This window comes from Aeromonas sp. A04, assembly GCF_047780465.1.
GTDB classification, from domain to species: domain Bacteria; phylum Pseudomonadota; class Gammaproteobacteria; order Enterobacterales; family Aeromonadaceae; genus Aeromonas; species Aeromonas bestiarum.
The window spans coordinates 1,645,670-1,696,956 of the sequence record NZ_JBLNHP010000001.1 but is presented as its reverse complement, the minus strand read 5'-3'; the positions used below and the strand labels follow the sequence as shown (position 1 = coordinate 1,696,956).

The 51,287-nt window shown below is 61.0% G+C and carries 44 protein-coding genes, 1 rRNA gene and 1 riboswitch (1 of these 46 cut by a window edge); of the genes, 26 read left to right on the top strand and 19 right to left on the bottom strand.

From position 1 onward, the window contains the following. Nucleotides 1-154: 154 nt before the first annotated feature. From rrf to ACM3N8_RS07745, 5 genes are all read left to right on the top strand, one after another. Nucleotides 155-269, top strand: a 5S ribosomal RNA gene (rrf, locus tag ACM3N8_RS07765). A gap of 301 nt (nt 270-570) precedes the next feature. Further along, nucleotides 571-1,020 (top strand): pullulanase, encoded by a 450-nt coding sequence (locus ACM3N8_RS07760; protein ID WP_043141731.1) that lies wholly within the window; start codon nt 571-573, stop codon nt 1,018-1,020. Between the two features lie 211 nt (nt 1,021-1,231). After that, nucleotides 1,232-3,379, top strand: a complete 2,148-nt coding sequence (locus ACM3N8_RS07755; protein ID WP_290019594.1) for an adenosylcobalamin-dependent ribonucleoside-diphosphate reductase — start codon at nt 1,232-1,234, stop codon at nt 3,377-3,379. Between the two features lie 9 nt (nt 3,380-3,388). After that, nucleotides 3,389-4,072: an NrdJb gene (locus ACM3N8_RS07750; RefSeq protein ID WP_274453498.1), complete on the top strand. Its 684-nt coding sequence runs from the start codon at nt 3,389-3,391 to the stop codon at nt 4,070-4,072. A gap of 211 nt (nt 4,073-4,283) precedes the next feature. Continuing rightward, complete coding sequence (locus ACM3N8_RS07745; protein WP_043556002.1) at nt 4,284-5,654, top strand: PhoH family protein; 1,371 nt, start codon at nt 4,284-4,286, stop codon at nt 5,652-5,654. A gap of 69 nt (nt 5,655-5,723) precedes the next feature. Here the strand turns inward: ACM3N8_RS07745 and thiQ are convergent, their stop codons facing one another. The 3 genes from thiQ to thiB are packed head-to-tail and all read right to left on the bottom strand — an operon-like array spanning nt 5,724 to nt 9,017. After that, on the bottom strand, nt 5,724-6,431 hold the full coding sequence (gene thiQ / locus ACM3N8_RS07740; RefSeq protein WP_290019595.1) for a thiamine ABC transporter ATP-binding protein: 708 nt from the start codon (nt 6,429-6,431) through the stop codon (nt 5,724-5,726). Then, complete coding sequence (gene thiP / locus ACM3N8_RS07735) at nt 6,418-8,040, bottom strand: thiamine/thiamine pyrophosphate ABC transporter permease (protein WP_290019623.1); 1,623 nt, start codon at nt 8,038-8,040, stop codon at nt 6,418-6,420. The genes thiQ and thiP overlap by 14 nt, the downstream gene beginning before the upstream one ends. After that, a complete protein-coding gene (gene thiB, locus ACM3N8_RS07730; RefSeq protein WP_290019596.1) occupies nt 8,037-9,017 on the bottom strand; it encodes a thiamine ABC transporter substrate binding subunit in 981 nt (326 codons plus the stop codon). Before thiB ends, thiP begins: the two co-directional genes overlap by 4 nt. Nucleotides 9,018-9,071: 54 nt before the next feature. Beyond that, a riboswitch (TPP riboswitch) is annotated at nt 9,072-9,162 on the bottom strand. A gap of 92 nt (nt 9,163-9,254) precedes the next feature. Here thiB and ACM3N8_RS07725 point away from each other — a divergent pair. Then, nucleotides 9,255-9,545 (top strand): PilZ domain-containing protein, encoded by a 291-nt coding sequence (locus tag ACM3N8_RS07725; protein WP_043141746.1) that lies wholly within the window; start codon nt 9,255-9,257, stop codon nt 9,543-9,545. 83 nt (nt 9,546-9,628) lie between these two features. Here ACM3N8_RS07725 and ACM3N8_RS07720 read toward each other — a convergent pair whose 3' ends face one another. From ACM3N8_RS07720 to leuA, 5 genes are all read right to left on the bottom strand, one after another. Next, nucleotides 9,629-10,558, bottom strand: a complete 930-nt coding sequence (locus ACM3N8_RS07720) for a transglutaminase domain-containing protein (RefSeq protein WP_290019597.1) — start codon at nt 10,556-10,558, stop codon at nt 9,629-9,631. A gap of 193 nt (nt 10,559-10,751) precedes the next feature. Next, entirely contained in the window at nt 10,752-11,351 is a 600-nt protein-coding gene (gene leuD / locus ACM3N8_RS07715; protein ID WP_290019598.1) for a 3-isopropylmalate dehydratase small subunit, read from the bottom strand. A 16-nt stretch (nt 11,352-11,367) separates the two neighbouring features. Then, nucleotides 11,368-12,765, bottom strand: a complete 1,398-nt coding sequence (leuC, locus tag ACM3N8_RS07710; protein WP_290019599.1) for a 3-isopropylmalate dehydratase large subunit — start codon at nt 12,763-12,765, stop codon at nt 11,368-11,370. Nucleotides 12,766-12,798: 33 nt separating this feature from the next. Further along, a complete protein-coding gene (gene leuB, locus ACM3N8_RS07705) occupies nt 12,799-13,884 on the bottom strand; it encodes a 3-isopropylmalate dehydrogenase (protein WP_290019624.1) in 1,086 nt (361 codons plus the stop codon). 2 nt (nt 13,885-13,886) lie between these two features. Next, a complete protein-coding gene (leuA, locus tag ACM3N8_RS07700) occupies nt 13,887-15,461 on the bottom strand; it encodes a 2-isopropylmalate synthase (protein ID WP_241325508.1) in 1,575 nt (524 codons plus the stop codon). Nucleotides 15,462-15,868: 407 nt separating this feature from the next. On the opposite strand from leuA, the gene ACM3N8_RS07695 reads away from it, so the two are divergent. The 6 genes from ACM3N8_RS07695 to ilvN all read left to right on the top strand — a co-directional run bounded on the left by ACM3N8_RS07695 (nt 15,869) and on the right by ilvN (nt 21,112). Next, on the top strand, nt 15,869-16,492 hold the full coding sequence (locus ACM3N8_RS07695) for a TetR/AcrR family transcriptional regulator (RefSeq protein WP_042865668.1): 624 nt from the start codon (nt 15,869-15,871) through the stop codon (nt 16,490-16,492). Nucleotides 16,493-16,619: 127 nt separating this feature from the next. Next, the gene (locus tag ACM3N8_RS07690; protein WP_043125038.1) at nt 16,620-17,123 is read left to right on the top strand and encodes a phosphatase PAP2 family protein; all 504 of its coding nucleotides are present in this window, start codon (nt 16,620-16,622) and stop codon (nt 17,121-17,123) included. Beyond that, entirely contained in the window at nt 17,120-18,229 is a 1,110-nt protein-coding gene (locus ACM3N8_RS07685) for an MJ1255/VC2487 family glycosyltransferase (protein WP_043141766.1), read from the top strand. Before ACM3N8_RS07690 ends, ACM3N8_RS07685 begins: the two co-directional genes overlap by 4 nt. Before the next feature lie 36 nt (nt 18,230-18,265). After that, nucleotides 18,266-18,418: a hypothetical protein gene (locus tag ACM3N8_RS07680; RefSeq protein ID WP_010673158.1), complete on the top strand. Its 153-nt coding sequence runs from the start codon at nt 18,266-18,268 to the stop codon at nt 18,416-18,418. A 389-nt stretch (nt 18,419-18,807) separates the two neighbouring features. Further along, nucleotides 18,808-20,526: an acetolactate synthase 3 large subunit gene (locus ACM3N8_RS07675; protein ID WP_043141768.1), complete on the top strand. Its 1,719-nt coding sequence runs from the start codon at nt 18,808-18,810 to the stop codon at nt 20,524-20,526. A gap of 91 nt (nt 20,527-20,617) precedes the next feature. After that, a complete protein-coding gene (ilvN, locus tag ACM3N8_RS07670) occupies nt 20,618-21,112 on the top strand; it encodes an acetolactate synthase small subunit (protein ID WP_040097800.1) in 495 nt (164 codons plus the stop codon). Between the two features lie 405 nt (nt 21,113-21,517). Here the strand turns inward: ilvN and pta are convergent, their stop codons facing one another. After that, nucleotides 21,518-23,671 carry a phosphate acetyltransferase gene (gene pta / locus ACM3N8_RS07665; protein WP_043141774.1) on the bottom strand — a complete coding sequence of 718 codons (2,154 nt, stop codon included), beginning with the start codon at nt 23,669-23,671 and terminating at the stop codon, nt 21,518-21,520. 70 nt (nt 23,672-23,741) lie between these two features. Then, complete coding sequence (locus ACM3N8_RS07660) at nt 23,742-24,944, bottom strand: acetate kinase (protein WP_043556015.1); 1,203 nt, start codon at nt 24,942-24,944, stop codon at nt 23,742-23,744. A gap of 302 nt (nt 24,945-25,246) precedes the next feature. Between ACM3N8_RS07660 and yfbV the strand changes: the two genes are divergently transcribed. Beyond that, entirely contained in the window at nt 25,247-25,687 is a 441-nt protein-coding gene (gene yfbV, locus ACM3N8_RS07655; protein WP_290019600.1) for a terminus macrodomain insulation protein YfbV, read from the top strand. Nucleotides 25,688-25,747: 60 nt separating this feature from the next. Here the strand turns inward: yfbV and ACM3N8_RS07650 are convergent, their stop codons facing one another. The 3 genes from ACM3N8_RS07650 to ACM3N8_RS07640 form a co-directional block, all read right to left on the bottom strand. Further along, nucleotides 25,748-26,248: a YfbU family protein gene (locus ACM3N8_RS07650; protein WP_043556017.1), complete on the bottom strand. Its 501-nt coding sequence runs from the start codon at nt 26,246-26,248 to the stop codon at nt 25,748-25,750. Between the two features lie 437 nt (nt 26,249-26,685). Further along, the gene (bcp, locus tag ACM3N8_RS07645; protein WP_241325505.1) at nt 26,686-27,150 is read right to left on the bottom strand and encodes a thioredoxin-dependent thiol peroxidase; all 465 of its coding nucleotides are present in this window, start codon (nt 27,148-27,150) and stop codon (nt 26,686-26,688) included. Nucleotides 27,151-27,167: 17 nt separating this feature from the next. Then, nucleotides 27,168-27,701 (bottom strand): glycine cleavage system protein R, encoded by a 534-nt coding sequence (locus tag ACM3N8_RS07640; RefSeq protein ID WP_416015857.1) that lies wholly within the window; start codon nt 27,699-27,701, stop codon nt 27,168-27,170. A 286-nt stretch (nt 27,702-27,987) separates the two neighbouring features. On the opposite strand from ACM3N8_RS07640, the gene dapA reads away from it, so the two are divergent. The 3 genes from dapA to ACM3N8_RS07625 all read left to right on the top strand — a co-directional run bounded on the left by dapA (nt 27,988) and on the right by ACM3N8_RS07625 (nt 31,238). Beyond that, the gene (gene dapA / locus ACM3N8_RS07635) at nt 27,988-28,875 is read left to right on the top strand and encodes a 4-hydroxy-tetrahydrodipicolinate synthase (protein ID WP_241280048.1); all 888 of its coding nucleotides are present in this window, start codon (nt 27,988-27,990) and stop codon (nt 28,873-28,875) included. Continuing rightward, a complete protein-coding gene (gene bamC, locus ACM3N8_RS07630) occupies nt 28,868-29,992 on the top strand; it encodes an outer membrane protein assembly factor BamC (RefSeq protein WP_103473022.1) in 1,125 nt (374 codons plus the stop codon). Before dapA ends, bamC begins: the two co-directional genes overlap by 8 nt. Nucleotides 29,993-30,134: 142 nt before the next feature. Further along, entirely contained in the window at nt 30,135-31,238 is a 1,104-nt protein-coding gene (locus ACM3N8_RS07625) for a phosphoribosylaminoimidazolesuccinocarboxamide synthase (RefSeq protein WP_416015854.1), read from the top strand. A 136-nt stretch (nt 31,239-31,374) separates the two neighbouring features. On the opposite strand, the gene ACM3N8_RS07620 is transcribed toward ACM3N8_RS07625, so the two are convergent. Beyond that, nucleotides 31,375-31,977: a short chain dehydrogenase gene (locus tag ACM3N8_RS07620; protein ID WP_043554625.1), complete on the bottom strand. Its 603-nt coding sequence runs from the start codon at nt 31,975-31,977 to the stop codon at nt 31,375-31,377. Between the two features lie 97 nt (nt 31,978-32,074). Here ACM3N8_RS07620 and ACM3N8_RS07615 point away from each other — a divergent pair, with 97 nt between their 5' ends. The 4 genes from ACM3N8_RS07615 (at nt 32,075) to ACM3N8_RS07600 (ending at nt 34,991) form a co-directional block, all read left to right on the top strand. After that, on the top strand, nt 32,075-32,974 hold the full coding sequence (locus ACM3N8_RS07615) for a LysR family transcriptional regulator (protein ID WP_098980662.1): 900 nt from the start codon (nt 32,075-32,077) through the stop codon (nt 32,972-32,974). 78 nt (nt 32,975-33,052) lie between these two features. After that, the gene (locus tag ACM3N8_RS07610) at nt 33,053-33,685 is read left to right on the top strand and encodes a DUF2057 domain-containing protein (protein ID WP_416015852.1); all 633 of its coding nucleotides are present in this window, start codon (nt 33,053-33,055) and stop codon (nt 33,683-33,685) included. Between the two features lie 71 nt (nt 33,686-33,756). Next, the gene (locus ACM3N8_RS07605) at nt 33,757-34,194 is read left to right on the top strand and encodes an HIT domain-containing protein (protein WP_290019603.1); all 438 of its coding nucleotides are present in this window, start codon (nt 33,757-33,759) and stop codon (nt 34,192-34,194) included. A gap of 98 nt (nt 34,195-34,292) precedes the next feature. Next, complete coding sequence (locus ACM3N8_RS07600) at nt 34,293-34,991, top strand: DUF3334 family protein (protein WP_042865686.1); 699 nt, start codon at nt 34,293-34,295, stop codon at nt 34,989-34,991. Nucleotides 34,992-35,061: 70 nt separating this feature from the next. Here ACM3N8_RS07600 and ACM3N8_RS07595 read toward each other — a convergent pair whose 3' ends face one another. Next, on the bottom strand, nt 35,062-36,060 hold the full coding sequence (locus tag ACM3N8_RS07595; protein ID WP_416015849.1) for a DUF2860 family protein: 999 nt from the start codon (nt 36,058-36,060) through the stop codon (nt 35,062-35,064). A gap of 206 nt (nt 36,061-36,266) precedes the next feature. On the opposite strand from ACM3N8_RS07595, the gene arcB reads away from it, so the two are divergent. The 6 genes from arcB to ACM3N8_RS07565 all read left to right on the top strand — a co-directional run bounded on the left by arcB (nt 36,267) and on the right by ACM3N8_RS07565 (nt 48,170). Further along, nucleotides 36,267-38,579: an aerobic respiration two-component sensor histidine kinase ArcB gene (gene arcB / locus ACM3N8_RS07590; RefSeq protein ID WP_043554868.1), complete on the top strand. Its 2,313-nt coding sequence runs from the start codon at nt 36,267-36,269 to the stop codon at nt 38,577-38,579. 27 nt (nt 38,580-38,606) lie between these two features. Beyond that, nucleotides 38,607-39,962, top strand: coding sequence for a dGTPase (gene dgt, locus ACM3N8_RS07585; protein WP_274452550.1), 1,356 nt, complete (start codon nt 38,607-38,609; stop codon nt 39,960-39,962). Nucleotides 39,963-40,330: 368 nt separating this feature from the next. Then, entirely contained in the window at nt 40,331-40,534 is a 204-nt protein-coding gene (locus ACM3N8_RS07580; RefSeq protein ID WP_042039391.1) for a hypothetical protein, read from the top strand. A 148-nt stretch (nt 40,535-40,682) separates the two neighbouring features. Next, the gene (locus tag ACM3N8_RS07575) at nt 40,683-44,963 is read left to right on the top strand and encodes an ATP-binding protein (RefSeq protein WP_416015847.1); all 4,281 of its coding nucleotides are present in this window, start codon (nt 40,683-40,685) and stop codon (nt 44,961-44,963) included. Beyond that, the gene (locus ACM3N8_RS07570; protein ID WP_043141807.1) at nt 44,944-46,155 is read left to right on the top strand and encodes an EAL domain-containing protein; all 1,212 of its coding nucleotides are present in this window, start codon (nt 44,944-44,946) and stop codon (nt 46,153-46,155) included. Before ACM3N8_RS07575 ends, ACM3N8_RS07570 begins: the two co-directional genes overlap by 20 nt. 38 nt (nt 46,156-46,193) lie before the next feature. Next, nucleotides 46,194-48,170 carry a methyl-accepting chemotaxis protein gene (locus ACM3N8_RS07565; RefSeq protein ID WP_290019606.1) on the top strand — a complete coding sequence of 659 codons (1,977 nt, stop codon included), beginning with the start codon at nt 46,194-46,196 and terminating at the stop codon, nt 48,168-48,170. Nucleotides 48,171-48,413: 243 nt separating this feature from the next. Here the strand turns inward: ACM3N8_RS07565 and rfaH are convergent, their stop codons facing one another. The 4 genes from rfaH to metN all read right to left on the bottom strand — a co-directional run. Beyond that, nucleotides 48,414-48,914, bottom strand: a complete 501-nt coding sequence (rfaH, locus tag ACM3N8_RS07560; RefSeq protein ID WP_043141811.1) for a transcription/translation regulatory transformer protein RfaH — start codon at nt 48,912-48,914, stop codon at nt 48,414-48,416. Nucleotides 48,915-49,009: 95 nt separating this feature from the next. Then, nucleotides 49,010-49,810, bottom strand: a complete 801-nt coding sequence (metQ, locus tag ACM3N8_RS07555) for a methionine ABC transporter substrate-binding lipoprotein MetQ (protein WP_043141813.1) — start codon at nt 49,808-49,810, stop codon at nt 49,010-49,012. Nucleotides 49,811-49,836: 26 nt separating this feature from the next. Beyond that, the gene (locus ACM3N8_RS07550; RefSeq protein WP_042865698.1) at nt 49,837-50,490 is read right to left on the bottom strand and encodes a methionine ABC transporter permease; all 654 of its coding nucleotides are present in this window, start codon (nt 50,488-50,490) and stop codon (nt 49,837-49,839) included. A 76-nt stretch (nt 50,491-50,566) separates the two neighbouring features. Further along, on the bottom strand, nt 50,567-51,287 hold the 3' portion of the coding sequence (gene metN, locus ACM3N8_RS07545; protein ID WP_043141816.1) for a methionine ABC transporter ATP-binding protein MetN. It continues 323 nt past the right edge of the window; the window shows 721 of its 1,044 coding nt (coding positions 324-1,044); the start codon falls outside the window, past its right edge; its stop codon occupies nt 50,567-50,569.

The following is a 51,287-nucleotide window of genomic DNA, read 5'->3' as shown; positions in this document are numbered from 1 at the left end:
CCATACTAATTACCCGTGAGGCTTAACCATACAACACCCAAGAAGTGTTCTGAGACTTGTAGCAAGTGCGAGACTACTTACCTAATTCAGTGATAGCGACCAGGCAATAGCCAATCAGTCGTTACTCACGTCAGCTTTCCAGATTAAGATTTTGCCTGGCGGCCATAGCGCCGTGGAACCACCTGATCCCATGCCGAACTCAGAAGTGAAACGCGGTAGCGCCGATGGTAGTGTGGCATTCGCCATGCGAGAGTAGGACACTGCCAGGCACCCAACATTGAAAGCCCGCTCAGATGAGCGGGCTTTTTTATTGCCTGATATTCAAGCGCCGGGTTGCAATGGCCAGGTGATGCTTGCCTTCTGCCTCTCCCTTATCTGTTCATTTCTCCCCCGCTCTGTTCCGGATGGCTGCGCCATCCAGCGTTATATATCCCCCGTCCATGTCGCTTGTCTGAATATAAAAAGCACAGAATGTGATGCCTCTACCTTTCTTGTGATGCCCGCTCTGCTTTAATTCGTCTGCTCACGTTCGATGGGCCAAGGAATCACAATAATTTGAGGAATGGACACATGTTCAAAAGAACAGTAACGATGATGCTGGCGGCGGGAACCCTGGTATTAGGCGGTTGCGCATCCCATGGTGGTGCAGAACAGGCGGCAGACAACAGCGATTTCGGTGGCAAGTCCATCTACCTGCGTGGGGAGATGAACGATTGGATGGCAACCGATGCGAGCAAGGTGGTCAAGGTCGCTGACAAGCTCTACATGGCCAAAGGCACGCTCAAGAAAGAGTGGGCCCCCTACAAATTCAAGTTTGCCGACTCCGGCTGGAGCTGTGGCACCAACTTCGGTTACAAGAGCCCGAGTGACGGTGTCGCCGTGCTGGGTGGGGAAGCCGTGCCGGTCAACCCCTGCTCCAAGTATGAGGACATGAAGTTCTCGCCGGATGCGGATGGGGTCTATGAGTTCTATCTGAATATGGCTGGCGAGACGCCGACTGTGTACGTCAAGAAGCCCTGAGTGCTTCCTGATCGCTAAATCTTTCAGGAAATGAATCAGTTAAATGCCTCGGCCCAGAAACCTGCTGGCCGGGGCATTTTTTTAGGATAGAATCGGCGCCCTCATGGCAGTAGATGTACTATATATTGTGTTATTTTTTATAGGTGTCACTATTGGTTGTGTTTTTTGTCGCTGTCATGACGTTGATGCATTCACATAAGGTTGATTGAAAATGGCTAGATCCAACCCGGTGCAGGAGAGTGAACTCGGCTCCCGCCTCATCCCCCTGCAGGAAACGTCCCTCGAGATCTGGGACAGCAAGTATCGTCTCAAGAGCAAGGATGGGGCCCCTATAGATGGCTCCATCGACGAGACCTACCAGCGGGTTGCCCGCGCCCTGGCCGAGCAGGAATTGGAGCCTGATGCTTGGTATGAGCCCTTCCTGTGGGCGCTGCGCAACGGTGCCATCCCGGCGGGTCGCATCACCTCCAATGCGGGTGCCTTCGAGCACAAGCCAGCGACCTCGACCATCAACTGCACCGTCTCCGGCACCATCGAAGATTCGATGGATGACATTCTCGGCAAGGTGCACGAGGCCGGCCTGACACTGAAGGCGGGCTGCGGCATTGGTTATGATTTCTCGACCCTGCGCCCGCGCGGTGCCTTCGTCTCGGGTGCCGGTGCCTATACCTCGGGCCCGCTCTCCTTCATGGATATCTATGACAAGATGTGTTTCACCGTCTCGTCAGCCGGCGGTCGCCGTGGCGCCCAGATGGGCACCATGGATATCCGTCATCCCGATGTGATCGAATTCATCCAGGCCAAGCGCGAAGATGGCCGCTTGCGTCAGTTCAACCTCTCCCTGCTCATCACCGAAGATTTTGTCAAGGCGGTGAAGGAGGATGCCCCCTGGCAGCTGATCTTCCCCTACACGGCCAAAGAGGTGGAGCAGGATGGTATTGCGCTGGGCGATCCCGAAGTGGTGTTCTGGGCCGACTGGCCCAACAAGGAAGGGGTGGTCATCAACGCGCTGGGGCAGGTGGCCTGCAAGATCTACAAGACCCTGCCTGCCCGCAAGCTGTGGAACGTCATCATGAGCTCCACCTATGACTATGCGGAGCCCGGTTTCATCCTGATCGACAAGGTCAACCAGATGAACAACAACTGGTTCTGCGAAGAGATCCGCGCCACCAACCCCTGCGGTGAACAGCCCTTGCCCCCTTATGGCGCCTGTCTGCTGGGCTCAGTCAATCTGACCAAGTTTGTGCGGGAGCCCTTCACCGAGCGGGCTGCCTTCGACTGGCAGGCGTTTCGCAAGGTGGTGGCCATCTTCACCCGCATGCTGGACAACGTGGTGGAGATCAACCAGCTGCCTTTGCCCAGGCAGCGCGAGGAGATCACAGCCAAGCGCCGTCACGGCATGGGCTTCCTCGGCCTCGGCTCGACCCTCACCATGCTGCAGATAAAATATGGTTCTGCGGCTTCCGTCGCCTTCACCGAGCAGGTATCCCAGGAGCTGGCCATGACCGGCTGGCAGGAGTCCCTGCGTCTGGCCAGGGAGAAGGGCTCGGCTCCCATCATGGAGCAGGAGTTCGAGGTGACCGGCAAGATGCTGCGACTGCGCCCCGAGATGGCGGCCGATGGCATCAAGCTGGGTGACAAGGTGAAGGGCAAGGTGCTGCATGCGCGCTACAGCCGCTACATGCAGCAGGTGGCCGAGGTGGATCCCGCTCTGGTGGCCGAACTGGCCGAGGTGGGTGGTCGCTTCACCCACCACAGCAGCATAGCGCCGACCGGCACCATCTCCCTGTCGCTGGCCAACAACGCCAGCAACGGTATCGAGCCGAGCTTTGCCCATCACTACAGCCGCAATGTCATCAAGCCGGGCAAGAAGAGCAAGGAGAGTGTGGATGTCTACTCGTTCGAGCTGCTCGCCTACCGCGAGCTGGTGAACCCGGCAGCGATGCCCTACACCGAAGATGACGCCAGCCGCCTGCCTGACTACTTCATCACGGCCGACGACATCAGTCCGGCCCAGCACGTGGACATTCAGGCCGCGGCCCAGCGCTGGATTGATTCCTCCATCTCCAAGACGGCCAACGTGCCGACCGATTTCCCGTTCGAGCAGTTCAAGGACATCTACATGTATGCCTCGGACTCGGGGCTCAAGGGCTGCACCACCTTCCGCTTCAACCCTGAGGCCTTCCAGGGCGTGCTGGTGAAGGAGAAGGATCTGGAGAACACTCAGTACGAGTTCACTCTGGAGGATGGCTCCGTCATCTCCGTCAAGGGGAACGAAGAGATCGAATACGATGGCGAGCTGCATACCGCCGCCAACCTTTATGACGCCTTGAAAGAAGGCTATTACGGTAAATTCTGAGAACAGATTATGGTCAAGAAGATCGACAAGAAAATCGTCGCCTACAAGGTGAAAACCCGGGATGAGCCGCAGGAAGATCTGGCCCCGCAGGATGACGTGGTGCACATGCACGAAACCGTGCTGCGCCCGGAGCGGCTGATGGGCACCACCTACAAGCTGAAGACGCCGGAGCATGTCTCCGAGCACTCGCTGTTCATCACCATCAACGACATCATTCTCAACGAGGGCACGGTTCACGAGACCCGCCGCCCGTTCGAGATCTTCATCAACTCCAAGAGTCTGGAACACTACCAGTGGATAGTGGCGCTGACCCGCATCATCTCTGCCGTGTTCCGCAAGGGGGGGGATGTCACCTTCCTGGTGGAGGAGCTGAGATCCGTGTTCGATCCCAAGGGCGGCTATTGGAACAAGGGAAAGTATGTTCCCTCCCTGATCGCCGAAATTGGCAACGTGATCGAGACCCATCTCACCGAGATCGGCATGATCACGCTGCCGGGGCTGGATGAGCATCAGCAGGCGTTTCTGGCCGAGAAACAGGCCGAACTGCAGGTCCGGCAGCAGGCAGAAGAACAGCAGGCCGGCAGTGGTTTCCCGGTCAGTGCGGCACTCTGCTACAAGTGCAATACCAAGGCGCTGGTGCAAAAGGATGGCTGCATGACCTGTCTCAACTGCGGTGACTCCAAGTGTGGCTGACAAGCCACCGAGCACTTGAACAAGACCGGCCACAGAGCCGGTCTTTTTTATTGCTGCTTTTCTGTTCGAACGATCCTGCCGCTCAAGCGATTTGTTGCGTGATGGTAAAATCGAGCGTAGCGTTGGGGGTAATAAAACTGTCACGCTCGTGTGGTTTCAATGACATCTGAGATTCACACACGTGGCACCTTCAGTGCCAAGGAGGATGCTTATGGACAATACGGACCGAAAGCTGTTTATCCTGGATACCAACGTTCTGCTTCACGAACCCCTCGCCATCTACTCCTTCAAAGAGCACGACGTGCTCATCCCCATGACGGTGCTGGAAGAGCTCGACAACATCAAGGATCGCCACAAGGATGTCAGCCGCGATGCGCGGGTGGCCATTCGTGCGCTGGAAGACGTGTTCCGCGATGCAACGCCGGAGCAGATCACCCAGGGCGTACCGCTGGCGGGTGAGGCGAGCGGCAATATCTGTATCTTCAGTGACCACCATCTGCCCCAGGATGCCGAGGTGTTCACCGACAAGGAGGCCGACAACCGCATCATCAACGCGGCCCTCTATCTGCAAAAGCATGAGATGAAACGCCAGGTGGTGCTGGTCACCAAGGACATCAACATGCGCCTCAAGGCCAAGGGGGCCGGGTTGGCGCACGTCGAAGATTACCGTAGCGACCAGCTGATCGACGATATCCGTCTGCTGGCCAAAGGCTTTCAGGTGGTGCCCGGCAGCTTCTGGGAGCGGGTCGGCGAGTGTGACAGCGAGACCCATGGCCGCGATACCGTCCATGTGATCGACTCGAACTTGCTGGAGGGGGTGCACGTCAACCAGTACCTGCTCGACGAGGAGAACTTCTTCGCCGCCAGGGTATTGAGCAACGATGGCCACAAGATCCGCATCAAGGATCTGGGCCGCGAGCGGTTGATGTCGCGCAAGGCCTGGGGTGTCCATCCCAAGAACGTCTATCAGGGCATGGCGCTGGATGCCCTGCTCGATCCGCACATCGATCTGGTGATCCTGACCGGCCCGGCCGGTTGCGGCAAGACCTTGCTGGCCATGGCGGCGGCACTGGAACTGGTGATTGAGAAGGGGATTTACGAGAAAGTCATCGTCACCCGCAACACCCCGGAAATCGCCGAGAGCATAGGCTTCCTGCCCGGCACCGAAGAAGAGAAGATGATGCCCTGGCTGGCGGCGGTGACAGATACCCTGGAGGTGCTGCACAAGCAGGACGAGAACATGAGCGGCTCGCTGAGCTACATCATGGAGAAAGCCAACATCCAGTTCAAATCGGTCAACTTCATGCGCGGGCGCAGCATCCAGAACACCTTCGTGCTGCTGGACGAGTGCCAGAACCTGACCGCGTCCCAGATCAAGACCATCATCACCCGTTGCGGCGAGGGCACCAAGATCGTCTGCTCCGGCAACCTGGCCCAGATCGACTCCAACTACCTGAGCCCTGTGACCTCGGGTCTGACCTACATAGTCGAGCGTTTCAAGGATTTCGACGGCAGTGCCAACATCTTCCTGAACGGGGTGGTGCGCAGCAAGCTCGCCTCCTTCGCCGAGGAAAATCTCTGATTTGACTGACTATCTTCATATGAAAAAGGGGAAGCCAAGCGGCTTCCCCTTTTTTGATCCCGTCGCCGGTCATGACCCTTGCGTGTGCCCAAGGTAGCGCAGCAGGCCGGGGTGATCGCTGTTTTGCAGTATGTCGGGTTTGCCTTGCAGGGCGATGCGCCCCTCGTCGATGAAGAGCACCTGGTCGGCGATGAGCTGGGCATCCTCCGGGTTGTGAGAGACCATCAGCACTGTGATGCCCTGCTCGCAGGCGAGGCGGGCTACCTCTGCCAGCATCTCCCGGCGCAGGGCGGGATCGAGCGCCGAGAAAGGCTCATCCAGCAGTAACAAGGGCTTGCCACGCACCAGGGCTCGCGCCAGCCCGACCCGCTGCTGCTGGCCGCCGGAGAGCTGCTCCGGCAGTCGCGCCAGCATGTCGCCAAGGCCGACCCGCTCTGCGGCCTGTTTCACCTGTGTCCGCTGAGCCGGGCTCAGACGCAGGCCCGGATGCAGACCGATGGCGATGTTGTCGAACACCGACAGGTGCAGGAACAGGTTGTGATCCTGAAACAGGGTGGTGACCGGCCGCTCGGCAGGTCCCAGCGGCAGCAGATCTTCCCCATCGAAACTGAGGGTGCCGGACTCCACCGGCACGAAACCGGCGATCATGCCGAGCAGGGTGGACTTGCCCGCTCCGCTTGGCCCTATCAGCGCTGTGATCTCTCCCTTGGGCAGGGTCGCGCTGAAGCTGACTCGCCAATCGGGGTAGCTGGTGACCAGCCCATCAATGTTCAGCATTTTTTCCTCCAAGCCCGCGTTCTACCAGCCAGAACAGGGAAAAACAGAGAATGAGCAGCAGCAGGGCGGTGGCGGCCGCCTCGGTCAGCCGGTAACTGCCGAGCTGCTGATAGAGCAGCCAGGGCAGGGTGGTGAGCTCCTGGCTGCCAAACATGGCGATGGCACCGAGATCCCCGAGCGAGAGGATCATGGAGAGCGCCATGGCCAGTGCCAGCGGGCGGCGCAGCAGGGGCCACTCCACCAGCCGCAGGCGATGCAGCCCGCGCACCCCCAGGCTGTCGGCCAGTCTATCGTACTGGCGCACCACCAGTTGCATGGGAGCTGAGAGGGTGCGCAACACATAGGGCAACGCCATCAGGGCGTTGACCAGTACCACCAGCCAGGGCCCCAGTGCGAACACATCGGTAAAGGGCATGAACATGATGAAGAGGCCTGTGCTCAGCACGACCGCCGGTATCATCAGGATCATGGAGCCGCTGGCCTCCCACATGGCGGCGGCCCGCCGCTGACGGGTGCGCACCTTGAGATGACGGCTGGTGAGCAGCAGACCGCTGCCAAGCAGGGTGGCAAGGGTTCCCGCCGCCAGCGCGATCAGCAGCGACTGGCCGCTGGCCTGCCACAGCTGCGCCGAGGCCAGCGCCGTCAGCAGGCCGGGATTGAAACCGGCCACCAGGATCGCAAGCTGCGGGGGCAGGAAGACGGCGAGCCCGGTGCAGAGCGCCACTGCATCTACCAGGCCTGCCCCCGGCTGATGGCGATCCGGTCGTAGACAGGGGCGATGGCTGCTGATCCGGCTGGCCGGCGTGGTCTGCAGCTTGTATTGCAGCAGGAGCAGGGTAGCGGTCAGGATCAGCTGTACCAGCGCCAGGCCGCCGGCGGTGGCGAGGTCAAAATCAAAGCGCAGCGCCTGGTAGACGGCCACCTCCAGCGTGGTGGACCTGGGGCCACCGCCGAGCGCCAGCACAGTGGTGAAGCTGGTGAAGCAGAGCATGAAGATGAGGCTGGCAAGTCCCGGCAGTATGCCGCGAAGGAGCGGCCACTCCAGCAGCCGGAAAATATGGGAAGAGCGCATGCCCAGCTGACTGGCGAGACGCCAGCTCGATTCGGGGATGCTCTCTATGCTCTGCAGCATGAGGCGCGCCGCCAGCGGCATGTTGAAGAAGATGTGGGCCAGCAGTATGCCGAACAGGCCGTACAGGTAGTTGCCAGGATCCAGCCCCAGGCCGCGCAGCAACTGCGACAGCCAGCCCTGTTTGCCGTGCACCGCCACTATGCCGAAGATGGCGATGATGACCGGCAGCACCAGCGAGAGGCCAAACAGCTTGAGCAGCAGGCGTCGACCTATGAAGCGGCGCCGCGCCAACGCTCTTGCCACCGGAATGGCGAGCCCCAGGCTCAGCAGGGTGGAGAGCAGCGCCTGCCCCAGGCTGAAGCCCAGCACATGGCGCAGATAGGGATCGGCCAGCAGGGTGCGGGGGGCCAGCGAACCGGCCTGCCACAGCAGGGCGACGAGCGGCCCTAAGGATAACAGCAGGATTAACAGGGTGGCTGCGCTACCCGGCAGCCACCAGAGGGGGCGAACCTGTGGTTTTACGAAGAGACGGCTCACTGGGTGACGGCTTGCAGCCACTCGCGGATCCAGTTTTTGCGATTGGCTGCCACTTCATCGCTGGTGAAACTCAGCGGCTTGCTGACTGTGATCATCTGTTCGAAGCCCTTGGGCAGCGGCGCATCTGTTACCGGATACATCCAGTTGCCGGCAGGGATCTCCTGCTGGAAGGCGGGGCTTATCATGAACTGCAGAAACTGGTCGGCCAGCTTGCCCTGTTTGGCGCTTTTCAGCTTGGCGGCCACTTCCACCTGACGGTAGTGACCCTCCTCGAAGGCGGCGGCCTGATACTGGGGCTTGTTCTCGGCGATCAGGTGATAGGCGGGGGAGCTGGTGTAGGAGAGCACCATGTCCGCTTCCCCATCGAGGAACATGCCATAGGCTTCGGACCAGCCCTTGGTGACAGTGACCGTCTTCTTGGCAAGCTCTGCCCAGGCTGCCGGCGCCTCATCCCCGTAGACCGACTTCATCCACAGCATCAGCCCCTGACCCGGCGTAGAGGTGCGCGGATCCTGATAGATCACCTTGAGATCCGGGCGTTCTACCAGCTCTTTCAGGCTCTTGGGGGGCGCTTTGAGTTTGTCCTTGTTGTAGACGAAGGCGAAGTAGCCGTAGTCATAGGGGACGAAGGTGTCATCCTGCCAGCCGCCCGGCACCTTGATGCCATCCAGTCTGGTGGTGTGCGGGGCGAACAGGCCGCTCTGCTTGGCTTCGCTGATCAGGGCATCATCCAGCCCCAGCACCAGATCGGCCTTGCTGTGCTTGCCTTCCAGCCGCAGCCGGTTGAGGATGGCGACGCCATCTTCCAGCGCCACAAGGTTGAGGTTGCAACCGCACTCTTTCTCGAACGTCTGCTTGATCTTGGGACCGGGTCCCCACTCGGCGGTGAAGGAGCTGTAGGTATAGACGGTGAGGGTGTCGGCCGCGAAGGCCTGGGTACTGAGCAGGCTGGTGGCAACCAGCAGCAGGGTTTTCATCAAGTGGCACTCCCTGTTAATGATGAGGTGCCAGCGGATGAGGGCGCAAAAAATGAGCGCCATGCCTCAAATTCCTCCGCCAGCATTATCTGGATCAGGTACACGGGTATAATCTCAGCGGTAAACCGCACCCCGTTTGAGAAACGAACCGCATTGTATTAACGTTCTTGGGGGGAGGCCAGCACAATTGTTCCTGCGGGCCACCGAGATGGCGTCAGCACAACAGAGGATGTTCGCGTGATCACCAGTACCAAGGAAAGACGCGCCTTCCAGCGCATGATAATCAACGCCCCCGTCACCGTCGTCCAGCAACAGCAGGTGCTGGAGGGGATCTGTCGGGATCTCAGCGCCAATGGCATGGGGATCGCCGTCGCCGAGCATCGGCTCGATGTGAGTCAGCCCATCCGGGTTAGCCTGGCCACCAACAACAACCTGCTGCCGCCGTTCGAGGCCCAGGCCCGCATCATTCGGGTGCTGGAAGAGGAAGAGGGCCTGCTGCTGGCCATCGAGTTTCAATCCCAGGCCTGAGCCAACAACAGAACCCACCGTCTACCACAGGCCAGCAGTTCGCTGGCTTGTGCCATTTTGGGCTTTGGTATTTGGCCTGAGTGTCACTCCCTGGCCTGCACCGGCTGCACGCTCAACTGCTTGCTATCAACCAGCGTCTGGCTGGTCGATGCGATCCGGCCCATGGCAAACTGACCCGGGCCGGTCGGCTCCATCAGCAGGTAGGTTTCGCCCTCCCAGCTCAGGGTCGCCTCACCCGGCTTGGCCAGCAGTGCTACCCCCAGCAGGGCATGCCCCGGCACGAACACCATGGCCTGTTTCAGCTCGGGAAAGAGCTGGGCCAGCATGGCTGCCATCAGGGTCACCTTGCTGTCGCAATCCCCCCGGTTCTGCTCCAGCACCTGACGCGGGCTGAGGAAGCCCTTGCCCGAGCGCCCCGACTGGCTGTCGAGCAGCTGATAGGGGATGGCCTGGATGAAGCCGAGCATATGGGCCACCGTCTTCTGACGGGCCTCCGTCTCTGTGGTGCCCGTCTGTTTGAGCTGATCGGCCAGCGGGGCCAGCTCGGTCCGGCTCTCCAGCGCAATGCGCACATGATCCTGCTTGATGGCGGGCACGCCATCGGGCGGGGTGAAGGGCTGGAAGTAGTACTGCTTGAGCCACTCGGATTCCAGCTTGTCACGTTGCTGTGTGAGCCAGGCCAGTGCCTTGTTGACCTGGTCGGGCTGGCGCCCCTTGATCTTGAGCTCCATGTCGGGACGGGAGAGGGCGATCTGCACGGCGGGGAATTCGGTAGCGGCCTGTTGCAACAGGCTCTGCAACACCTCCTCCTGCATGCGCGCGGGTCTATAGGCGATAAGCGGCGGCAACTTGCCCGACTTCAGCCGGTAGGTGAGCTGCTGCGCCTTGCCATCCTTGTCCTGCCAGCCGACGTTGAGCTGACCGCCGTGGCTGTTGAAATAGGTCTGCCCGGCGCTGGCCGGAAGCGTGAACCACAGGCTGCAGAGCAGGAGGATGCCACTCGTTCTCTTCATCAAGGTTTCCTCTCTGTGGCGCCGTGATGGCCAGCCATGCATGGTGGGCGGCGTGGCCGGACAATAAAACAGGGAGCCAAGGCTCCCTGTTGATTCTACTCGTTTTATTGCCGCTGGCGCGTCAAATCCAGCTCGGCTCTCTTGCACAGTCTCGAAGGCGCCGAGGGCGGCCTTGAGCTTGTGAGGGGGCCGCTCAGATCCAGCTCGGTTGCTTGGCTTCGAAGGCGCTGATGGCCGCCTCGTGCTGCAGGGTCAGGCCGATGGCGTCCAGCCCGTTGAGCAGGCAGTAGCGGCGAAACTCGTCGATCTCGAAGCCGAAGCTGAGCTCACCGGCACGCACCCGGTTGGCCTCCAGATCCACCTCGATCTGCAGGCCGGGGTGGGCGGCAACCAGCTGGAACAGCGCCTCAACCTCTTCCTCTTTCAGACGCACCGGCACCAGACCGTTGTTGATGGCGTTGCCATAGAAGATGTCGGCGAAACTCGGGGCGATAATGGTCTTGAAGCCGTAATCCGCCAGCGCCCAGGGGGCGTGCTCGCGGCTCGAGCCGCAACCGAAGTTCTCCCGTGCCAGCAAGATGCTGGCGCCGGCATAGCGCGGCTGGTTCAGCACAAACTCGGGGTTGGGCTGCTGGCCGGCATCGTCCAGGAAGCGCCAATCGTGGAACAGGTGCTTGCCAAAACCGATGCGGTTCACCTTCTGCAGGAACTGCTTGGGAATGATGGCGTCGGTGTCGACGTTGACGCTGTCGAGGGGGACGACGATCCCTTTATGCTGTTTGAAGCCTGTCATCTCGTTCTCCTCGTAATTACAGCGCGCGAATATCGGCAAAGTGACCGGTGACGGCGGCGGCGGCGGCCATGGCCGGGCTCACCAGATGGGTGCGGCCGGCACGGCCCTGGCGCCCTTCGAAGTTGCGGTTGCTGGTGGAGGCGCAGCGCTCCCCCGGTTGCAGCCGGTCGTTGTTCATGGCCAGACACATGGAGCAGCCGGGCAGGCGCCACTCGAAGCCTGCGTCGAGGAAGATCTTGTCCAGTCCCTCGGCCTCGGCCTGGGCCTTGACCTGCTCTGAGCCTGGCACTACCAGCGCCTGTACCCCGGCGGCCACCTTGCGGCCACGGGCGATGGCGGCGGCGGCGCGCAGATCCTCGATGCGGCTGTTGGTGCAGGAACCGATGAACACCTTGTCGATGGCGACATCGGTGAGCTTCTGGCCCGGCTGCAAGTCCATGTAGGCCAGCGCCTTGCGGGCGGACTGCTGCTCCATCGGATCGGCGAAGGATTCCGGTGCAGGGATAGGCTCATTGACGGCGATCACCTGGCCCGGGTTGGTGCCCCAGGTCACCTGCGGCGCTATGTCGGCGGCGTCGAGCACCACTTCGGCATCGAAGCGGGCGCCTTCGTCGCTCTTGAGGCTCTGCCAGTAGGCGATGGCCTGTTCCAGTGACTCGCCCTTGGGGGCGAACTCCTTGCCACGGATATAGTCGATGGTGATCTGGTCGGGGGCTATCATGCCCGCTTTGGCACCCAGCTCGATGGCCATGTTGCACACCGTCATGCGCCCTTCCATGGAGAGGCCCGCAATGGCCTCGCCAGCGAACTCCACCACGTAACCGGTACCACCGGCATGGCCGACCTTGCCTATGATGGCCAGCACCACGTCCTTGGCGCTGATGCCATCGCTCAGTTTGCCGTTGACGCTGATGCGCATGGTCTTGGCCCGGCCCTGTTTCAGGGTCTGGGTCGCCATTACGTGCTCCACTTCGGAAGTGCCGATGCCGAAGGCCAGCGAGCCGAAGGCGCCGTGGGTGGCGGTGTGGGAGTCGCCGCAGACTATGGTGGTGCCGGGCAAGGTGATGCCGAGCTCGGGGCCCATCACGTGGACTATGCCTTGGTATTTGTGGTTCAGATCGTAGAGCCGGACGCCGAATTCTTTGCAGTTGTCGGCGAGCGTCTCCATCTGGATGCGGGCCATCTCGCCGGAGGCGGCTATGTCCTTGGTGGTGGTGGAGACGTTGTGATCCATGGTGGCCCAGGTCAGATCCGGGCGACGCAGCGGGCGCTTCATGGCGCGCAGGCCGTCGAACGCCTGCGGGCTGGTCACTTCGTGCACCAGGTGACGATCGATGTAGATGAGCGGTGTTTCGCCTGCCACTTCACGCACCACATGGGCGTCGAATACTTTCTGATAGAGGGTCTTGGCCATTGCTTCTCTCTTCCTTGTTATCTGTTGTGCGGCTCAGATCCGGGCGGCGATCTGGCTGCCCATCTCGGACGTGCTCTGCACCGGGTGCTGTGCACTCGCCTGATGCAGGTCGGCGGTGAAGTAACCCTCTGCCAGAGTCTGGGCCACGGCCTGTTCTATGGCCTGGGCGGCGGTTTCCTGTCCCAGGCTGTAGCGCAGCATCAGGGCGGCGGAGAGGATCTGGGCTATGGGGTTGGCAATGCCCTTGCCTGCGATGTCCGGCGCCGAGCCACCGGCCGGCTCGAACAGGCCGAAGCCCGCTTCGTTGAGACTGGCGGAGGGGAGCAGCCCCATGGAGCCGGTGATCATGGCGCACTCGTCGGAGAGGATGTCGCCGAACAGGTTGGAGCAGAGCAGCACGTCGAACTGGGACGGATCCTTGATGAGCTGCATGGTGGCGTTGTCTATGTACATGTGGTTCAGCGCCACGTCCGGGTAGGACTTGGCGACCTCGCTGACCACCTCACGCCACAGGATGGAGGAGGCGAGCACGTTGGCCTTGTCGATGGAGGTCACTTTGCTGCGGCGTACCCGGGCCGATTCGAAGGCAATCTTGGCGATGCGCTCTATCTCGAAGCGATGGTACACCTCGGTGTCGAATGCCTTCTCGGTGGCGCCTTCCCCTTCACGCCCCTTGGGCTGGCCGAAGTAGATGCCGCCGGTCAGTTCGCGCACGCAGGCGATGTCAAAGCCGCGATCCGAGATGTCGGCGCGCAGCGGGGAGAATTGCTCCAGACCTGTGTAGATGCGGGCCGGACGCAGGTTGCAGAACAGCTTGAAGTGGGCACGCAGGGGCAGCAGGGCGCCGCGCTCCGGCTGATCGTTCGGTGGCAGGTGCTCCCACTTGGGGCCGCCCACCGAGCCGAACAGCACGGCATCGGCCGCTTCACAGCCCTTGACGGTGCTTTGTGGCAGCGGGGTGCCGTGGTTGTCGATGGCGATGCCGCCGACGTCGTGGCGATCATAGTCGAGGGCGAAGCCGAATCTGGCCTGCACTTTTTCCAGCACCTTGACGGCCTCGGCCATCACTTCCGGGCCTATGCCGTCACCCGGCAACACTGCGATCCGATAACTGCTCATACTCACACACTCTCCGTATTGATCTTGTCTGTTTTTGTGACGTTGCGTTCCATCTGTTCAGCCACCTGATCGGCGCGCCAGATGCTGTTGATCACGTGGATCAACGCCTGGGCCGAGGACTCTATGATGTCGGTGGCCAGGCCCATGCCGTGGAATTTGCGGCCCTTGTATTCGGCGACGATATCGACCTGGCCGAGGGCGTTCTTGCCTTCGCCCTTGCCCTTGAGCTCGTATTTGTCGATGCGGATCTCGTAGCCTGTGATGCGATTGATGCACTGGTAGACGGCGTCTACAGGGCCATTGCCGGTGGCCGCTTCACTGATGGTCTCCTGGCCCACCTTCAATTTCACCGAGGCGGTGGCCATCACAGAGCTGCCGCTCTGGACCCCGAGATACTCCAGCTTGAAGTGCTCGGGCTCTTCGTGGATCTGGCTGAAGAAGGCCAGCGCTTCGAGGTCATAGTCGAATACCTGCCCCTTCTTGTCGGCCAGGGTCAGGAACTTGCCGTAGAGGTCGTCGAGATCGTAACTGCTCTCGGCGTAGCCCATGGACTCCATTCTGTGCTTGATGACGTGGCGGCCGGAGCGGGAGGTCATGTTGAGGTTGTTCTGGGTCAGGCCGATGCTCTCGGGGGTGATGATTTCATAGGTGTTTTTCGCCTTGAGCACGCCGTCCTGGTGTATGCCGGAGCTGTGGGAGAAGGCGTTGGCGCCGACGATGGCCTTGTTGGGCTGCACCGGCATGTTGCAGAGCTGGCTGACCAGGGCGCTGGTGCGATGAATTTCACTGTGGCGGATGTTGGTGTGCACCCCGAGCAGATCGGCGCGGGTTTTCAGTATCATGGCCACCTCTTCGAGCGAGCAGTTGCCTGCCCGCTCACCTATGCCGTTGATGGTGCACTCGATCTGGCGGGCTCCCATCTGCACGGCGCCGATGGAGTTGGCCACCGAGAGGCCGAGATCGTCGTGGCAGTGCACCGAGATGATGGCCTGATCTATGTTGGGTACCCGGTTGAACAGGGTCTGGATGATGCCGGAGAACTCGGTCGGTACCGTATAGCCCACGGTATCCGGGATATTGATGGTGCGGGCGCCCGCCTTGATGGCGGCCTCGACCATGCGGCAGAGATTATCAATCGGGGTGCGCCCCGCATCCTCGCAGGAGAATTCCACATCGTCTGTGTAGCGGCGGGCATGCTTGATGGCGCTGATGCCCATCTCCAGCACATCCTCGAAGCTCTTCTTGAGCTTGCTCTCCACGTGGATGGAGGAGGTGGAGATGAAGGTGTGGATGCGAAAGGCCTCTGCGACCCGCAGGGCTTCGCCGGCGGCGTCTATATCCTTGGGCAGGGCGCGGGCCAGGGCGCAGACCCGGCTGTTCTTGATGTGGCGGGCTATGGTCTGCACCGATTGAAAATCACCGGGGGAGGAGACAGGGAATCCCACCTCCATGATGTCGACACCGAGCCGCTCCAGCGCCTGGGCTATCTGCAGCTTCTCCTTGACTGTCAAACTGGCCGCCAGGGCCTGCTCACCATCACGCAAGGTGGTGTCGAATATGATGACCCTATCTGACATGTGACTTCCCTCTTCCTAAGTTCGGTGACGTGCATCCTGCGGCGGCATAAAAAAACCCGTGCAGGGTGCACGGGTTTTTGTAAATTCCGGCTATGCCTGAGCCCGGCTACAAGGATCCCGCGCGACTGGTCGCGATTAGGGAGAGTAGTAGTAGCGGAGCGGCAATAGGCATGATGAGTCAATCCTTCCAGTCGATAACGCTTTTACCAATATCGAGATTTTTATGCTGTGTCAACCCGAACTCACAGGTTCAATCCGCTGGTTTATTTAATCGGATTGTAAAGGAGTGCAAATTTACTTGTCCCATATTCGGCCCTTGCCCGATTATCTGGTCATTCCTGCTGTACTCGATCACCTGCGCAATCAGATCGACTTATCAGTTTTTGCTGAATTATCTGAGGTATTCAATGGAAAAACGTAGACCTGGTCGTCCGGTCGGGCGTTCTGACATTCGTGACAAGTTGCTTTCCGCTGCTCGTGAGCGTTTTCTCAATACGCCCTACAGCAAGGTCACTACCCGCGAGATCGCCGAGCTGGCTGGCTCCAATCTGGCGATGATCCATTACTACTTCGGCAGTAAAGAGGGCCTCTACAAGGCGGTGCTGGGCGATGTCGCCGAGCCGCTGGACCAGGCCTGGCATGATGAGACCGGCAATCGCAGCCTCAATGATCTGCTCAACACCTACTATCAGGTGATGGCCCCCAACAGCGAACTGACCTCAGCCATCTCCAGCGCATTATCGACCGAGAAGAGCCCGGGTCGGGATTTTGTGCTGAATCGTCTGCTGGAGCGTCAACTGCCCCAGTTCGATGCCTTGCTGGAGTCCATGAAGAACAACGGTGAACTGGGTGACAACCTGGATCCCGAGATGCTGAAGATCTCCTTCCTCAGCATGATGTGGCAACCATTCGTGATGAAGGATCTCTACGAGCAGGTGTTTGGCCTGACAGTGGACGAGCACTTCATGGCCCGTCTGGCGGATCACAACTGCCGGCTGATGGAGAGTGGTCTGCGCGGCACCCTGAACTGATCATTTGCCGCGCTTGTCGTAAAAAAGGGCCATTCGGCCCTTTTTTTCATCAATCTGTTATCTGACCGTCAACCAAGTGTCACCTCGCCGCCCTAGTCTGCACTGAGACTTCAGGGAAGGAGGGGTTATGAACAAGATCCAGCAATGGGACCTGCAGGTGTGCCGCATCTGCCTGCTCCACGCCTACAACCGGCCGCAGGCCAGGATCAGCCGACTCATCTCCCGCACCGGTGATGGCCCGCTCTACGCCGTGCTGGCAGCCCTGCTCTGGTGGCAGGGGGAGGCGGAGCGTGAGCTGGTGGGGGTGGCCCTGCTTGCCTTCGCCATCGAACTGCCGCTCTATCTGCTGCTCAAGAACGCGCTGAAACGCCAGCGTCCGGCAGGCCTGCCGGTCTTCATCACCCCTTCCGATCGCTATAGTTTGCCCTCCGGCCATACCGCAGCCGCCTTCCTGATGGCGACCGTGCTGGCTGCCAGCTTTCCGCTCTGGGCGCCCCTGCTGTTTGCCTGGGCCGCACTGGTGGGGGCGTCACGCCTGTTGCTCGGGGTGCACTACCTGAGCGATCTGGTGGCCGGTGCCCTGCTCGGTGGTGGCTGCGCCCTGCTGGCGCTCAGCTGGAGTCAGGGATGAGGATACTGTTCGGGGTACAGGGCACAGGCAACGGTCACATCAGCCGCAGTCGCACCCTGGCTCGGGCGCTGCGCGCTCGTGGGCTTGAGGTCGACTACCTGTTCAGCGGTCGCCCCGCCGACGGTTATTTCGAGATGGCCGAGTTTGGCGATTATCGCACCTTTGCCGGCATCACCTTCGTCAGCCACGAGGGGGCGATCTCGGGCTGGCGTACCCTCAAGGGGCTCTCGCCGCTGCGCTTCTTGCGGGACATGCGGGCCCTGGATTGCCGCGATTACGACCTGGTGATCAGCGACTTCGAACCACTCAGTGCCCATGCCGCCCGTCGCTGGGGCAAGCCGAGCCTCACCATCAGCCATCAGGCCAGCTTCGACTGGCCGATCCCGCGCTGGGGCGAGAGCGGCTTCAACCGCCAGCTGATGCGCCACTTCGCCCCGGTCCGCCAGTCCCTCGGACTGCACTGGTTTCACTTCGGCCAGCCGCTGCTGCCGCCCATCATAGATCCCATCGCCCAGGCCCACGACAATCAGCAGATCCTGGTCTATCTGCCGTTTGAGCAGACCGAGGCTATCGCGGCCCTGTTGTCGCGCTTCAACCAGCAGCGCTTCGTCTGCTTTCACCCGGCCATTCGCAGTGCCAGCCAGTGGCGCAACATAGCGTTCGAGCCGCAGGCGCGGGAAAGTTTCAAGCAGGTGCTGGCCGGCTGTCGCGGCGTCATCACCAACGGTGGTTTCGAACTGGCCTCGGAGGCGCTGACGCTCGGCAAGAAGCTGCTGGTCAAGCCGCTGGGGGGACAGTTCGAGCAGCTGACCAACGCCAAGACGCTGGAGCTGATGGGGCTGGCCCGGCTGATGGATGCACTCGATGCCAATGCGGTGCGGGCCTGGCTGGATGCCTCGGCCCCAGGTCAGATCCTCTATCCCGATGTGGCGGGCGAACTGGCGGGCTGGTTGGCGGACGGGGCAAAGGAGAGCGTGGCCGAGCTCTCGCGCCGGTTGTGGGCTCGCACCCTGTTTCCGGAAGAGGTGTGTGATCGCTTGAGCGAGCTGGAAGGCGGATGCCCGTTGAGCAGCAGTTGGTTATCGCAAGTGAGCGCCTTTGACTAGACTGAAAGCGATCCCACCAAGGAGAGGACGGACACCATGCGCTTTACCAATGAAAACGGCGACACCATGACCCTGGCAGATAACCTGACCCTGCATGAATTGCTGGACATGGGGGTCAGCATCTCTGTCTGCGAAGAGACGGACCCGGATCAACAGATCTGGCTGGCAGAGCCGGAAGACGAACAGTAAGTCTGTGCTCTGCTCGACGGCCCGCCCCAAGGGGTGGGCTATTTTTTTCCAGATTGCCTCGTTGTGACAGCATGATCCGCTAGCCAGTCCCCCATCTTCCCCGCATTGTTCCCACCCGTTTCACCAAGTCACTGAATGTTAATAGCTGTTTGAAATTTATGACTGTTATGGTCAGACAAAGCCGTGGACAAGCGTTCACAAGCGGGTTAAGTTGGTTTTTCACCCGCTTTGCGGGTGAATGATGGAAAAAACCTATTTTTCTACTATCGACGGCACCGAACTCGCCTGGCCCGTATTCAGACAACAACAAAACACGGACCGGCGCTGCCGGGAAGCAGCGGACTGTCGATAGCTTTCGCTTAACGGAGCAAAGCCTGGAGGGCTTTATCATGGAGATGTTATCAGGCGCCCAGATGGTGGTTAGAGCGCTGGAAGATCAGGGAGTTGAGCACGTTTTCGGCTACCCTGGTGGCTCAGTGCTCGACATCTATGACGCTCTCTTTGAAAACGGCAAGATGGAGCATGTCCTGGTGCGGCACGAGCAAGCCGCGGTGCACATGGCGGACGGTTACGCCCGCTCCACCGGCAAGGTGGGCACAGTGCTGGTGACCTCGGGTCCCGGCGCCACCAACTGCATCACGGGGATCGCGACCGCCTACATGGACTCCATCCCCCTGGTGATCCTGTCCGGCCAGGTGCCGACCAGCATGATCGGGGAGGATGCGTTCCAGGAGACCGACATGATCGGCATCTCCCGTCCTGTGGTGAAGCACAGCTTCCTGTGCAAGAAGGCGAGCGAGATCCCCGAGGCCATCAAGAAGGCCTACTACATAGCCGCCAGTGGCCGCCCGGGGCCCGTGGTGGTGGATCTGCCCAAAGATGTGCAGAACCCGAAAGAGAAATTTCCCTACCAGTATCCCGAGACCGTCTCGCTGCGCTCCTACAATCCGACCAAGGCCGGACACAAGGGCCAGATCAAGCGGGCCGCCAAGTTGCTGGTGGAGGCACAGCGCCCCGTCATGTACGTGGGCGGCGGCGCCATCAATGCCAATGCGGATCATCTGGTGACCAAGCTGGCGGAGCTCTTGAACCTGCCGGTGACCACCACCCTGATGGGGTTGGGGGCCTTCTCCGGCACTCATCCGCAATTCATCGGCATGCTGGGGATGCACGGCACTTTCGAAGCGAACAAGACAATGCACAACGCGGATCTCATCTTCGCCGTGGGTGCCCGCTTCGATGACCGCGTGACCAACAACGTGGCCAAGTTCTGTCCCAACGCCACCATAGTTCACATCGACATAGACCCTACCTCCATCTCCAAGACGGTGCAGGCCCATGTGCCCATCGTCGGCTCGGTGGAAACCGTGCTGGAGCAGATGCTGGAAGTGATCCGCGAGTGTGGCTTCGACAACGACAAGCAGGCGCTGGCGGACTGGTGGAGCCAGATCGCCCAGTGGCGCTCCCGCAACTGTCTGGCCTATGAAACCCATCCCACCCTGATCAAGCCGCAGCAGGTCATAGAGGCGCTTTACAAGGTGACCAAGGGGGAGGCCTTCGTCGCCTCCGACGTGGGTCAGCACCAGATGTTTGCCGCGCTCTACTACCCCTTTGCCAAGCCGCGCCAGTGGATCAACTCCGGTGGCCTCGGCACCATGGGCTTCGGCATTCCGGCCGCCATGGGCGCCCAGTTTGCCAACCCGGATGCCGTGGTCTGCTGCGTCACCGGTGACGGCTCGGTGCAGATGAACATCCAGGAACTCTCCACCTGTTTGCAGTACGGTGTGCCCATCAAGATCATCTCCATCAACAACCGTGCCCTCGGCATGGTCAAGCAGTGGCAGAAGATGTTCTACGGCGGCCGTCACAGCCACTCCTACATGGAATCCCTGCCCGATTTCGTCAAGCTGGCGGAGGCCTATGGCCACGTCGGCATCGCAGTGAGCGATCCGGCGGAGCTCGAGAGTGCCATGGAGAGGGCCTTCGCCATGAAGGATCGGCTGGTGTTCATGGACATCTCGGTCGATCCGGATGAGCACGTCTACCCGATGCAGATCAAGTTTGGCGCCATGGACGAGATGTGGCTGAGCAAGACGGAGAGGACCTGACGATGGAACATATTATTTCGGTCGTACTCAGGGACCTCAAGTTTGGTTCCATCAATGACGAGATGTGGCTGAGCAAGACGGAGAGAACCTGATGAGGCATATCATTTCAGTACTGCTGGAGAACGAATCCGGCGCCCTGAGTCGCGTGGTAGGTCTCTTCTCCCAGCGCGGCTACAACATCGAGACCCTGACGGTGGCACCGACCGAGGATCCTACTCTGTCCCGCATGACCATAGTGACCATGGGCGACGAGCGGGTGCTGGAGCAGATCCAGAAGCAGTTGCACAAGCTGGTGGACGTGCTCAAGGTGTGCGATCTCAGCGAGGGTGAGCATATCGAGCGGGAGATAGCACTGATCAAGGCGCGTGCCGCCGGTGGCGCTCGCGACGAGCTGAAACGGCTGGCGGACATCTTCCGTGGCCAGATCGTCGACGTGACTCCGGAGCAGTACACGGTACAGCTGGTGGGCACCAGCGAGAAGCTGGATGCCTTCATCAAGACTGCGGCCCAGACCAACGAGATCATCGAGGTGGTGCGCTCGGGGGTTTGTGGCATCTCCCGGGCCGACAAGGCACTGCGCCCCTGATTGTTTCGCCGATGAGGCTGTTATTCCAAAAGGGCTCTGCGGAGCCCTTTTTCATGGGCGCAAGGTGAGCAAGGGGGAAGTGCGAGTCTGTCATTTTCTTTCAAATGATCAGTAAACTATCCACAAAAGCTGTGGAAAACTCTGTAGATTAGCGGTGTGTCTAGCGTTAGTTAGCTGATCTTAAAGGGGTATTTGGATCTGATCTCTGCTGGGGTGCAATTGTGCAATCCACTCTGGCGGGTGTGAGTATTTGCTTATCCTCTCTCCCTTGCCAGGCAGGCGCTGGCGATGAGGGTTGGGATCCGGTCAGGATCCTGATTTGATCTTGCGGATCAACATGTCGCCCGTCCGCCATAAAAAAACCCGCCTCTCGGCGGGTTTTTCACAGGGTCGGCTGAAGGTCGATTACTCGGCCTGAGCTGCCTGGATACCGGTCAGGGCTATGGTGTAGACGATGTCGTCAACCAGGGCGCCACGAGACAGGTCGTTGACCGGCTTGCGCATGCCTTGCAGCATGGGGCCGATGGAGACCAGGTCAGCGGAGCGCTGTACCGCCTTGTAGGTGGTGTTGCCGGTGTTCAGGTCCGGGAACACGAACACGGTGGCCTTGCCGGCAACCGGTGAGTTCGGTGCCTTGGACTTGGCCACGTTCTCCATGATGGCCGCATCGTACTGCAGCGGGCCGTCGATGATGAGGTCGGGGCGCTTGGCCTTGGCCAGCTCGGTCGCTTCACGTACTTTCTCTACATCGGCACCGGCGCCAGAGGTACCGGTGGAGTAGGAGATCATGGCGACGCGCGGCTCTATGCCGAAAGCGGCAGCGGAGTCGGCGGACTGGATGGCGATCTCGGCCAGCTGTTCGGCAGTGGGATCCGGGTTGATCGCGCAGTCGCCGTACACCAGCACCTGATCAGGCAGCAGCATAAAGAAGATGGAGGAGATCAACGAGGAGCCCGGGGCTGTCTTGATGATCTGCATCGGCGGACGTATGGTGTTGGCGGTGGTGTGTACCGCGCCAGAGACCAGACCGTCCACTTCGCCACGCTCCAGCATCATGGTGCCCAGCACCACGTTGTCTTCCAGCTGTTCGCGGGCAACCACTTCGGTCATGCCCTTGTTCTTGCGCAGCTCGACCAGACGCGGCACATAGCGCTCACGCACTTCCAGCGGATCTATGATCTCGACACGGTCGGTCAACACCACGCCCTGCTGCTCGGCGACGCGACGGATCTCTTCCGGGTTGCCCAGCAGTACCGGACGGGCGATGCCACGCTCGGCACAGATGGCGGCAGCCTTGATGGTCCGCGGCTCTTCGCCTTCCGGCAGCACGACGCGCTTGTTGGCCTGACGGGCCAGCTCGGTCAGCTGATAACGGAATGCCGGCGGGCTCAGACGACGGGAACGGGTGGACTTGGCTGAGAGAGACTCGATCCAGTGCTTGTCGATGTGGCCAGCCACATAGTCCTGCACCAGTTCGATACGCTCGCGGTCATCTTCCGGAATGTCGACGTTGAAGTTCTGCAGGCTGACGGCGGTCTGCCAGGTGTTGGTGCCTGTGATCATGATCGGCAGGCCGGTGGCCATGGCCTGTTGGCACAGGGCCAGCACTTGCGGTTCCGGATGGTAGTTGCCGGTCAGCAGCAGGGCGCCCAGCTTGACGCCGTTCATGGCGGACAGGCAGGCGGAGACGATGACGTCGGAACGGTCGCCGGAGGTGACCAGCAGGCTGCCCGGACGGAAGTGCTCAACCATGTTGTGGATGGAACGGGCACAGAAGGTCACGGTCTGCAGGCGACGGCTGTCCAGCTCACCCTTGTGCAGGATCTTGGCGGCCAGATGCTTGGCGAGATCCTTGGCGCGCGGGGCGATCAGCTGGGTATTCCAGGGGATGCAACCCAGGATGCGCAGCGGGCTCTTGCCGAACACCTGCAGCACTTCCAGATTGTGAGCCGCTTCAGAGGTGTGGTGGTGCGCCTCGAACATCTCGGTCAGGTCGGGGCGGGTCACGCCGTGCTCGTCAACCGGAGCGCCAACCTTGTTGATGACACAACCCACGATACGGGGGTTGCTGACGCCACCGAAGTTGGAGCAGGCCAGCTCGATGCGCTCTTTCAGCTTCTGGCTGGAGTCGTTGCCTGGGTGGGTCACGAACACCATGTCGGCATCCAGCGCCTTGGCGACGTCGTAGTTCAGCTTGTTGGCAAACGGCTGCTTGTCGGTCGGGACCATGCCTTCGATGACCAGCACCTCGGCACCGCTCGCCTTCACGTGCTCTTCGAAGCGGGCCACGATCTCTTCCAGCAGGATATCTGTGTTGCTGGAGGTGATCATGTTCTCGGCGTAGGAGAGGGCGAACGGCTCGGGCGGGTTGATGTTGGCAGCGGCGCGGATCACGGCGGTGGAGCGCTCGGTACCGGTTTCACCCGGACGCGGCTGGGCGACCGGTTTGAAGAAGCTGACATTGACACCGTGACGTTCCATGGCGCGGACAACGCCAAGACTCACGGAAGTTACGCCGACACCAGTGCCGACCGGGATAAGCATAATAGTGCGTGCCACTTAATACCCCTTGCTCATTTTTTGGGATCAGGAAAAGGCCGCCCTGGGGCGGCCTTGCTCTACAGCGAAATTATGCGCCGACCAGTTCCAGCGCATCGTGGGCAATGACCCACTCCTCGTTGGTCGGGATAACCAGGGCCTTGGTGGAACCAGCCTTGGTGATCTCGCCACCCTTGCCAAAACGAGCCTTCAGGTTGGCGTCGTGATCGACGTCAAAGCCCAGCAGACCCAGCTTGTTCAGGGTGATTTCACGGATCGGGGCGGAGTTTTCACCGATACCACCGGTGAAGACCACGGCATCCAGACGACCGTCCATGGCGGCGGCGTAGGCGCCGATATACTTGGCCAGGCGATAGCAGTAAACGTCCATGGCACGCTTGGCTTCTTCTTTGCTGTCGTAGTTGTCTTCAACGAAACGGCAGTCGGAAGTGACTTCGGTCAGACCCTGCAGACCGGACTCTTTGGTCAGCATGGTGTTGATATCCGCCACGCTCATGCCCAGTTTGTCGTGCAGGAAGAAGATGATGGCCGGGTCCAGATCGCCGGAGCGGGTACCCATGACCAGGCCTTCCAGCGGGGTCAGACCCATGGAGGTATCAACGGATTTGCCGTTCTTGATGGCACAGACGGAACCGCCGTTGCCTAGGTGGCAGTTGATTATGTTCAGCTCTTCCACCGGCTTGTCCAGCTGCTTGGCTGCTTCCAGGCTGATGTAGTAATGGCTGGTGCCGTGCGCGCCGTAGCGACGGATGCCGTTCTCTTTGTAGAGCTTGTACGGCAGGGCGTACAGGAAGGCTTCTTCCGGCATGGTCTGGTGGAAGGCGGTGTCGAACACGGCCACGTTCTTGTCGGCTAGGGCCGGGAAGATACGACGGGCTTCACGGATACCGATCAGGTGAGCCGGGTTGTGCAGCGGTGCGTACGGTACGGCGGCTTCGATGCCGGCGATCACGTCATCACAGATCACGACGGAGGAGGTGAAGCGCTCACCACCGTGCACAACACGGTGACCGATGGCGATCAGATTCTTGGACAGTTCCGGATTGAGCGGCAGGATCTTGTTGACGATGTAGTCCAGCGCTTCCTGGTGAGCGGCACCTGCGCCCAGATCGGCACTGCCTTTCTCGCCATTCAGTTTCCACTTGATGCGGGCGTCGTCGAGGTTGAAACACTCGGCCAGGCCGGACAACAGATCATCACCGGTGGTTGCGTCAATGACAGCAAACTTCAGGGACGAGCTGCCACAGTTAAGTACAAGAACCAGCTTACTCATGAATAAATCCTATCGCAGATTGGGTTGTGTAGGAGGATGCGTTGGACGCGTTGCGTCCAAAAACTTTCAACTTATCCTTATGAGGGTTGGCAATCTGTTGCTTGCCCCTTGTATAGTGATACAAGACCCGAAATCCAGACGTCCCTGACAGCGCAACGGCAGGCCGTTGGCGCAAAAATTGGGCGTACAAAGGATAACCCGATTGTTGAAAAATAACAAAGTCATCCTCAACCTTTGTTATTGCACATCAAATATAGTCGAGGTTTTGCCGTTAATACGTTCAAAAAAAGCTCGGAGGTAGCATGAGCATGAACATTTTTGGAACTAAATTACAGCAAGGCCGTCATTATATGACCCTTTGGCCCCGCCGTCCCGAGCTTAATTCCATGTTTCCCGAGAACCGGGTGATCAAGGCCACCGAATTCGCCCTCAAGATCATCCCGGCGCTGGCGGTGCTCAGCGTCATGCTGCAGTTCCAGCTTGGTGAGCTGCACTACTGGCCTTCGGTCATGGCCTCTGTGCTGTTCCTGCTCAGTCTGCCGCTGCAAGGCTATTACTGGCTCGGGCAGCGTGCCGATACCCGCCTGCCTCCTTCCCTTGCCAACTGGTATCGCGAGATCAACGGCAAGATGAACGAGCAGGGCGGACATCGCCAACTGGTGGCCCAGCCCCGTTACGAAGAGCTGGCCGATACCCTCAATGCTGCCTTCAAGCAGCTGGACAAATCCTTTCTCTACGAATAGGCGAACAAGGTTTTCCAATCAAACAAAGGCGCCCAGAGGCGCCTTTTCCATCCATGGCGATCAGGCCGCCAATACCTTGCGGATCTCCTGGATGGAGAGCTTGTATTGACGGGGGCACTGGCGCCATACGGTCAGCATGCGCTGGTACTTGTCACGCATGGCGATATCGCTGGAGAGCTCGTCGCACGGGCACTTGAGTTCGGGGAAGCGTTTGTCCACTTCCAGCAGGAAGCAGACGTAGTCGGCCAGCTCCCGCTCCTGGCTGCGGCTGTAGCCGTTGAACTCCAGCCGGCTGGCATTGATTTCACCCTGATCTGCGCCATCCAGGTTGCCCCAGGAGATGGCCAGCGCATGGTGCAGCTCCAGGGTGTCGATCACCTCCTGACAGGTGGCCAGATCCAGATGACCGAAGCTCTTCTCCAGTTCGAGGATCTGCAGGCAGTAGCCGCGCGCTATGATGGTGCTGGCCCGCTGGTAAGACGCCGCTTTCTCCGGATTGAGTTTGGCCAGGATCTCGTACTGGTTGCTCAGGATCAGGCGTTCGGTGTGGCTCATGTTCATGGGCTTTTCTCACTGGAAAATGAAACTGGGGTCACGTTAACCCATATCTCAGATGAATTTTTTGATCTGGCAGGGGAGGTTGGCGAGAAAGCCGGGTCGGGAAATCAAAATGGCTCTGCGACGGGTTAATTAATGGTAGCGGCTGCGCACTTGTGTTTCGGCCTGAGCTGGCAACAGTGTGGGTGTCATTTGGCTTGCGCCAACTGACTCACCAAGGCCCCCGATACAGGTGCATGCACGACCATCACAACCATGACATCGTCGCCGTGACCACAGGCTCTGGCCGATGGGGCAAGGGAAAGGCCGGCCGAGATGACTCCCCGCCGGGATGCGCTGGCTGATGCCATCATCACGCAGCGAGACTGGCGAACGAGACAAGCGAAGGGCCTGCAGTTGCAGGCCCTTTTTGTATTGGGTGTTTTTCAGACCGGGCGGGTTCAACCCTTGATGAGGTCGAGCACCACCTGATGGTGGTCGCTGGTCTTGAACTTGTCGAAGCGGTGGGCGACCTTGCCCTCTTCATCGATGAGGAAGCTCAGACGGTGAATGCCGTCATACTCCTTGCCCATGAACTTCTTCGGGCCCCAGACGCCAAAGGCATCGGCCACCGCGTGATCTTCATCGGCCAGCAGGCGGAAATTGAGGCTGTCGCGCTCCTCGAATTTCTTCAGACGCTTGGCCGGATCCGGGCTGATGCCGAGCACCACCACGTTGAGGGCCGCCAGCTCGCTATTGATGTCACGCAGACCGCAGGCCTGCGTGGTGCAGCCCGGGGTCATCGCCTTGGGATAGAAATAGATGAGCACCTTCTTGCCGCGCAGATCGGCAAGACGAACCGGGTTGCCGTCCTGATCGGGCAGGGAAAAGTCGGGGGCCTGGGTACCAGCCTGTAGTGGTTGCATGGGGTCTCCGAACGCCGTCAGGCGTGTTTGTTGTTGACGATGAATTCAAACGATTCTGCGCCCAGTTCGCGACAGAATCCGGCGAAGGCCATTTCCGAGCCGGCGGTCTCTCCCTGCTTGGCCAGATTGAGCTGAAAGCTCGCCTTGAGCAGGTTGAAGGGTTGCTGCTCCAGGGTAATGGTCTGCATGGCCTGGATGTCCCAGCCGTGGTCGCTGAAGAACTGGGTGCACTGGCTTACGATGCCGGGCTGGTCACGGATCAGGATCTCGGCGTTGGCGCTGATGTCGTACTGCAGTGAGTGGTGGCGCTCGGTGCGTTTCATCATGGTGATGAGATCCCACTCCTGACTGCGCAGGGGCAGGCTTATCTCGAGTTGCATCAGGCTGTTCCAGTCCCCGGACAGCAGCATGATGAAGGTGAATTCATTACCGAAGATACCAAGACGGCTGTCGACAATGTTGCAACCGCAGCCACTGACGTGGCGGGTGACCTCATTGACTATGCCAGGCCTGTCCGTGCCTATGGCCGTTACGACCAGGTAGTGAGTCATAAATCTTCTCTCGTCCATTAGCTTGTTGCGAATGTGAGCGCAGTGGGCGTCGCCCTGACCGGGTGGCCGGCCTTGGGCCATTCCCTGCGCTGGTACATGGCAACCTTGTAAGAATGCCGTGGCCGCGAGCCTTGTCTCGAGTCGAGAAGACCCGGGATTGGCGCAGGCCGTCGCGCTCGCGCACCGCTTTTTGTGCAGAATGGTATCACGGCTTGCCCCCTGCCTCCCTTGTTTTTCCAAGGGGGCAGCTTTACCATAACGCCCCTGAAAATCGGGAGAAATATCCATGTTACGCGGTAGTATCGTTGCCCTCGTTACCCCCATGCTGGCTTCAGGCGAAGTCGATTGGACCAGTCTGGCCGCCTTGGTCGATTATCATGTCAGCGCAGGCACCACCGCCATAGTTGCGGTTGGCACCACGGGGGAATCGGTGACCCTGAGCGAGCAGGAGCACATTGCCGTCGTGGAAAAAACCGTGGAACTGGCCGCCGGACGCATTCCCGTCATCGCCGGTTGCGGCTCCAACAATACCGCCCATGCCATCGCCCTGGCCAAACGATTCGCCGAAACGGGCGTGGTGGCGGGTCTCTCGGTTACCCCTTATTACAACAAACCCACCCAAGAAGGCCTCTATCGTCACTATTGTGCGATCGCCGAGGCTAGTGGTCTGCCCCAAATTCTTTATAATGTGCCCGGTCGCACCTGTTGCGATCTCAAACCGGAGACGGTAGCCCGACTGGCCAAGGTGCCCGGCATCATAGGTCTGAAAGAGGCCACCGGGGATCTGAGCCGTACTCCGCTGCTGCGTGAGCTGTGCGGAGCGGAATTCGCGCTTTATAGTGGCGATGATGCCAGTGGATGTGATTTTATGCTGCAAGGTGGCGACGGAGTCATTTCGGTCACCACCAATATTGCAGCGGCCCAGATGGCCGACATGTGTCGTGCAGCGCTGGCCGGTGATGCCGGTCTGGCCCATGACATCAACAATCGATTGATGCCGTTGCATCAGACTCTGTTCTGCGAACCGAGTCCCATCCCGGTGAAGTGGGCCTGTGCCCGACTGGGATTGATGGCGACGGCGACCTTGCGTCTGCCGCTCACCGACCTCACCCCCGAGGGCGAACAAGCGATGACGCGAGCACTGACCACTGCGGAGTTGATGGCGAGTGTTTAAAGCAAATGGAAAGGGAAATGCAGTGCGCCTGGTGCTGAGTGTGGCGACCGTTGCCGTGCTGGCAGCCTGTAGCTCACCCCAAGAGCGCAAGATGGCCAACCGTGGTTTCGAGTACGAGGATGCCCGCCTTGAAGGCCGCGCGTTCCTGGTGCCGGCCGGGTTGAGTACCCCCGCCTTTAACAGCAGCTTCGACATCCCGGCGCTGCCCGAGAGCAGCCGCGAAGGTGCCCTCGGCGCCAAGATTGACGTGCGCCCGCCCGCCCAGCTGCTGACCGTGGTACCGGGCAGCCAGGTGGTGCCCAATGCCAGCGAGCCCACAGTGGCCTTCTATGCCCTGAGCACCTCCCAGAGCGTGGAGCGCGATACCTGGGCCTTCCTGATGAACTTCCTGGCCCAGTACAAGGTGACCACGGAGAAGCTGGATCAGCAGGCCGGCGTGTTGCAGACCGGCTGGTTTGACAACACCAAGGCCCTCGATGGCTGGAGCGAAGAGGATGACGACTTCAACATCCGTCAGCGTTACCAGTTCACCCTGCGCAACGATGTCCAGCGTCACGCCGTCAACATGTCGGTGCGGGTACTGGATCACGAAGAGACCATAGACGGCGAGACCAGCACTGTGCTGACGCCGGCCGATGCCCAGCGCTACGCCACTCGCGCCCTGAACCAGTTCTCCCTCTATTACGACAAGCAGCTCAAGTCCCGCGAACAGCACAAGGCCAACGATGGCATGGGGCTGGAGCTGGGGTTGGACAACAACGAGCTGAGTGCCTGGATTGCCGACGGTTCCTTTGATCAGGTGTGGCGTCGCCTCAACCAGGTGCTGCCTGGCTATGGTTTCACCATCAAGGATACCCAGCAGTCTCTGGGCTGGATCGACGTCGAGTACGACGAGCCGGGCAGCGACTTCTGGAAGGCCAAGGGTAGCGAGCCGTTCAAACTGGAAGAGGACAAGTATCGCTTCCAGCTTGGCGAGATGGCTGGGGGCAAGACCTCCATCACACTGTTCGACAAGGACAAGAAGCCAGTGTCGTCCGGCGTCATCTCCCAGATGTACATCAGCCTGTCCGAGGCATTCGCCAAGGGCCTGGCTGACCAGGCAGCAAAAACAGAATAGAAACAGGGGCCTAGTGCCCCTGTTTTGTTAGGTTAATCCCCCTGTAAATACAGGGTCTGATGCGCTTGATATGTTAACCCCCAGAAACAGGGGCCCTGTGCTCCTGTTTTATTCCTCCCACAAACAGGAAGTGTTATTAGCCATGAGTCTTGCAGATCAAGTATTGGCGGTGAATGACGATTTGCCGATCCGTACCGATAAACCTGTCCATTCCGGCAAAGTGCGCAGCGTCTACTGGTTGACCCCCGCAGACAGTGCCCGGCTCATCAAGGAGAAAGGCTATGATGTGCCAGCCGATGCGCCACTTGCCCTCATGGTGATCAGCGATCGCATCTCGGCCTTCGACTGCATCTGGCAAGGTGTGGACGGGCTGAACGGCGTACCTGGCAAGGGGGCGGCACTCAACGCCATCTCCAGCCACTGGTTCAAGCTGTTCAAGGAGAAGGGACTGGCCGACAGCCACATCCTGGACATCCCGCACCCCTTCGTCTGGATCGTGCAAAAAGCCCGCCCCGTGATGATCGAGGCGATCGCCCGCCAGTACATCACAGGCTCCATGTGGCGTGCCTACAAGGATGGCGAGCGCGAGTTCTGCGGCATCACCTTGCCGGAAGGCCTGAAGAAGGATCAGAAGCTGCCGGAAATCCTCATCACTCCCTCCACCAAGGGTGTGCTGACAGGGCTGGATGGCGTGCCTGAGGCCGATGATGTCAACGTCTCCCGCGCCGATATAGAGCGCCACTACCAGGGCTTCAACTTCAGCAAGCTGGCCGATATCGACCGCTACGAAGTGCTGCTCAAGGAAGGCTTCAACGTCATCAGTGACGCCCTGGCCGAGCTGGATCAGATCTTCGTCGATACCAAGTTCGAGTTTGGCTATGTCCAGGACGCGGCCGGCAACGAGAAGCTCATCTATATGGATGAAGTGGGTACCCCCGACAGCTCCCGCATCTGGGATGGTGCCGCCCTGCGCGACGGCCAGATCGTCGAGAAGTCCAAAGAGGGTTTCCGTCAGTGGCTGCTGAACCACTTCTCGGATCCGGATATCCTGCTCAACAAGCACCGCATGCCGGAACGCTTCGCCCTGGCCCGTGACAACAAGTTGCCGACCGAGGTGATGATGGATATCTCCAACACCTATGTGGGGATCGCCGAGAAGATCATCGGTCAGCCGCTGGTGCGCAGTGCCAATCCCAAGCAGGAGATCATCGAGGTGCTGCGGGAGCAGTACGGTCTGATCGACTAAGGATCGCCGCTTTTTTGTCGCCGGGAAACAAACGTTTGCTGGTGGCGAAAACTTGGCCTAGCCAGTGATGTGACGAACAGACGGGCCCCAGTGCGGGGCCCGTTTTTATTGGTTTTTCAACTGTGTTGGCAAGGCGTCAGCCATTGACCCTGAACACCTGGCCGGTCTGCACGCCGAGCACGGATTTTTGGTAGGCCTGGGCCACCCGGGCGGCCGGCACCGGCACGAAGCCCGGGAAGAAGGCGGCGTATTTGTCCATCGACTCGGTCAGCACGGTCGGGCTCACCACGTTGATGCGCAGCCCCTTGGGCAGTTCGCAGGCTGCCGCCTTGACGAAGTGCTCTATGGCGCCGTTGATGGTGGTCGCACTGGCCCCCCAGTTGATGGGCTCCTCGCTCAGAATGCCGCTGATCAGGGTGATGGAACCCTTGTCATTCAGGTGGGGGATGGCGGCACGGGTCAGATTGATCTGGCCCATCAGCTTGCTCTCGATCCCCACTTGCCACTGCTCGTCCGTCATCTCGGTCAGGCCGTTGAAGGCCACGCTGCCGCTGGCCACCACCAGTGCATCGAACGTCCCCAGCTTGGCAAACAGCGCCTTGATGGAGGCGGGGTCACGCATGTCGACAGTGGCATCGCCACGACTGTGACCGACCCGGATCACCTGGTGGTCTTTGGCAAGCAACTCACTGACGGCCGAGCCGACGGTGCCGGAGGCACCCACAATCACAATCTTCATCTGTTTCACTCCTGGTTGGGATGTGTTGATTATAGCGCGATAAAAAGGGAGAAAAAGCGCGTAAAATAAACGCATTGTTTCCATATTGGAGCTAATGATGGATATCTCCCATCTGACCAGTTTTTACGAGGTGGTGCAGCGGGGCAGTTTTTCCGCCGCCGCCGATGCCCTGGGGGTGAGCAAGGGGATGCTGAGCCGCCATGTCAGCGCCCTGGAAGCCGCCCTCAATGCCCAGCTGTTGCAGCGCACCACCCGCCGCCTCAGCCTGACCGAGGCGGGCAAGACCCTCTACTTGCAGGCGGGGCAGATCTTCGCACTGGCCCGCCAGGCGGAGCAGGACATACAGGCGCTGACCGAGGAGGACAGTGGCCGGCTGCGCTTCACCTGCCCGGTCAGCACGGGGGATCGCATGGTGAGCGAGCTGCTCGGCCGCTTTGCCGAGCTCTGTCCCGGGGTGCAGGTCGAGCTCAACTTTACCAACGCCATGGTCGACATGAGCCAGGGGGAGCACGACATAGCCCTGCGCGCCATGAGCAGCATACCCGACAACCTGGTGGCGCTGCCGCTCGGTCAGCTCAAGGATGTGGTGGTGGCCAGTCCCGCCCTGCTGGCGCGGGAAGGCCTCCCCGCCACGCCCTATGAACTGAGCGGTCGCCCCTGCCTGTTGCAGGGCCACAACCCGGCCTGGGAGCAGTGGCACTTTCGCAAGGGAGAGGAGGAGGCCCACATTCTGGTGCAGGGCAAGGTGCGGGCCAATCACTACAGTACCGTACTGCAACTGGCCCGCGCGGGCATGGGGTACGCCAAATGCCCGCTGATGCTGGTGGAGCCCTGGCTGGCGAGCGGCGAGCTGGTGGCCGTGCTGGATCAGTGGCAGACAGGTCTGCACCCGTTGCACGTGCTGCATGCCCAGCAGCGGCGGGTTCCGCGCAAGATCCGGCTGTTCAAGCAGGTGCTGGCCCAGTGGTTTGCCGAGCGGCCCCACTACCTGTTGTGAGGGCTCTGCGCCGTTATTTTTCTGTCATCTTCGGCTGTTACCCTGCGCCCATCACAGCGATCAGGAAGATGAGCGAGCATGAAGGGTTATCAGGGTTGGGTTGGATTGACGCTGCTGTGCGCGGCGACGGGCATGAGTACGGCGCAGGCCGAGGTCGAGGTGGCGGTGCCAACGGATTTCCAGATCCTGGCGGTGAGCAGTGGCAAGTTGCAGGATGAGCAGCACGCCACCCTGGCGGACGGAGAGCAGCAACTGCTGGTGCGCTATGAGGGGGTGATCCCGAGCCGCAATAGCAGCGAGAACGATCGGCAGGTGCGATCCGAGCCGCAGGTGCTGCGCTATCAGGCCAGTCAACAGCGCCTGCAACTGGTGGCCAGCGTACCGGCCACCGAAAAGGGGATGCAGCTTTATGCCAGGGCCCCCGTGGTGGTGTTGCAGGCGGATGGCCGGGCGCTCTCCATCCAGCAGGATGCGCTGGTGACCAGCGGCATGCTGCTCGGCATGGACTGGCGTGCCCGGCTCGATGAGTACAATCGCGGCGCCGGCAAGGCGGCGCTGACGACAGCCGCCGTGGCCACCACTGCAACCGCAGGCGCCACGGCTCCCGCCTTGGCTACCCGCGAGCTGGAAGGGCAGTTGCAGCAGCTGTTCCTCAAAGCGGATCCCGAGCTTCGCAAGCGCTTCATCGGCTGGGCCGTGCCGCGACTTTAAGTTTGCGGCCCGTTGCAGTAACGTGGGGGCTCTCTTCGTGCATTGCGCCCACCTTATCCAACGAGGTCTTCATGTTTGAATTGCACACTCGCCTGCAGGCGGATACCCAGTTGCTCGGGGATCTGCCGCTTTGTCGTGTCCTGCTTGCCAAAGACAGCCAGTATCCCTGGCTCATCCTGGTGCCACGGGTCGCCAACTTGCGGGAGATTCACCATCTGGCGCCCGCGCAGCAGCAGCAGCTGATGCAGGAGTCCTGCGCCCTGGCCACCCTGATGGAACAGGCGCTGCGGCCGGACAAGATCAACGTGGCGGCGCTCGGCAATTTGGTACCGCAACTGCATCTGCATCATGTCGCCCGCTTTACCACGGATCGGGCATGGCCAGGTCCCATCTGGGGAGCGCATCCCTCCTTGCCTCATGACGAGGCCAGCTTGCAGCAGGAGGCCGCCGGCTGGCGCCTCAAGCTCAGCCATCTGGCCGGTTTCATTCCGCTCACCGCTGATAATTGAGTCAAGTGAGAGGCGGCTCGCTATTTCGAAGCCCAAGCCGCGCTATCTGTTAGAGTTATGGTATAGATAAGCCCATTTTCGATGTTCAGGAAGGTCCCATGATAGTGACAAGAGCCGACAACGATGCCGTATTGACCACAGAGGATGTGCTACTGAGTCTGTGTCATTCGGTTACGGACGTATTGAGTGCGGCGACCCAGAGTCAGGTGCGTTTCTCCGGCATGGTGCAGCGGATCAGCAAGACCTGCCTCAAGCCGGATATCGGCTGTTTCGTGCTGTTTGATGGCGGCTTCTCCGGCCTGGTGGTGATCAACTTCTCCGCCTCTGCGGCCATGGAGCTCTATGAGAGCTACATGCTCAGCATGGGCCTCTCCAAGGAAGATCTCGCCATCTCCCACACCTCGGACGAGGTGAGCAACGTCATGGGCGAGCTGATGAACCAGATAGTCGGCAGCTTCACCGTCAAGGTTGGCCGGGATCTGCAGACTCACATCACCCAGAACCAGCCGAAGATGCTGGCGCTGAACAAGCAGGTGATGCTGAGCGTCGATACCAACCTCGACAACCCGGAAGCGCGCCGGGTCACCTTCTTCACCGCCCGCAACAACATCTTCTATCTGGAGCTGGCGATGGACAGGACAGAGTTCATCCGCATTCACAACGATGGCATGGATGAGGAGGAGCTGGATCCGGATGCCCTGATCGCCCAGACCAAGCTGGCGGCCGCCAAGCCGGCCCCGGTGGCCGCGCCGGTCGCCAACGAGCATGACGACTTGCTCGACTCGCTCGGTATCTGACGTCAGCCCAACGCTGAAGATGCCAAGGCCACCCATGGGGTGGCCTTGTTGTTTGTTGCCGGGGACGGGCTTAGAAGTTGTAGAGCAGGCCGGTACTGACGCGGCTGGACTGGCTGTCGTAGAAGCTGATGTCGGAGTTGGCCCTGGAATAGGCCGCAGTGAAGGTGGCGGCGAGAGCATCGACGCCGAACAGCTTGTGCCAGAAGAAGGTGCCGTTGATGGCAAACTCGTCCGCATCGGCACTTTGGCCGAAGAGGGGGTTTGCCTCGTCATACTTGCGCTTGCCGGCATAGAGGTTGCTGACGATGGACCACTGGGGACCGCGTTGGGCGTAGGTCAGCTTCAGACCCGTGTTCTTGAAGCTCTCGGCGCTGCCGTCGAGGCGGGCTTCCTTGTAGACGATGGCGGGCTCCAGCAACTGGTTGCCGCCAAAGTGCCACTGGTAGGAGATCTCCATGTCGTGCATCTTGCCGTTGCGATCCAGCATATCGGCGTAGTGGGTGCCGTGGCTCTGGTCATACTGCTGGCCGCTGCGCTCCTCATCCATGTCCACTTCCCGGGTGGTCAGGGTGCCGTAGAAGTTGCTGCCCCAGATCTTGTCCCAGGCAAAACGGACTCCTTTTGACTTCACATCGGTCGAGCTGCGATCCACCCCGGTGGCGAAGGGATCGCTCCACAGTTCGACCGGCATGACGTTGAACACCAGCGAGGTGGCGACTATGCCCTTGTCACCCATCTCCTGACGCAGGCCGAGCTGCTGGGTGAAGTCGAAGCGCACCGCATCCTGGATCAGGTTGCCGAGGAAGACCTGGGTACGGGTATCGGCGAAGGTGTAGCGGATGTCGGCGTTGAGCAGCGGCGTCAGGCCGCTCTCGCTGTCGGGGGCGCCGAGGTCATCGATGCGACTGTGGTTGTCATCGCCAGCATAGAAGTTGGACTTGTAGCTGACGGCGTTGACCCCGCCCAGCAGAAAACCGGACCAGCCGGACTGCTTGGGGATCTCGCCCAGATCGGCGTGGGCGGCATTGGCTGCCAGCAGACCAAGACTCAGCAGGGTGAGATTGCGCATTGATGAGACTCCTGAAATATCAGATGGTTGAATTGAACAGCCGGACATTATAGCCACCCAGGCTTAACTCGGGCTGACCGAATGGACTCCGGCATGCTACCCCAGTGCAAGGAGGAGGTTAATCGATAATTTATCGTGCGACGGCACAAGAGTTCGGCGCGCCGTGCTGGTATTCTGTTCGGCGAATATGGGGAGAAAACAACAAGATGAAACAAATCAAATCCTGGGCGCAATATTACGTCGACCTGATGACCAAGCTGGGGCTGGTGCGCTTCAGCATGTTCCTGGCCACCGCCATCATAGTGCTGGCCGTCTCCATCCAGATGGGTGTCACCCTGTTTTTGCGCGGCACAGTGGACGTTGTCGATCTGGTGCGCTCTGTCTTCTTCGGCCTGCTGGTCACCCCCTGGGCCGTCTATTTTCTCTCCATCGTGGTGGATCAGCTGGAGGATTCCCGCCAGCGGCTGACCCGCATGGTGCGCAAGCTGCAAGACATGCGCGAGCGGGATCTGGAGCTCAACAGCCAGTTGCAGGAGAACATCAGCCGCCTCAATGCCCAGATCGCCGAGACCAACCGGGCCGAGACCCTGCGCCAGCAGGCGATCGAGGATCTGGAGAACGAGGTGTTCCAGCGCGAGAAGGCCCAGCTGCATCTGGGTGAGCGCACCGCCCTGCTGCGCTCCTTCATCGACTGCTCCCCCGATCTGGTTTACTACCGCAACGAAGACGAACAGTTCTCCGGCTGCAACCGCGCCATGGAGGAGCTCACCGGCAAGGTGGAGGCCGAACTCATCGGGCTGACCCCGTTCGACGTCTACAAGCAGGAGATAGCCAACAAGGTGGTGGAGACCGACAAGCAGGTCTTCGCCAGCAACGAGCCGCTCACCTATGAACAGTGGCTGGAGTACCCCGACGGTCGCAAGGCCTACTTTGAGCTGCGCAAGGTGCCCTTCTTCGATCGCTTCGGCAAGCGGCTCGGCCTGCTCGGCTTTGGCCGCGACATCACCGAGCGCAAGCAGTATCAGGACAAGCTGGAGAAGGCGAGCCGCGACAAGACCACCTTTATTTCCACCATCAGCCATGAGCTGCGCACCCCGCTCAACGGTATAGTGGGGCTGAGCCGAATGCTGATGGATACGCCTCTCGATCCCAAGCAGCATCAGCAGCTCAAGACCATCCACCTGAGCGCGGTGACGCTCGGCAACATCTTCAACGACATCATAGATCTGGACAAACTCGACCGGCGCCGGCTGGAAATTGCACCGACCCCCATCGACCTGCCCGCCTTCCTCGACGAGCTGGAGACACTGTCGCGCATCCAGGCGGAGCAGAAGGGGCTCTATCTGCATTTCGACCGGGACGGCGACATGCCGCAATTCGTGATGGCCGATGGCACCCGGTTGCGCCAGGTGTTGTGGAACCTGGTGGGCAATGCGGTCAAGTTTACCGATGAGGGCGGGGTGACGGTACGTTGCCTCTCCCACGCGGCCGATGAGCCGGGCAAGCTGGCCCTGCACTTCGAGGTGGAGGATACCGGCGTCGGCATTCCTCGCGCCCAGCAGGAGAAGATCTTCGCCATGTACTATCAGGTGCAGGGCAAGAAGCACGCCACCGGCACCGGCATAGGGCTGGCGGTCTCCCGTCAGCTGGTACAGGCCATGGGCGGCCAGCTTTACGTGGACAGCGATCCGGGTGAGGGCTCCTGCTTCACCGCCGAGCTGGAGGTGGACTGCGTCGAGCCTCAGGCCGCCGACGCCGAGCCCGAGATGCCCTCCCTGGATATCCTGCTGGTGGAGGACGTGGAGCTGAACGTAACGGTAGCTTGCGCCCTGCTCAACAAGCTCGGTCATCAGGTGCAGGTGGCGCGGGACGGTGCCCAGGCGCTGGCCATGGCCAATCCCGATGACTTTGACCTGATCCTGCTGGATATCCAGCTGCCGGACATGACCGGCTTCGACGTGGCGGCCCAGCTGCTTGAGCGCTACGGCGACAGTTTGCCGCCCATGGTGGCGCTCACCGCCAACGCCACCGGCGATCGCCAGTACTATCGGGATCACGGCATGCAGGATGTGATCAACAAGCCGCTGGGCTCCAGGGCTGTGCGGGAGGTGATTGGCCACCTGTTTGCGGATCTCGCCGACGATGAGGCGGACGAGCAGGCCGATGCGGGCAGCCAGGATGAGCTGCTGGACTTGCCCTTCCTCACCGACTACGCCGATACGGTGGGCAAGCCGGTGCTGCTCTCCAGCGTCGATCTGTTCGAGAAGATGATGCCGGACTACATGGCGGTGCTCGACTCCAACATGATCGCCCGCGATCAGGCCGGCGTGGTGGAGGAGGCACACAAGATCAAGGGGGCGGCCGGCTCCATCGGTCTGCGCCGGCTGCAGCAGCTGGCCCAGCTGATCCAGAGCCCGGATCACCCCGCCTGGTGGGAGAACGTGGAGGACTGGATAGAGTCGCTGCGCCGCGAGTGTCCGGGTGATATCGCCAGGTTGAAACGCTGGCTGCTCTCATAGACGCGAGTCGCAGGCAAGGAGCCGCACATGTATAGCCGTTTGATTACCCCCGAGCGCATCCATCGCTGGGGCGACGAAGATCTGCTGGAGGCGACCGAGCTGGATCGTGCCCGCATAGTGCAGGCCGCGCCGGTGCGCCGCTTGCAGCAGAAGACCCAGGTCTTCCCGCTCGATGTGAAGGCCTCGGTGCGCAGCCGTCTCACTCACTCGCTGGAGGTGCAGGAGACCGGCCGCCAGATCAGCCGCCGCGTTCTGGCGGCGCTGCCGGCGGGCTCGGTGTGCGAGGGGGCCTTCATCAATCTGGTGGAGATGTCCTGCCTGCTGCACGATGTCGGCAACCCGCCGTTCGGCCACTTTGGCGAGCAGGTGATGAGCCAGTGGCTGGCACAGGCGCTGGATGATCTGTTTGCCGCTGCCCTTGGCCAGGCGCCCAGCCCCCAGTGGGCCGAACTGCGCCAGGATCTGCTGGTGTTCGACGGCAACGCCCAGAGCCTGCGGCTGGTGCACAGCCTGCACGAGTTGAATCTGACCCTGGGGCAGCTGGCCGCCCTGTGCAAGTATCCGCAGCAGCCCCTGCACGACGGTCAGCATCATGGCTGGGCCAGCAAGCGCGGCATCTTCTTCAGTGAACAACCCCTCTACCGTTCCCTGAGCCAGAGCCTGGGACTGGCGCCCGGTTGCCGCCACCCGCTGGTCTACATCATGGAGGCGGCCGACGACATCTCCTACTGCATCGCCGATCTCGAAGATGCGGTGGACAGGCGCATTCTCAGCCTGAGCGAGCTGCAACAGGCGCTGCGTCTGGCCGATGAGGGCGCCTACATGGCGGGCTTGCTGGCGGATGCCACCGCCTCTGACAGAGGCTTCTTCCCCCATTTTCGCCAGCATCTTACCCGTGATCTGATCGCGCTGGCCGCCCACACCTATGTGAGCGAGCACGACATCATACTGAGTGGCGCCTATCCCCAGGCGTTGCTGCACGGTCAGGCGCCGGCGGCGCAGGTGCTCGACACCCTCAAGCAGGTGGCCCGCGAGCAGGTGTTCATGCGGCCCGAGGTGGAGGCGCTGGAGCTGGAAGGCTATGCCGCCCTGCGTGGCGTGCTCTCCACCTATGCCTGCCTGCTGGCGCTGCCCGCCAGCCAGTTCGAGCGACTGCTGGCCGGGCAGGGGGGCAGCGAGCTGTTCTTCGCCCGCCGCCTGTTTCACCGCCTGTCGGCCCGTCATCTCAAGGCATACCGGCTGGCGGTGGCCAACCGGGATCCCCGTTTTGACAAGGGTGCCGAACAGGAGTGGTACTACCGGGTGCGGCTGCTGCTCGACTATGTGAGCGGCATGACGGATACCTATGCGCTGGAAGAGTTCCGCCTCTTGTCCGGGATCTGACTCGCGCCAGGCAAATCCTGTGCGTGCCGTCCGGGAGCGGATGTGTGCGGCTGACGGGCGAGAGACCTGTGTCTCGTCTGGATATTGATAGATGGCTCACTCCCCATATGGGGGGTGAGGTTCTTGTATAAAATTCGGTCTTTTTTTAGACTGTGGCAACTTGTTCAACTTTCACTCGGTAAGGAGACGGATATGCAACATTCAATGCTAAACGTTGCGTTCGACCGCTGCATCAGCAGCGCGAAGACTCGTGCTCTTTTTCTGCCGCGTGGAGGAAACAGGTAACACCTGCTTTTTCATCACCCGCGGTTGTCCCGCAGGGTGATGCCCCCTCTCCGGGAGAACCGCACGTTCAACTGGAGAATATTATGTCTATCGAACTGACCCTGCTGCGCACCGTCGAATCCCTGGTTCAGAAGCGGATCACCCGGCTGGAACGCCGCACCAGTTACCTGCACCTCTCGCCCGCCTTGCTGAAAGACATAGGTCTGGAAGGGCAAAATGTGCAGATCGCCCACGTCCGTGAGCAGGAATATCAAACCGGCTTCCGGCTTGGGAATCGAATAACCTGATGATGTGGGGCTTGGCCCCCTTCTTGCAGGAAAATGGCAGGCTCAGGCCTGCCATTTTTCGTATCCGGTTGAGTTTGGTTACGAATTTTCATTCGCACATTTTGCCAAAATCTCTATCATCGCTCTCCGATCTGTTCAGGAGTTGTCCATGTTGCGTCTTTGCTATCGCGCCTTCCTGTTGTGCTGGCTTGCCTGCTGGAGCCTTGCTGCCGTGGCAGAAACCGGCCTGGACAAGGATCGACTGGGGTTGTCCGAGCGGCTGTGGCTCGCCTCGCGCAGCGACCTGGTGGTCGGCATGCCCTCGGTAGCCTGGCCCCCCTATGTCTATGCCAATAGCCGGGGTGGTTTCAGCGGCCCGCTCGACGATTTTGCCTCCCTGGTCGCAAGCCGGCTGGGGCTGACCCTGCGCTACAAGACCTATCCCTACTATGCCGGAGCCCAGCAGGCCCTGCTCGATGGCGAGGTCGACATGCTGATCGGCGTGACCCCCAGCCACTCCCGGCAGCAACAGATGCGTTTTACCTCGGATCTCATGGGGCTGCCCCGTGGCATCCTGCTGGCGAAGGGGGATGATCAGCTGAGCCTGCCGGCGGCCCGTCAACTGCGCTGGGTGTGTGAACACGGTTTCAGCTCCTGTGAGGAACTGGAGCAGCTTGGCATGGCGCACCTGGTGGAGGCCGACAGCAGCGACGAGGCTGTCTTCATGGTGAAGAAAGGTCTGGCGGATGCCTATCTGGCGGATCTGCCCGCCCTGGTTCGCTTGCAGCGCCTGCAACAGCAGGCCGGGCTCAAGGTGATCACCCCGGAGTGGGTGACCGATACCTCGCTGGCCATGGCGGTAGGCCCCAACAATCAGGGTCTGCTGGGCCTGCTGGAGCTGGCTCTCAACGATATCCCTCTCGATGAACGACGCCGCATTCTGGAGACTGGCGGCATAGTCGACTACGAACTGGCCAACGGCCCCCGTCAGATAGTGTTCAACCAGAGCGAGCTGGAGTGGCTGGCGCAGCACCCGACCCTGAGATTCGGCGTCGCCCCCGACTGGCCGGCGGTGAGTGAAATTGACGGCAATGGTCAGCTCAAGGGATTCCTCGCCGATCTGCTCAAGCTGCTCAGCATGCGCTCCGGCCTCAAATTCACCCTGGTGCCGACCAGCAGCTGGGCCGAGACTCAAGCGCTGTTCAAGGCGCGCAAGCTGGATCTCATTCCGGCCATTACCCCCACAGCCGAGCGGCGCCAGTACACACTGTTTACCCCGGATTACGCCTTCATTCACAGGGTGATCGCCGCCAGGCAGGGGGGCAAGGAGCTGGAAAACCTCAACGCACTCAAGGGCCACAAGGTGGGCATAGTCGGTGGTTCGGTCGAGGAGCTGATACTTGAGGAGGTGGGGGCCTATCCGGTGACGGTCAGCAGCGACACCAGGCTGTTGCCCCTGCTCGATCAGCATGAGGTCGACTATGTGCTGATGAGCATGACGACCCTGGAGCAGGCGCTGCAGAAGGGGTTCAACAATCGCTATCAGGTGGTCTTCTCCGGCAACGAGCTGCGGGTGCCTGTCGCCATGGCGGTGCACCAGCAAGATCCCATGCTGCAGCAGATCCTGACCAAGGTGCTGATCTCCATCCGGCCGGAGGAACTGGCCAAACTGGAGCACAAATGGCTCTCCTTGAGCATACAGACCGGCATCAATCCGGCGACCGTACTGCTCTGGTCCTCCTTCGGGATCGGCGCCTTCCTGCTCAGCGTCTTGCTGTTCATCGGCTGGAACCGCACGCTGCGCCGCCAGATAGTCCAGCGCCAGCTGGCCGAGCACAAGTTGAACGAGCAGCTGACCTTCGTGCAGACCCTGCTCAACTCCCTGCCCAACATGGTGGCGCTGCGGGATCGCGAGCAGCGTATCACCCTCTGCAATCAGGCCTATCGGGATGCCTTCATCGGGGCCAAGGTCGGCGATGATTGCGACGATCTCGACGGCATGCCGCCCCAGGAGCGGGAGCGGGTGCTCAGGGAGGAGCTGGCGGTGTGGCAGCGCGGTGAGCAGCTGGAAGGGGCGGGGTACAGCCGCCGCCAGGATGGTGCCATGTTCCACGTCATCTATGCCAAGCGCCCCTATCGTTCTCCGAACGGTGACATGCTGGGCGTACTGACCGTGCTCACCGACGTGACCCGCATCAAGGAGGCCGAGGAGCGGGCCCGCAAAGCGGAGACCCGGCTCACCCAGATCACCGACAGCATGCCGGGCATAGTCTATCAATACCTGTGGCAGGGGCCTGGCAAGGGCCGCTTCTTGTATGCCTCCCAGGGGGCGAGCGAGATCCTGGGCGCCAGTCAGCAAGATATTATGTCGGCCGAGTCGGGGGGCGAGGTGTTCGGCTTTACCGAAGAGGCGCTGCAGGACTTTGTCAGCAAGGTGGCCAATCATGCCGAGACGCTGGCGCCGCTCGATCTGGAGGTCAGGGTCGTGCGCCCCGAAGGGGATCGCTATTTGCAGGTACGCGGCAGTTTCGTGCCGCAGGAAGAGGGGGATCTGATCCTCAACGGGGTGATCCAGGACATCACGGCACTCAAGCGTCAGGAGAACGAGCTGCGAGAGGCGCGCGCCTATGCGGAACAGGCGATGCAGGTGCGCAGCCGCTTCCTCGCCACCATGAGCCACGAGCTCAGAACCCCCATCTCCGGCATGCACGGCATGTTGGAATTGCTGCAGATGAGCGAGCTGAACGAAGATCAGCGCTACATGCTGCGCAACGTCATCACCTCCACCAACAACCTGCTCTATCTGGTCAACGACGTGCTCGACTTCTCCAAGATAGAGGCGGGCCAGCTGCAGCTGCATTATCAGGATGGTCGCCTCGCCTCCGTGATCTGCGACGTGATCCGCGGTCATGCCACCCTGGCCCATGGCAAGGGGCTGAAGGTGACGCTGGAGTGGGCGCCCGAGGTGCCGGATCAGGCCCGCATCGACGTCGTGCGAGTGGGGCAGGTGCTCTCCAATCTGCTCAACAATGCGGTCAAGTTCACCGAGCGGGGCGAGATCCGCATCCAGGTCAGCTATCGCGCCGAGCAACTGTTCATCGCCGTCAGCGATACCGGCATCGGCATTGCCGAAGAGAAGCAGGATCGCCTGTTTACCCCGTTCGAGCAGGTGGAGTCCGACATAACCCGACGCTTCGGTGGCACCGGGCTGGGGCTGGCCATCTGTCATCAGCTGGCCCAGAAAATGGGGGGCAGCCTGGCCCTTGAGAGCAAACCGGGTCAGGGAACCCGGCTGACGTTCGGTTTCCCGCTGACGGAGTGCCAATGGGATGCGCCGCCGCTGGCAGGCCAGCACTGGTGGCTGTTTGGCGAGGATGCGGCCCTGCAGTCTGCCATGCTGCGGCTGGGGGCCAGCTTGAATCGTCTGGACCCGCAGCAGTGGCAGCAGCCGGTGAGTGGTTTGTTATTAGCGGAAGAGAGCTGGCTCGAACAGGCGCTGGGCAGCGAGTGGTCGACGCGTTTGCAGCAATCCGCCCTCAAGGGCATAGTGCTCTCCCCGCTGGAAGCGCTGCGTGGCCGCATGGGTTCGGATGCCTGGTGGCGCCTGGGTCAATCCCCGCTTTACCCCGATCTGTTGCTGGAGACCTGTCACCAGTTGCTGGGGGAAAAAGCGATCCATCCGGTGCAGGCCTATGCCGCTCAGTTGCAGGGGCGCGTGCTGGTGGCCGACGATCATCCCATCAATCGCGCCCTGCTGGCGCGCCAGCTTGCCATTCTCGGGGTGGATGCCGAAGTGGTGGACGATGGCGAGAAGGCGCTGCGCACCTGGCAGGGGCAGGACTTTTCCCTGCTGCTGACCGACTGTCACATGCCGGTGATGGATGGCTACAGCTTGACCCGGACCCTGCGGGCGCAGGGGGAGCAGGCTCCCATCATAGGGGTCACGGCCGATACGTCGGAAGGGGCCGGCCTGCAGATGCAGCAGGCCGGCATGAACGACATGCTGTTCAAGCCCTACACCCTGGATACCCTGCGCCAGATGCTGGCTCGCTGGCTGCCGGTGGTCGTGCCGGTGGACGAGGCGGCGCCACAATCGCCCGAACCGGCCAGGGAGCAGGGAGAGTGCTGGATCTCGCTGTTCGGGGATGAGGAGGTGGCCCGCAGCATGGCGCGGGAGTACCTGGATTCCAACCGCCAGGATGGCGATGACATGATGCAGGCGGTGGCCCGCCAGGATACCCATGCCCTGGTGGAGACGGCGCACCGCATCAAGGGCGCTGCCCGCATGGTGGGGCAGTTGGCATTGGCAGAGGAAGCGGCTCGACTCGAAGCGGCGGCCCGTCTGAAGCAGCTGGAAGAACTCACCGAGTTGAGTCAGACAGTACAGGCGCTGATGAACTCTATTACACGCGAAATTGGACTATGGCTCGATGAACAAGACACAGCATGAGTTGGTGATCATGGTGGTGGAAGACCACGCGTTCCAGCGCAAGGCACTGATGCACCAGATCCGTGGGCTAGGTTATCCCTCCCTGCTGGAGGCTCAGGACGGGCTGGAGGCGCTGGCCATGTGTCAGCGTCATCAGGTCGACATCCTGTTTTGCGATCTGCGCATGCCCGGCATGGATGGCATGGCGTTGCTGCGCCGCCTCTCCCTCGGCGGCTTTCGTGGCGGCATCATCCTCTCCAGCGCGCTGGAAGATGACGTGGTCGAAGCCGTGCTGCGGATGAGCGCCGCCTATGGTCTGCAGGTGCTGGGGCGCATCGAGAAGCCCTCCAGCCAGCAGCAGATCAGCCAGCTGATCGGTGCCTGGCGGCCGCAACAGGAGCGGGCCCAGGAGGAGGACGGCCACAGCCTGACTCTGGATGAGTTGAGTCAGGCATTGGAGCAGGATCAGTTGCTGCCCTGGTATCAGCCCAAGGTGAGCTTTGGCTCGGGCCAGTGGGTCGGCATGGAGGCGCTGGCCCGCTGGCAGCACCCGGACTACGGCCTCATCTCGCCGGCTCGCTTCATCCCGCTGGCGGAGCACAACGGTCTCATCGACCAGCTGACCGAGGTGATCATCAGCAAGTCCCTGCGCGATGGCCACCTGTGGGAGCAGACCGGGCTCTCCCTCAACCTGTCGATGAACCTCTCCACCACCTCCCTCATCGAGGGGGATCTCTGCAACACCCTGATCAACCAGTGCCAGCGCTGGAGCATCAACCCCGAGCTCATCACCCTGGAGGTGACCGAGAGCTCGTTCGTGAAGGATCTGGGCAAGTCGCTGGAGGTGCTGACCCGGCTGCGAATGCACGGCTTCGGGCTCTCCATCGATGACTTCGGGACCGGCTACTCCTCCATGCAGCAGCTGGCCCTGCTGCCCTTCACCGAGCTCAAGCTGGACAGGTCCTTCGTCGATCGCTGCTATGAGGACCCCTCACGTTTGGCCATAATAGAGTCAAGTATCGAACTGGCCCGCAAACTGGGGCTCAAGTCGGTCGCCGAGGGGGTTGAGGATGAACTGACCTGGCGACTGCTGGCCAGATTGGGGTGCGACGTGTGTCAGGGCTTCTTCTCCGCCCGGCCCATGCCGCGCGATGAATTGATGGGGTGGCATGACACCTGGCGCGAACGGTTACCGGGTCTGATCGGGGACTGAGTGCCGGGCAGCATGCCCGCAGTTGAACAAGGACGTTCATGAAAATTTCAAGCAAGTTATTGCTCAGCTTCTGTTTTATCAACCTGTTGGTGTTCCTCTCCTCCGCCCTGGTCTATCACCAGCTTGGCCGGATCGGGCAGGCCGAAACCAATCTGCTGGAGCAGGCGCTGCCCGCCCTGCAGCGGGATGAGGCGAGCCAGAAGGCGCTGGTGGCGACCGTCTCCTCCTTGCGCGGTTACCTCATCCTTGGCAAGGATCCGGCCCAGGCCGCCCGCCTCAAGCAGGAGTGGGAAGGGGCCTGGCAGGCCATCGAACGGCAGCCGTTCACACCGGCCCTCGCCCAGTCCCTCAAGGCGTTCAAGGGCAATCAGGAGAAGGTGTGGGCCATCGCCCATACCGAGGAGAACCTGCCCGCCCACACACTCATGCTGCTGGAGGCGGGCCCGCTGGCGGAATCGGCCCTCGATCAGCTGCAATCCTTTGCCAATGAAGAGGTGGCCACCCCGCAGGATCAGCTGCCGGGGGATCGCCGGCTGCTGCTCAAGCAGGTGGGGGATGCCTACAACGGCCTCTCCAATGCGCTCTCCGCCCTGCGCGACTTCCTCATCTCGGGTGATCCCGAATATCGCACCAAATATCAGGACTACTACCAGTTCCACCAGCAGCGCGTCGCCGAGGTGAAACAGCAGCAGGCCAACTTTACCGAGGCCGAGAAGGGCCTCTGGTCGCTGTTTGAAGAGATGTCCGCCCCCTTCGCCGAGCTGGTGGGTCAGGTGATCAGCAAGCGTCAGGCGCCGGACTGGGATCAGGCCAACTACCTGATGGCGACCGATATCGAGCCTGCACTGACCCAGCTGGCCGGCCAGCTGGCGGCCCAGGTCACCCAGACCCGCGCCGAGGTGGACAGCATGGGCCACAAGATGGCCAGCGCCGGACAAACCATCAACCGTACCCTGCTGCTGGCCACCCTGACCGTCATAGTGCTGGGCACCCTGGTGGCCCTGCTGTTCAGCCGCCGCTTGACCCGGGACATCGCCAGCCTGGTGGTGCGGGCCGATCTGGTGGCCAACGGCCGTCTGCCGTCCCGCCCTCTGCCGGTGCAGAGCCAGGATGAACTGGGCGGGCTGACGGGCTCCATCAACCAGATGTCCCTGCAGCTGCGCCAGCTGGTCGGCGAGATCCAGGGGGCCGTGGGGCAGGTGGAGGGGGCATGCGTCGAGGTCGGCGACACCACCCGGGCCATAGTCACCGATCTGGCGAGCCAGAATCAGCGGGTCGATACGGTGGCTGCGGCGATCGAACAGATGTCGGTCAGCACCCGGGATGTGGCGGGCAACATAGCCGACGCGGCCCGGGCCGCCCAGCAGGCCGAGGTGCAGACGCGGCAAGGGGGCAATGCTCTCGGCCGCATGACCGCCACCATGCAGGAGATAGCGACCATGATTGCCCAGGCCAATCAGGCCATGGGGCTGCTCAGCACCCAGAGCGAGCAGGTGGGGCGCGTCACCGAGGTGATCGCCACCATAGCCGAGCAGACCAATCTGCTGGCGCTCAACGCCGCCATCGAGGCGGCGCGAGCGGGGGAGCAGGGGCGCGGTTTTGCCGTGGTGGCCGATGAGGTGCGTCTGCTCGCCAGCCGCACCAGCCAGTCGACGGCCGAGATCAGCCAGACCATCGCCAGCATTCAGCAACAGACTCGCCAGACGGTGAGCACGGTCGGCAGCGGGACCCAGCTGGTGGAACAGGGCCGGGATGCGGTCGCGTCTGTGACGGAGACGCTCAGTGCCATGCTGCAGCTGGTGCAGGATCTGTCCGGTCAGCTGGGGGCGATCGCCACCGCCACCGAGCAGCAGTCCCGGGTTGCCCAGGAGGTGGCGGGCACTGTGGAGGAGATCGCCGGGCTCAGCCGTCAGTCGAGTCAGCGCAGCCGGCAGGGGGAGGAGATAGTGGCCAGACTGGCGCAGGATACGGGGCGGTTGACGTCCGTCATCAGTCGCTTCGAGCTGGATGCCTGAGGTGGAACCAGACGGCAAAAAAACGGGGCAGGCCGATGGGCCTGCCCCGTTTTTTCAATCCAGGCGTGTCGACACTGCTGGATGTCTCCTGGTTCTGCAGACTGACCAGCAGGAGCGAGGCCTTGCTCGCCGGGTTAGTCCAGCCGGCGGAAAGACTGGTTGTCGAAGCTGCTGCAGGTCTCCTGATTGAGCAGACTGGCCAGCAGGCGTGAGGCCTTGCTCGCCATGGATGCCTGATGAGGCTTAGTCCAGCCGGCGGAAAGACTGGTTGTCGAAACTGCTGGAGGTCTCCTGATTGAGCAGACTGACCAGCAGGATGGCACGTTTCTCCCCATCCGGTTCCAGATAGATGGCCTCGAATCCGGCCAACGGGCCAGATTCGATCAACACCTTGTCGCCCTGGGTCGGCAGGTTGGCGTAGCTGGCTCTCGCCTCGTCGCTGTCATCGCGGCTCATCAACTGATAGACCAGCTGGCTGCTGATGGAGGTCCACTCCTTGCCGAAGTGGATGATGCGGCTGATGCCACGGGTCGACTTCAGGGTGACGGGGGTGACCTCTTCCAGATCCACATAGATGAACAGATAGTTGGGAAACATGGGTTCCCGCACCGGGACACGCTTGCCCCGCCGCAGCTTCTCGATTTCGACCATGGGGTAATAGGATTCAATCCCCTGGGCTTCGAGATGGGCGCGGGCGCGGGCCTCTTCCTTTGGCTTGCAGTAGGCCAGATACCATTTTTTCATGTTCTGTTACGTTCGTGTTGCCGTGCTCCCGGTTATGATAACCGCGGCAATAAAAAAGGCCACGCTTGGCGTGGCCTTTTTTGCAGAGTGAGTGATTACCAACCTTTGACTATGCCGCCTTTGAACAGTTCGTCAGCAGTTTTGTACACTTCGTCGCTCTGGAAGGCCTGGACGAACTCCTTCACCTTGGCGTCATCCTTGTTGTTGCCACGGGAGACGATCAGGTTGACGTAGGGGGAGTCCTTGTCTTCCACGAACAGGCCGTCACGGCTTGGCAGCAGATCGATCTGGGAGGCATAGACAGTGTTGATGATGGCCAGATCCACGTCTTCCAGGGAACGGGGCAGCTGGGCCGCTTCCAGTTCAACAATCTTCAGCTTCTTCGGGTTGCTGGCGATGTCGAGCACGGTCGCTTCCAGGCCGGTACCCTCTTTCAGGGTCAGCAGGCCCTGCTTTTGCAACAGGATCAGGGAGCGACCCAGGTTGGTCGGATCGTTCGGCACGGCGATCTGCGCACCCTCTTTCAGATCGGCCAGGGCCTTGATCTTCTTGGAGTAGCCGGCGATGGGGTAGACGAAGGTATTGCCGACCGGCACCAGATCGAAGCCGCGATCCTTGACCTGGCTATCCAGATACGGTTTGTGCTGGAAGGCGTTCAGATCGATGCTGCCATCGTTCAGGGCCACGTTCGGGGTAGCGAAGTCGGAGAAGGTAACGACTTCGACGGTCAGACCGTACTTGTCCTTGGCGACCTTGGCCGCGGCTTCCACCAGCTGGGATTCCGCCCCGGCGATGGCGCCCACTTTCAGGGTCTTGTTCTCTTCTTTCTGACCACAACCGGCCAGAACCAGGCCAGCCAGCAGGGCAGCCGCAACGGATTTAATGCCAAATTTCATAAAAACCTCCTGTCAGAAATCGACGATTAACGATGATCACATGTGTTGACCAGGCGCTCACCTGCGCTCTGGATGAGTTGAACCAGTAAAACCAGAATGACGACGGTTGCCAGCATGACGGTGGGGTCAAAGCGCTGGTAGCCGTAGCGAATACCCACATCACCCAGACCACCGCCTCCGATGGCACCGGCCATGGCGGAGTAGTTCACCAGCGTGACCAGGGTAATGGTGACGCTGTTGACTATGCCGGGCAGGGCCTCGGGCAGCAGCACCTTGGTAATGATTTGCAGGGGTTTGGCACCCATGGCCTTGGCCGCTTCCAGCAAGCCGTCCGGCACCTCCATCAGGGCTCCTTCCACCAGACGGGCGATGAAGGGCACGGCACCTATGGTCAGCGGCACTATGGCGGCTATGGTCCCTATGCTGGTGCCGACGATCAGCCGGGTCAGCGGAATGATGGCGACCAGCAGAATGATGAAGGGCACTGAGCGGCCAATGTTGACCAGGATGCCGAGCAACTTGTTCAGGGCCGGGTTGGCCAGGATCTGGCCCGCCTTGGTCACGTGCAGTGCCACACCCAGCGGCAGGCCGAGCAGGCAGCCAAACAGGGCGGAGGCAAACACCATCAGCAGGGTATCGCCGAGCGCTGTGACCAGCAGATTAATCATTGCTTCGGACATGACCCATTACCTCCAGCTGAATGCGATTGTGATCAGGGACTGCGTCTGGCAGCCCTTGAGGGCAGTGATGAGCAGATCAGTCATTGCTGCGGACATAACCCATGACCTCCAGCTGAATATGATTGTCTATCAGGAACTGCTGGGTGGCCTCGCACTGGGCCTCATCCCCGAACAGCTCCGCCAGCAGGAAGCCGAACTTGACGCCCCCGGCGTACTCGATATCGGCGCTCAGAATGCTGATGTCGATATTGAAGCGACGGCTCGCCTCGGAAATCAGGGGCGTATCGACCGTGCTGCCGGTAAAGCCGAGCTTCACCAGCGGATAGCTGTTGGCCACCCGCTCGGCACTCATCCTGTCCTGATACTCCTGCGGCACCTCCAGATGTATGGTGGAGTGGATGAAATCCCGTGCCAGCTGGGTCTTGGCGTTGCTGAAGAACCAGGCGACCTCGCCCTGCTCGATCAGGCTGCCATCGCTGATGATGGCAACGTCATCACAGATCCCCTTCACCACGTCCATCTCGTGGGTGATGAGCAAGATGGTGAGCCCCAGTTTGACGTTAATCTCCTTGAGCAGACTCAGGATCGAACGGGTAGTCTGCGGATCCAGGGCCGAAGTGGCCTCGTCACACAGCAGTACCTTGGGGGCCGGCGCCAGGGCGCGGGCGATGGCGACGCGCTGCTTCTGACCGCCTGACAGCTCGGACGGATAGGCGTGGGCACGCGCTTCCAGCCCGACCAGGGCCAGCAATTCGTCGACCCGGGCCTGGATCTGGGCCTTGCTCCAGCCTGCCAGC

Coding starts and splice junctions, on each gene's coding strand:
- leuA (WP_241325508.1), bottom strand. CDS start 15,461: ATGTCAGATAGGGTCATCATATTCGACACCACCTTGCGTGATGGTGAG.
- ACM3N8_RS07605 (WP_290019603.1), top strand. CDS start 33,757: ATGTTTGAATTGCACACTCGCCTGCAGGCGGATACCCAGTTGCTCGGG.
- leuC (WP_290019599.1), bottom strand. CDS start 12,765: ATGGCCAAGACCCTCTATCAGAAAGTATTCGACGCCCATGTGGTGCGT.
- thiB (WP_290019596.1), bottom strand. CDS start 9,017: ATGAAAACCCTGCTGCTGGTTGCCACCAGCCTGCTCAGTACCCAGGCC.
- leuD (WP_290019598.1), bottom strand. CDS start 11,351: ATGACAGGCTTCAAACAGCATAAAGGGATCGTCGTCCCCCTCGACAGC.
- arcB (WP_043554868.1), top strand. CDS start 36,267: ATGAAACAAATCAAATCCTGGGCGCAATATTACGTCGACCTGATGACC.
- ACM3N8_RS07675 (WP_043141768.1), top strand. CDS start 18,808: ATGGAGATGTTATCAGGCGCCCAGATGGTGGTTAGAGCGCTGGAAGAT.
- ACM3N8_RS07570 (WP_043141807.1), top strand. CDS start 44,944: ATGAACAAGACACAGCATGAGTTGGTGATCATGGTGGTGGAAGACCAC.
- ACM3N8_RS07600 (WP_042865686.1), top strand. CDS start 34,293: ATGATAGTGACAAGAGCCGACAACGATGCCGTATTGACCACAGAGGAT.
- ACM3N8_RS07680 (WP_010673158.1), top strand. CDS start 18,266: ATGCGCTTTACCAATGAAAACGGCGACACCATGACCCTGGCAGATAAC.
- ACM3N8_RS07720 (WP_290019597.1), bottom strand. CDS start 10,558: ATGAAGAGAACGAGTGGCATCCTCCTGCTCTGCAGCCTGTGGTTCACG.
- ACM3N8_RS07690 (WP_043125038.1), top strand. CDS start 16,620: ATGAACAAGATCCAGCAATGGGACCTGCAGGTGTGCCGCATCTGCCTG.
- dapA (WP_241280048.1), top strand. CDS start 27,988: ATGTTACGCGGTAGTATCGTTGCCCTCGTTACCCCCATGCTGGCTTCA.
- ACM3N8_RS07580 (WP_042039391.1), top strand. CDS start 40,331: ATGTCTATCGAACTGACCCTGCTGCGCACCGTCGAATCCCTGGTTCAG.
- ACM3N8_RS07685 (WP_043141766.1), top strand. CDS start 17,120: ATGAGGATACTGTTCGGGGTACAGGGCACAGGCAACGGTCACATCAGC.
- ACM3N8_RS07640 (WP_416015857.1), bottom strand. CDS start 27,701: ATGACTCACTACCTGGTCGTAACGGCCATAGGCACGGACAGGCCTGGC.
- ACM3N8_RS07615 (WP_098980662.1), top strand. CDS start 32,075: ATGGATATCTCCCATCTGACCAGTTTTTACGAGGTGGTGCAGCGGGGC.
- ACM3N8_RS07760 (WP_043141731.1), top strand. CDS start 571: ATGTTCAAAAGAACAGTAACGATGATGCTGGCGGCGGGAACCCTGGTA.
- ACM3N8_RS07660 (WP_043556015.1), bottom strand. CDS start 24,944: ATGAGTAAGCTGGTTCTTGTACTTAACTGTGGCAGCTCGTCCCTGAAG.
- thiQ (WP_290019595.1), bottom strand. CDS start 6,431: ATGCTGAACATTGATGGGCTGGTCACCAGCTACCCCGATTGGCGAGTC.
- leuB (WP_290019624.1), bottom strand. CDS start 13,884: ATGAGCAGTTATCGGATCGCAGTGTTGCCGGGTGACGGCATAGGCCCG.
- ACM3N8_RS07650 (WP_043556017.1), bottom strand. CDS start 26,248: ATGAACATGAGCCACACCGAACGCCTGATCCTGAGCAACCAGTACGAG.
- ACM3N8_RS07610 (WP_416015852.1), top strand. CDS start 33,053: ATGAAGGGTTATCAGGGTTGGGTTGGATTGACGCTGCTGTGCGCGGCG.
- ACM3N8_RS07755 (WP_290019594.1), top strand. CDS start 1,232: ATGGCTAGATCCAACCCGGTGCAGGAGAGTGAACTCGGCTCCCGCCTC.
- ACM3N8_RS07620 (WP_043554625.1), bottom strand. CDS start 31,977: ATGAAGATTGTGATTGTGGGTGCCTCCGGCACCGTCGGCTCGGCCGTC.
- ACM3N8_RS07750 (WP_274453498.1), top strand. CDS start 3,389: ATGGTCAAGAAGATCGACAAGAAAATCGTCGCCTACAAGGTGAAAACC.
- yfbV (WP_290019600.1), top strand. CDS start 25,247: ATGAGCATGAACATTTTTGGAACTAAATTACAGCAAGGCCGTCATTAT.
- ACM3N8_RS07595 (WP_416015849.1), bottom strand. CDS start 36,060: ATGCGCAATCTCACCCTGCTGAGTCTTGGTCTGCTGGCAGCCAATGCC.
- ACM3N8_RS07550 (WP_042865698.1), bottom strand. CDS start 50,490: ATGTCCGAAGCAATGATTAATCTGCTGGTCACAGCGCTCGGCGATACC.
- metQ (WP_043141813.1), bottom strand. CDS start 49,810: ATGAAATTTGGCATTAAATCCGTTGCGGCTGCCCTGCTGGCTGGCCTG.
- ilvN (WP_040097800.1), top strand. CDS start 20,618: ATGAGGCATATCATTTCAGTACTGCTGGAGAACGAATCCGGCGCCCTG.
- ACM3N8_RS07565 (WP_290019606.1), top strand. CDS start 46,194: ATGAAAATTTCAAGCAAGTTATTGCTCAGCTTCTGTTTTATCAACCTG.
- rfaH (WP_043141811.1), bottom strand. CDS start 48,914: ATGAAAAAATGGTATCTGGCCTACTGCAAGCCAAAGGAAGAGGCCCGC.
- ACM3N8_RS07745 (WP_043556002.1), top strand. CDS start 4,284: ATGGACAATACGGACCGAAAGCTGTTTATCCTGGATACCAACGTTCTG.
- ACM3N8_RS07695 (WP_042865668.1), top strand. CDS start 15,869: ATGGAAAAACGTAGACCTGGTCGTCCGGTCGGGCGTTCTGACATTCGT.
- ACM3N8_RS07575 (WP_416015847.1), top strand. CDS start 40,683: ATGTTGCGTCTTTGCTATCGCGCCTTCCTGTTGTGCTGGCTTGCCTGC.
- ACM3N8_RS07625 (WP_416015854.1), top strand. CDS start 30,135: ATGAGTCTTGCAGATCAAGTATTGGCGGTGAATGACGATTTGCCGATC.
- bcp (WP_241325505.1), bottom strand. CDS start 27,150: ATGCAACCACTACAGGCTGGTACCCAGGCCCCCGACTTTTCCCTGCCC.
- dgt (WP_274452550.1), top strand. CDS start 38,607: ATGTATAGCCGTTTGATTACCCCCGAGCGCATCCATCGCTGGGGCGAC.